This window comes from Myxococcus sp. MH1, from assembly GCF_059738865.1.
Genome location: NZ_AP026947.1, coordinates 5,777,759 through 5,835,429 on the forward strand (window position 1 = coordinate 5,777,759; position 57,671 = coordinate 5,835,429).

Below are 57,671 nucleotides of genomic sequence, written 5' to 3' on the forward strand. Positions count from 1 at the left end.
CTCCAGCGAGCGCTCCATGCACAAACCCACCCGCTCCCCCGCCCCCACTCCCAGCGCCCCCAGGTGCCACGCCAGCTGATTCGCCCGACGCTCCAGCTCCGCGTACGTCAGCGCCTCCCCTCCCCACACCACCGCCACCGCCTCCGGCGTCCTCCTCGCCTGCGCCTCCACCAGCTCGTGCGCGCAGACCTCGACACGAGTCTCCGACGGCGCGGGGTTCCAGCTCTCCAGCGCGAGCCGCCGGTCCGACTCCGTGAGGAGCGACAGATCGGACAGCCGGACATCGGGCGCGAGCACCGCGCGCTCCAGCAACCGCTCCAGGTGCGCGACGAGGCGCTCGGCCGACGTGGGCTCGTACAAGTCCGTGCGGTACTCCAGCGTGCCCGTGAGCCCCGAGGGGGACTCACTCAACGTCAGCGTGAAGTCGAACTTCGACGTGCCACTGTCGACATCGAGCGGACGGAAGCGCAGCCCCGGGCTCTCGAGCGCCGCCATGGGCGTGTTGACCAGCACCAGCGCGACCTCGAAGAAGGGCGTCCGCTTCGGCTGTCGCTCCGGCTGGAGCACCTCGACCAGCTTCTCGAAGGGCACGTCCTGGTGCGAGTACGCACCCAGCGTCGTCTCCCGAACCCGCTTCAGGAGCTCACGGAACGTCGGCTCCCCCTCCAGCTTCGTGCGCAGCACCAGCGTGTTCACGAAGAAGCCGATCAACCCCTCCGTGTCCGCGGAGGTCCTCCCCGCCACGGGAGCCCCCACGCAGATGTCGTCCTGCCCCGAGTAGCGCGCCAGCAGCGCCTGCAGCCCCGCGAGCAGGCCCATGAACAGCGTCGCGCCCTCCTGTCGGCAGAAGCCGCGCAGCATCCGCACCAGCCCCACCGGCAGCGTCACCTTGATGACCGCGCCCGGGTTCGACGTGTCCTCGCCGCGAGGGTGGTCCGTCGGCAGCTCCAGCGAAGGAGGCGCTCCGTCCAGCTGCTTGCGCCACCACTCGACCTGACGCTCCAGCGCCTCGCCACGCAGCCTGTCTCGCTGCCGCACCGCGTGGTCCACGTACTGGATGGGGAGCTCGGGCAACGGGGACGCGCGGCCCGCGCTGAAGGCCTCGTAGAGCGCCACCATCTCCCGGATGAGCACCGCGATGGACCACGCGTCCGAGACGATGTGATGCATCGTCACCACCACCAGGTGCTCGCCCTCCTGGAGCCGCAGCAAGCGCGCGCGCAACAGCGGCCCTCGCACCAGGTCGAACGGCTTGCGCGCCTCCTCGCGCACCGCGCGCAGCCCCAGCGCCTCGCGCTCCGACGCGGGCAGGTAGCGCAGGTCCTCCACCTCCAGCGCCATCGGCGCGTTGCCCGCGTGCGCAACCACCTGCAACGGCCGCCCATCCCGCGCCGGGAATACCGTACGCAGCGACTGGTGCCGACACACCAGCTCCGTGAAGGCCCGCTCCAACGCGGCCACATCGAGCGTGCCCTCCAACCGGATGGCCGCCGGCAGGTTGTAGAGCGGGCTGCCCGGCGCGTACTGGTCCAGGAACCACAGCCGCTGCTGCGCGAAGGACAACTCCGCCTGCCGCTCGCACGGCACCAGCGACGACGGCCGCTCCCGCGACGCGCGCACCGGCTCCAGCACCTCTCCGGGCCGCAGCGCCACCAACGCGTCGATGCGCCCCGCCAGCGCCTCCACCGTCCCCAGGTCGAACATCTCCTGGAGCGACACCTCCACGCGCATCACCGTCCGGATGCGTGACAGCACCTGCGTCGCCAGCAACGAGTGGCCACCCAGCTCGAAGAAGCCATCGAGCGCGCCCACTTGCTGGATGTTCAATACCTCACTCCAGATGAGCGCCACCGCGCGTTCGGTCTCGGTGCGGGGCTCCATCGCACGGGTGACGCTGCGCTCAACGCGGAGGTCCTGGGAGCGTGGCTGGGTCATGAGAGAGGGGCCTGGGAGGGGAGTCCAGGCAAAACATGTCTTACATAGAAAACCGGTGTAATTGCACGCAACCTCCCCACAAGGACGTGCGGTTCACACTTCCGAGCGTGGTGTGCGCGGGACCCGGGCCGAAGCGTTCGCGCCAAGGCACTCGGAAAATTGCCCCACACCTGGATACGCGACCCGCACGGGCACGTCCGACGCGATGCGTGTGACGCGCCCGCACATGACTCGAGCGATCAACCAGGCTCAGCGCTGAACGGAGGCTCGCTTCACTCCGACGGGTTGACGATGACGTCCATCGTCCGGTGCATGCGCTCCAGCCCCAGGCTCACCAGCGCACGACGAATCTCCGCCTGTCCCCAGAAGAACTTGCGGAACACGTCACGGTCCAGGCGCAGCAACGTGCACGGCGTCAGCGTCTTCACCGTCGCCGTCGCGAGCCGTCCTCGCAGCAACGACACCTCGCCGAAGATGGCGCCCTCCCCCATGTCCGGATACGGGGTGACACGACCATCCGGGTGCGTGTGGAAGACAGCGCACCTGCCGCGCAGCAGGATGTAGAGCGCCTCGCCGGGGACGCCGCGCGTGAGCAGCGTCTCCCTCGCGCCGATGGAACAGGGCACCAGCGCGCTGCCCAATTGCGCCCACAGCTCCGGTGACAACCCGCGCAGCAGCGGGCTGCTCCGCAACGCATCTTCCAGCAACCGCTCGCGGCATCGCATCTCGACCACCGGCGCCTCCAGCCCGTGACGCGCGCCCATCAGCACCAGCCCCGTCCGGGTCAGCTCGCGTAGCACGGTGCGCTCCATCGTCACCACGCTCGCGGTCCGCGGACACTTCGTCATCAGCGCCAGTTCGCCGAAGAAGTGCCCCCCCGACAGCTGCCCCACCATGCGCGCCTCGGCGCCGGCGGGCTCCCGGTACACCCCCACCCGCCCCTCCAGGATGACGAACATCGACGAGCCCGGGTCTCCCTCGCGCACCACCACCCGCCCCGCCGGCAGGAACCGCGTCCACACGGGGAGTGGAGCCCGCCCCACCGGCTCCCGGTCTCTTGAAGGGATGGTCGGCACCGCCGGAGGCCCCTCTCCGTCATTCTCGGAGTTCCGAGAATCCGGAGACACGACTGGCAATGCGGTGGACCGGCTCATCGTCATGCCCCCCTCGGACACAGAGTGGATACGTATGACAGACGTCTCCACCGTCCGGAATTGTCGTTGGGAAGAAAACTTCCTCCCAGCAGCCCGCCGGTACTACGGGATTCCCACATGCATTTCCCGCCCGCCGCGGGACGCCAACCCCCATCCCTTCCCTCGGGAGGACGGCCCGGCCGAGGCCTTGTTGGCGGTTGCCGCCGGGTCCTCGGGCGTCAAACGAAACAACGCGGGGATGACAGACACCACCGCCCCACGTCTCCGTGATGGAAGACAACCTCACACCGGAAGGCGCCCCGAAATACTCCGCAACCTTCGCGCACCGTGTCACCACCCTTGACACCTTCGTTTGCGCATGGCACTTAGACGTCCAATAACGATAATGAGAACCATTCTCATTATCCCACTCTCTGGACGGACCCTCGGGCCCAGGACGAAGGAGACGGACTCGATGGGAGACACACCGCGGGTGGCACTGGTGACGGGCGCGGCGCGGGGCATCGGCGCCGAGGTCGCGCGGGTGCTGGCCCCCGAGGCGACCATCGCCGCCCTCGACACGAACGCCGAGGGGCTGCTGGCGCTGGTGGCGGAGCTGCGTGCGCGGGGCCAGAAGGCCAGCGCGTGGCCGGTCAGCGTCAGTGACGCCGCGGCGGTGGAGACGGCGGTCGAGCGCATCGAGAAGGAGCTGGGCCCCATCCACATCCTGGTGAACGTGGCGGGCGTGCTGCGCATGTCCTCCATCGTGGACATGAGCGACGAGGACTGGGCGACGACCTTCGGGGTGAACACGAACGGCGTGTTCCATGTCTCGCGCGCGGTGGCGCGTCGCATGGTCCCCCGGCGCGAGGGGGTCATCGTCACCGTGGCCTCCAACGCCTCCAGCACGCCCCGGCTGCGGATGGGCGCCTACGCCGCGTCCAAGGCCGCCTCCACCATGTTCACCAAGTGCCTGGGCCTGGAGCTGGCGCAATACGGCATCCGCTGCAACGTGGTGTCTCCGGGCTCCACGGACACCGACATGCAGCGGGGCATGTGGAAGGACGCCAACGGCGCCCAGGCCGTCATCGCCGGCTCCTCCGAGACCTTCCGCGTCGGCATCCCGCTCAAGCGCATCGCCGACCCGCGAGACATCGCCCACGCGGTGCAGTTCCTGGTGTCGGACCGCGCGCGCCACATCACCCTGCACGACCTGTGTGTCGACGGCGGCGCCACCCTGGGCACCTGAGCACGTGCCCTCCGGGCACCCGTGGTTCTCTGTTCGACTTGTTACCTTTGTTTCACGATTGAAACAGTGGAAGGCCACGGAAGTCGCGTCCGATGCGCGCTCCGGGTCCTCCGCGACTGGAGGTTGGCTGTGAAGACGACCGAAGTGGCACCCCAGAAGCTGGCGGCGCAGTTGCTCGAGAGCTACGAGGCCGGCTCCTCCTTCTTCTTCGCCTCGCCACGCCGGACGTTGTTGGCGCGGGGCACCTTCGCCACGGTGCCGCACGTGGGCGGCCAGAGCTCGCTGGAGCGGCTGGGCGAGCGCGTGGCCAAGGTGCTGAGCGACGCGCGCCAGGCGGACCATGACATCCCGGTGGCGGTGGGCGCGGTGCCCTTCGTCGGCCGCGCGCCCGCGCAGCTCGTGGTGCCGATGACGCTCCAGCGCGCCGGCCCGCTCGTGTTCGACGACGTGGCCATGCCGCACCCCGTCCTCCCGCAAAACTACACGGTGCGCCCGGTGCCGGAGCCCGCCGCGTACCTGGACGGCGTGGCCCAGGCGCTCAAGCTCATGCAGAGCGGCCCCCTGCGCAAGGTGGTGCTGTCGCGCTCGCTGCACCTGAGCGCCACCACGCCCATCGACCTGCAGCGGCTGCTGCACAACCTGGCCCGCCGCAACCCGTCCGGCTTCACCTTCGCCGTGGACCTGCCCGGCGCCAGCGCGGGCGAGGGCCGGCGCACGCTCATCGGCGCGAGCCCCGAGCTGCTCGTGTCTCGCAACGGGATGCAGGTGGTGGCCAACCCGCTGGCGGGCTCCGCCGCGCGCAGCCCGGACCCCGTCGAGGACCAGGCCCGGGCGGCCCGCCTCCTCGAGTCCCCCAAGGATCTGCATGAGCACGCGGTGGTCATCGACGCGGTGGCGGAGGCGATGCGTCCGTTCTGCAAGACGCTGGAGGTGCCGGCCCGGCCGTCGCTCGTCAGCACGCAGACGATGTGGCACCTGTCCAGCCGCATCGTCGGGGAGATCGCCGACCCGTCCATCTCCTCGCTGACGCTGGCGATGGCGCTGCACCCCACGCCGGCCGTCTGCGGCTTCCCCACGGAGCTGGCGCACGAGGCCATCGGCCACATCGAGCCGTTCGACCGGGGCTACTTCACGGGCACCGTGGGCTGGTGCGACGCCAACGGTGACGGGCAGTGGGCGGTGACCATCCGGTGCGCGGAGGCGGACGAGAGCTCGCTGCGGCTGTTCGCGGGCGCGGGCATCGTCGCGGGCTCCAAGCCGGAGTCGGAGCTGGCGGAGACCGAGGCCAAGTTCCGCACCATGCTCCAGGCCATGGGCCTGGGCCAGGGCACCGAGGTGAAGCCATGAGCACGACCGCGTCCCGGCTCCCCGGCTGCCCCACCTGGCCGGAGGAATATGCCGCGCGCTACCGCTCCGCGGGCTACTGGCGCGGGGAGACCTTCGGCATGCTCCTGCGCGAGCGCGCCGAGCGCCACGGCGACCTCACCGCGCTGGTCTCCGGCGCCGAGCGGCTCACGTACCGGCAGCTCGACGCGCGCGTGGACCAGCTCGCCGCGGGCCTGCACGGCCTGGGCATCCGCGCGCAGGACCGGGTGGTGGTGCAGCTGCCCAACATCGCCGCGTTCTACGAGGTATGCTTCGCGCTGTTCCGGCTGGGCGCCCTGCCCGTCTTCGCCCTGCCCGCGCACCGCGGCTCGGAGATCGGCTACTTCTGCGAGTTCACCGAGGCGGTCGCCTACGTCATCGCGGACCGCCACGGCGGCTTCGACTACCGCAACCTCGCCTCCGCCGTGCAGGCGAAGACGCCCACGCTCAAGCACGTCCTCGTCGTGGGCGACGCGGGCCCCTTCACCTCGCTGGAGAGCCTGTACGCCGCTCAACCCGTGGCGCTGACCGAGCCCCGCCCCGACGACGTCGCCTTCTTCCAGCTGTCCGGCGGCAGCACGGGCGTGCCCAAGCTCATCCCGCGCACGCACGACGACTACATCTACAGCCTCCGGGCCAGCGCGGAGATCTGCCAGCTCGACACCTCCAGCGTGTACCTGTGCGCGCTGCCGGCGGCGCACAACTTCCCCATGAGCTCGCCGGGCGTGTTCGGCACGTTCTACGCGGGTGGCACCGCGGTGCTGGCCCTGCACCCCAGCCCCGACGTGGCCTTCCCCCTCATCGAGAAGGAGAAGGTCACCATCACCGCCCTGGTGCCGCCCCTGGCCATGGTGTGGATGGACTCGGCCAAGGCGCGCCGGCATGACCTGTCCAGCCTGCGCGTGCTCCAGGTGGGCGGCGCCAGGTTCAGCGCCGAGGCCGCCGCGCGCGTGAAGCCCACGCTGGGCTGCACCGTGCAGCAGGTCTTCGGCATGGCCGAGGGCCTGGTCAACTACACGCGCCTGGACGACTCCGAGGAGCGCATCGTCAACACCCAGGGCCGCCCCATCTGCGTGGACGACGAGCTTCGCATCGTCGACGAGGACGGGCAGGACGTCGCGGTGGGCGAGACGGGCCAGTTGCTCACGCGCGGGCCGTACACCATCCGCGGCTACTACAAGGCGGAGACGCATAACGCGCGCGCCTTCACCCCCGACGGCTTCTACTGCACCGGAGACCTGGTGCGCATGACGGCGGACGGCTACCTGGTGGTCGAGGGCCGCGCGAAGGATCAGATCAACCGCGGCGGTGACAAGGTGGCGGCCGAAGAGGTGGAGAACCACCTGCTGGCGCACCCCGCGGTCCACGACGCCGCCGTCGTGTCCATGCCGGATGCGTTCCTGGGCGAGCGCACCTGCGCGTTCGTCATCCCGCGCGGCACGCCGCCTCCGGCCACGTCGCTCACCGCGTTCCTGCGGGAGCGGGGCCTGGCGGCCTTCAAGATTCCGGACCGGGTCGAGTTCCTCGACGCGTTCCCCAAGACGGGTGTCGGCAAGGTCAGCAAGAAGGCGCTGCGCGAGAAGCTCAGTCAGCCCAACGCGCCCCGCTGAAGCCCACTCCCCCCACGTCCGCACCAGAAAGGCTCTTCCCCCATGGCGCTCCCCGCCATCTCCCCCTATCCGATGCCCGGCGCCGCCGACCTGCCCAAGAACAAGGTCGCCTGGAAGCTCGAGCCGAAGCGCGCGGTGCTGCTCATCCACGACATGCAGCACTACTTCGTGAACGCCTTCACGCCGGGCCAGTCGCCCGTGAAGGAGCTGGTCCCCAACATCCAGCGGCTGCGCCAGCACGCCCACTCGATGGGCATCCCCGTGGCGTACTCCGCGCAGCCGGGAGGCCAGACGCCGGAGCAGCGCGGGCTCCTGCTGGACTTCTGGGGGGGCGGCATCCCCGACGCCCCGGAGCAGAAGAAGATCATCGACGAGCTGACGCCCACCCACGTCGACCTCCAGCTCACCAAGTGGACCTACAGCGCGTTCCGCCGCACGGACCTGCTGAACACGATGCGCGCGCTCGGGCGGGATCAGCTCATCATCAGCGGCATCTACGCGCACATCGGCTGCCTGCAGACGGCCAGCGACGGCTTCATGAGCCACATCCAGCCCTTCCTCGTCGCGGACGCGCTGGGTGACTTCTCGCTCGACCACCACCACCTCGCGCTCAACTACGCCGCGAAGCTGTGCGCGGTCACCACCACCACGCAGCAGGTCCTGGAGATGCTGGGCGCGCCCGGGCCGACGACGCTCCCGCGCCTGACCCGGCAGCAGATTCGCGCGGAGGTCGCGGAGATGCTCCAGCAGTCGGTGCAGGAGGTGGATGAGGACGCGAACCTGCTCGAGCTCGGCCTGGACTCCATCCGGCTGATGAGCCTGGTGGAGCGCTGGAGGAGCTACGGCTTCGAGTCCTCCTTCGTGGAGCTGGCCGAACGCCCCACGCTGACCGAGTGGTACTCGATGCTCGGCGCCATGACGCTCCCGCTCCCGGACGCCAGCAGCGTCCAGGTGTCCGCCCGCTCGTAGTGCACCGCTGACGGAGCGAGGCCTCCCCCACCTCGCTCCCGCTCGACGTCCCCCCAGAAGGATCTGGCGATGCCCGAATCACACGCCGCACCCTGGCCGCTCTCCGCGGCGCAGCACGGAATCTGGGTCGGTCAGCAGCTCGACCTCGCCAGCCCCATCTACAACGCCGGCGAGTGCATCGAGCTGCGCGGCGCCATCGACCCCGCGCACTTCGAGGCCGCCGTCCGGCAGACCGTCTCCGAGGCCGAGGCCCTCCACGCGCGCTTCGAGACCACCGAGGCGGGCCCCTCGCAGCAGGTCACGCCGCAGGTGGACTGGGCGCTCCAGCACGTCGACCTGACGTCCGCCGAGGACCCGTGGGTCGCCGCCCAGGCGTGGATGCGCGAGGACCTGACGCGCACCGTGGACCTCACCCGTGGTCCCCTCTTCGCGCAGGTCCTGTTCAAGGCCGGTCCCGAGCGCTGGTTCTGGTTCCAGCGCGTCCACCACATCGCGATGGACGGGTTCGGCTTCTCGCTGCTCGCCCGCCGCGTGGCGGACCTCTACACCTCGCGCGTCACGGGGAAGGCCGCGCCCGCGGGCTTCGGCCCCCTGCGCCCCGTGCTGGACGAGGACGCCGCGTACCGCGCGGGGCCGCAGCTCGAGAAGGACCGTGAGTTCTGGGTCGGCCGGCTCACGGACGCGCCCTTGCCGGTGACGCTGGCCCCGCCCGCGCCCATGTCCGCCACCTTCGTCCGCGCCACGCGGCAGCTCGAGAAGGTCGACGTGGAGCGGATGCAGGCCGTGGCGAAGCAGGTGGGCCTGACGTGGCCGGACCTGGTGCTCGCCGCGGCCGCCGCGTGGATCCACCAGCGCACGGGCGCGCCCGAGGTGGTGCTGGGGCTGCCGGTGATGACGCGGCTGGGCTCGGCGGCGATCCGCGTGCCGTGCATGGCGATGAACATCGTGCCCCTGCGCGTGCCCGTGGCGGCGGACGCCTCGCTCGCGTCGCTGGCGCGCGACATCGCCGCGGAGCTGAAGGCGTCCCGGCCGCACCTGCGCTACCGCTACGAGCAGCTGCGCCGCGACCTGCGCCGCGTGGGTGGTCAGCGCAAGCTGTTCGGGCCCGTGGTCAACATCATGCCGTTCGACTACGGCCTGCGCTTCGCGGGGCTGCCCGGCATCGCGCACAACATCTCCGCGGGCCCGGTGGAGGACCTCTCCATCGGCATGTACGCCCGCTCCGACGGCGGCGGCCTGCGCGTCGACTTCGACGCGAACCCCGTCTGCTACGACGCGCGCACGGTGGACAGCCACCAGCGCGAGTTCCTCCAGGCGCTCGACACCTGGCTGGGCGCGCCGGATGCGCCCGTGCGTGGCCAGGGCGCGGGGGTCTCCTCCGCCGAGGCCTCGCTGCTCGACGGCGGCCCGCTCCCCACGGCGCCCCGGCCCGTCCTCGAGCTGATGGAGCAGCAGGTCCGCGAGCAGCCGGACGCCATCGCCGTGGAGCACGGCGGGTTCCGGCTCACATACCGCGAGCTGTGGGAGTCCTCCGGAGCGCTCGCGGCCCGGCTCACCGAGCAGGGCGCGCGCGCCGACACACCCGTGGCGGTGAAGGTGCCTCGCGGGCTCGACGCCATCATCGCGTCCTTGGGCATCCTCCGCGCTGGCGCGGGCTACCTGCCGCTCGACCCGAATGGCCCCGCGTCCCGCGCCTCGGCCATCCTCGAGGACGCCACGCCCTCGCTGCTCGTGCTCCCCTCCGATGCCGTCGAGGCCACCGATGCGAGCCCTCGCGCCTCGGGGCACCTGGACATCCAGCGGCGCGACGTCGCCGTCGCCGAGCAGCCCACGCGCGCCGCCGGTGAGCACCTGGCGTACGTCATCTACACGTCCGGCTCCACGGGCCAGCCCAACGGCGTGCAGATTTCCCACGACGCACTCGCGCACTTCGTCGCGGGTGCCACGCACCGTTACCGCTTCACACGCGAGGACCGGGTCCTCCAGTTCGCGCCGCTGCACTTCGACGCCAGCGTGGAGGAGGTCTTCCTGACGTTGTGTGTGGGTGGACGCCTGGTGCTGCGCACCGACGAGATGCTCCAGTCGGTGCCGCGCCTGCTCGAGGCCTGCGCGGCCCACGGCATCACCGTGCTCGACCTGCCCACCGCCTTCTGGCACGAGCTGGCCTATGCCGTGTCCACGGGCGCGGCGAAGCTGCCCTCCTCCCTGCGCACGGTCATCATCGGCGGCGAGGCCGCGCTCCCGGAGCGGGTCGCCCGCTGGCGCGCCACGGTGGGCCCGAGCGTGGAGTTGCTCAACACCTACGGCCCCACCGAGGCCACGGTGGTGGCGACGGTGGCCTCGCTCAGCGATGCGAAGGCCCCCACGTCCGAGCTGCCGATGGCCGACGTGCGCACGGACACGACGACCTCGCGCGGTGAAGCGAACGCCCCCGCGTCCGAGCGTGACGAGGTCGCCATCAGCGTGCCGCCGCCCGGCATGCGCTCGGACACGACGACCTTGCGCGCTGACGCGAATGGCTCCGCGTCCGACCGTGACGAGGTCCCCATCGGCGTGCCGCCGCCCGGCATGCGCTCGGACACGACGACCTCGCTCGCGGACGCGAACGGCCTCACGTCCGAGCGTGACGAGGTCCCCATCGGCGTGCCGCTGCCCGGCGTGCGCGCGGCGCTGGTGGACGCGCACGGTCGCATCGTCGCCCGGGGCTCCGAGGGCGAGCTGTGCCTGTTGGGTGGCGCGCTCGCGCGCGGCTACCTGGGACGCCCGGAGCTGGACAAGGCCCGCTTCATCTCGCTGGCCGCGCTGCCCGGCCAGCCCCGAGCCTACCGCACCGGCGACAAGGCCCGGATGCGCGAGGACGGACAGCTGGTCTTCGTCGGCCGCGTGGACGACGAGCTGAAGATCAGCGGCCACCGCATCGACCCCGCCGAGGTGGAGACGGTGCTGCTCGGCCACCCCGGCGTGCGCGAGGCCGCCGTGGTGGGCCAGACGCTCCCGGGTGGCGCTCGCCGGCTGTGCGCGCACATCGTCGCGGAGTCACCGGCACCGTCCGCCGCGGACCTGCGCAAGCACCTGCTCGCGAACCTGCCGGCCCCCATGGTGCCCGGCGCCATCGTGTTCGTGGAGCGACTGCCTCGCACCAGCACCGGGAAGATCGACCGCGCCGAGCTGCGCAAGGCAGCCGTGGTCGACCCCGCCACCCAGACGGCGCAGGCCACCACGGAGCTTGAGCGCGTGGTGCTGGGCATCTGGGAGGAGGTCCTGGGCGCCACGGGCCTCACCGCGCAGGATGACTTCTTCGACCGCGGCGGCCAGTCCCTCCAGAGCATCCAGGTGGCCAACCGCCTGGGCATCGCCCTGGGCCGCGAGGTCCCCGTCGCCACGGTGTTCCGCTACCCCACGGCCGCCGCGCTCGCCCAGGCGCTGGAGCACGGCGAGTCCAGCGGCCACGACACCTCCGGCCCGAGCACGACGATGCTCGCGGACGCCGAGCTGTCCGAGGACATCGTCCCCCGCCTCGCGCCTCCCGCGACGACGGGAGCCGCGCGCACCTTCGAGGCGCTGTTCCCCGAGCCCCGCCAGGTGCTGCTCACCGGTGCCACCGGCTTCGTCGGCGCGCACCTGCTCGACCAGCTCCTGCGCCAGACCCAGGCGCGCGTGGTGTGCCTGGTGCGCGCCAAGGACGAAGCCCAGGCCCTGGAGCGCATCCGCGCGGCGATGACGTCACAGCGGCTGTCGACCGAGGGCCTCGGCGAGCGCGTCCTCGCGCTCCCGTCGGACCTCACCCAGCCCTCGCTCGGTCTCAATAGCGCGCGCTTCCATGGGCTCGCGGCCGAGTGCGACGTCATCCTGCACAACGCCGCCGTGGTGAGCGTGGTGCGAGAGTACGGCAGCCTCCAGGCCGTCAACGTCCGGGGCACGCGCGAGCTGCTGCGGCTGGCCGCCGCCGTGCGGCCCAAGCCCTTCCACTACGTGTCCACGCTGGCCGTGGCGCCCCAGGCCGATGTCAGCCCCGAGGTGCCCGAGGACTTCGTGCCCGCGCACCCCGGCCTGCGCGACGGCTACCAGCAGAGCAAGTGGGTCGCGGAGCGGCTCGTGCAACAGGCGTCCGAGCGCGGCCTCCCCGTCGCCGTGTACCGGCTGGGCCGCGTCGTCGGCGCCACCGACACCGCCATCGTCAACCCGCAGGACCTGGTCTGGCGAATCCTCCTGGCGGGCATCCCCGCCCGCACGCTGCCGATGCTCGAGGTGGGCGAGACGTGGACGCCCGTCGACTACGTGGCGCGCGCCATCGTCAAGCTGTCGCGCACGGCCACGCCCGGCACGGTGTTCAACGTCACGCCCGTCCCCGACGTACGCCTGCCGGACCTGTTCCGCTGGGTGCGCGAGTACGGCTACCCCGTGGACCTGCTCCCCGTCCCCCAGTGGCGCGCCCAGGTCGCCGAGCGCGCGGGCACCGCCGACAACACCACCACGCTGGCCTTCTTCGACCTGCGCTCCGGTGACTCCCAACCCGCGTTCGGCCTGGGGCCCATCCGCTGTCAGCGCCTCCATCACGCCCTGGAGGGCACGGCCATCACCTGCCCCCCCGCGGACCGCCCCCTCTTCTTCCGATACCTCGCCTACTGCGTCGCGAACGGCCTGCTGCCGGCGACGCCCGGCACCCCTCTGGAAACGGCCCCCTCCCGATGAACCGAACCTGGAACCCCCGCACCTGGCGGCAGAAGCCCGTGAAGTACATGCCGGAGGACTATCCGGACGCGCGCGCCCTCACGCAGGTCGAGGACGAGCTGTCCCGGCTGCCCCTGCTGGTGAACCCCGCGGAGACGCGCCGGCTCACCTCCGCCCTGGCCCAGGTCGCCCAGGGCAAGGCCTTCCTGCTCCAGGGCGGCGACTGCGCGGAGAGCTTCAAGGAGTTCACCTCCGACAACATCCGCGACACCTTCCGCCTCATCCTCCAGATGGCGCTGGTGCTCACGTTCGCCGGCGGCAGGCCCGTGGTGAAGGTGGGCCGCATCGCCGGCCAGTTCGCCAAGCCGCGCTCCAGCCCCGTGGAGACGCTCGACGGCGTCACCCTCCCCGCGTATCGCGGCGACATCATCAACGGCATGGACTTCGACGCCGCGGAGCGCACGCCCGACCCCAAGCGCCTGCTCAAGGCCTACCACCAGTCCTCCGCCACGCTGAACCTGCTCCGGGCCTATGCCCAGAGCGGTTACGCGGACCTGTGCAACCTGCACCAGTGGTCGCTCGACTCCGTCGCCGGCACGCCCGGCGCCGACAGCTACCGCAAGCTCGCCGACTCCATCTTCGAGTCGCTGTGCTTCATCAACGCGCTCAGCCCCACCGCCGAGCACAACACGCCGTCCCCCATCCCCGTGGACCTGTTCACCAGCCACGAGGCCCTGCTCCTCAACTTCGAGGAGACGATGACCCGCCAGGAGTCCTCCAGCGGCCACTGGTACGACGGCTCCGCCCACATGCTCTGGATTGGCGAGCGCACCCGCCAGCTCGACGGCGGCCACGTCGAGTTCATGCGCGGCATCCGTAACCCCATTGGCGTCAAGTGCGGCCCCACGATGGAGCCCGATGACCTGCTGCGCCTGATGGACGCCCTCAACCCGGACGCCCTCCCAGGCCGCCTCACGCTCATCGGCCGCTTCGGCTCCGACAAGGTCGCCGACTGCCTGCCCCGCCTCATGACCGCCACCCGCCGCGACGGCCGCCCCGTCATCTGGTCCATCGACCCGATGCACGGCAACACCCACAAGGCCAGCAACGGCTACAAGACGCGCGCCTTCGACCGCATCCTCTCCGAGGTGAAGACCTTCCTGGAGGTCGCCGCCGCCGAGAGCGTCCACGCCGGCGGCATGCACCTGGAGATGACCGGCCAGAACGTCACCGAGTGCCTGGGCGGCCCGCTCGCCGTCACCGAGGACGACCTCCACAGCCGCTACCACACGCACTGCGACCCTCGCCTGAACGGAGACCAGGCGCTCCAGCTTTCCTTCATGGTCGCGGAAAAGCTCCGGGACATGAAGTCTCCCCATGCCCGTGCCGCCTGACTCAACCCCCAAATCTTGACATCACTGGCACCCCGGGAATAAACGGCCTCGAAAATGAAAATGCGAACCATTTTCATAATCCACGCCCGGCGTGGAGCGGGGCGCGTGTTCCAGGGCGCGGCGTTGCTGGCGTGCCTGGCCGCGCCGCTGCCCGTGTGGGCGCAGGTCGACGGTGGGCCCCCTCCTGGCGCGGAGGCACCACCGCCGTCAGTGGTGCCGCCAAGGCTGGTGACCTTCATCGAGGCGCCCTACCCGGCCGAGGCGGAGCAGGCCCGGCTGGAGGCCACCGTCCGGCTGAAGCTGACGCTGGATGACCAGGGCGGCGTCATCGAGGCGCAGGTCCTGGAACCCCAGGGCCACGGCTTCGACGAGGCGGCGAAGGACGCCGCGCTGCGCTTCCGCTTCGAGCCCGCGCGACGTGACGGGGTCGCCGTCCCCTCGCGCATCGCCTACAGCTACGAGTTCCGGCTCCCCGTCACCCCCGAGCCCACCGTGGTGACGGAGGCTCCCGGCCAGGCGCGCGACGTCGCTTCCGAGCCGGCCGCATCGGAGGAGCCCGCGCCGCAGGGGCCTTCCTCTCCGGGCGAGCCCACCGAGCCACCGCCGGTCATCACCACCGCGCCCGTGGACGTAACCCAGGAGGCCATCGAGGTCACGGTGGAGGGCGAGTCCGTGGCGAACCGTCGGCGGCGCTCCGCCGAGTCGGTGAAGGTCATCGAGACGGAGAACCTCCAGCGCGAGGCCGTGGACATGGCCCAGGCGCTGGCGCGCACCGAGGGCGTCGACGTGCGGCGTGGAGGGGGCCTGGGCAGCCGCGCGCGCTTCTCGCTGGCGGGCCTGTCCGAGGACCAGGTGCGCTTCTTCATCGACGGCGTCCCGCTGGAGCTCGCCGGCTTCGGCCCGGACTTCGCGAACGTGCCCGTCAACCTGGTCCAGCGCATGGAGCTGTACCAGGGCGTGGTGCCGGCGCGCTTCGGCGCGGACGCGCTGGGGGGCGCGGTGCACATCGTCACCTCGGAGAACCTCCAGCGCACGGGCGCCTCGGCCTCGTATGAGCTGGGCTCGTTCGAGACGCACCGGGTGACGGCGAGCGCGCAGCACGGCACCGACTCCGGGATGTTCGTCCGCGCCAGCGGCTTCTTCGACTCCAGCCCCAACGACTACCGGGTGGACGTGAAGGTGGACGACGCCGAGGGCCGCATCCACGACGCGCGCCTGCCGCGCTTCCATGACGCCTTCCGCGCGGGCGGCGGCGGCGTGGAGGTCGGCGTACTGAACCGGCCCTGGGCCCGCAGGCTCAGCCTGCGCGTCTTCGGCTCGGCCTCCACCAAGGAGGTCCAGCACGACGCCACCATGAGCAACGCGTATGGCGACGTCGACACGAGCAACCGCTCCGGTGGCGCCACGCTCCGCTTCGAGCAGCTCGCCGGGCGCGACCTCGTGCTGGACGCCGTGGGGGGTTACGTCTACCGCCGCGCCTCGCTGACGGACCTGGGCTCCTGCGCCTACGACTGGTTCGGCCGCTGCATCCTCACCCTGCCCCAGCCCGGGGAGCTTCAGTCCCGCGCCATCGACCGGCGGGTGGGACAGCACACGGCCTTCGTCCGGGCCAACGCCGGGTGGACCTTCGCCCCGAACCAGATGCTGCGCCTGGCCGTGGCGCCCACGTACGTGACGCGCGCCGGAGAGGACCGCGCGCTGGCGCGGCTGGGACAGCAGGACCCGCTCAGGGGAGACCGCGGCCTGTTCAACCTGGTGACGGGGCTCGAGCACGAGCTCGATGCACTCGACGAGCGGCTGGAGAACATCGCCTTCGCCAAGAGCTACGTGCAGCTGGCGCGCGCGGAGCGCATCAGCGCCAGCGGCGCCTTCGCACCCGTCGACCGGGACACCTTCAACTTCGGCGTGGGCGACTCGCTGCGCTACCACGTCACGCCCCGGCTCACCGCCAAGGCCGCGTACGAGTGGGCCACGCGCCTGCCCGGCCCCGATGAGATCTTCGGCGACGGCATGCTCATCGACTCCAATCTCACCCTGGAGCCGGAGACCAGCCACAACGTCAACCTGGAGCTCGCGTTCGACAGCGGCGAGACGCCCCGGGGCACGTTCCGCGGCGGCGCGCTGGGCTTCGCCCGCCTCACCGACCAGTTCATCATGCCCATCGGCCGCGAGGGCTACTTCACCTACCAGAACGTCTTCGCGGCCCGCATCCTGGGCGCCACGGGCGCGGCGGGGTGGACCTCGCCAGGCCAGTACCTCTCGCTGGACGGCAACGCGACCTTCCAGGACATCCGCAACGCCTCCTCCGAGGGCAACTTCGGCGCGTTCGACGGACAGCGCCTGCCCGGCCGGCCCTCGCTCCTGGCCAACGGCAGCGCCCGCTTCCAGCTGAGCGGCCTGGCCTCCGCGCGCGACGAGCTGTCGCTGTCCTGGCACACCCGCTTCGTCAACACCTTCTACCGGGGCTGGGAGGGGCTGGGCAGCAAGGACTCGAAGTCGCGTATCCCCTCGCAGCTGCTGCACTCGCTCGCCGTCACGTACGTCACGCGGACCGCTCGCGCGACGCTGAGCTGGACGGTCGACGTGCGCAACCTCACCGATGCCACCGCCATGGACTTCTACGGCGTGCAACGCCCCGGCCGCGGCGTGTCCGCCAAGATGGTCGCCGAGCTCTGACTCAGTCCCCACGCTTCATCTCGCAACGTCGTGAAAGGAAATCCCCCCATGAAGGTCCGTTCGTTCTTCCCCCTGCCGCGCATCACCGCCGCGGCGCTCGCGCTGTCGCTCTTCACGGGCTGCGGTGACGACGAGGACTCCGACGAGGCCGACTACGACGGCCCACTCTACGCCGCCATCACCCAGTCGAGCGTCGACGGCGAGGCCATCAGCTACGTGGCGCTGCTGCGCTCGGTCGACCAGACCGAGAAGATCTCCCTCAAGGACGCCGTGGAGATTCCCGGCCGCGCGCTCGGCTCCGGCGTCCGCAAGGCGGGCGTGCTGTTCGTCAGCCACAGCGAGGAGGCCAAGGTCGAGCGGTTCAAGATCACCGCCAAGGGCAAGCTCGAGTCCGACGGCGAGGTCAGCTTCAAGGGCCGCGGCATCGACAACATCGAGGAGTACCAGCACCAGTTCCAGTTCATCTCCGACACCAAGGCGTACTTCGTGGACGCCCACACGGCGCAGATCATCGTGTGGAACCCCACCGCGATGTCCGTGACGAGCGCCATCCCCCTGCCGGGCCTGGCCATCGAGGGCGCGCTCACGTCCTTCTCGACCATGCCGGTGCGCGTGGGCACCCGCCTCATCATCCCCATCGCCTGGCGCCCCAGCGCGGACATCGCCGTCATCAACCAGGCCGGCGTGGTGGTCATCGACACCACGAACGACTCGGTCAAGGTCGTCACGGACAACCGCTGCGGCTGGGTGCGTGACAGCGTCGTCGGCCCGGACAACCAGGTGTACCTGGCCACCGAGGCGTACGGCTCCGCCGTCAACCGCCTGAAGGGCGCGGACAAGGCCGCGACGCCCTGCCTCATCCGCTTCAACCCGGAGAGCGGCGCGTTCGACGCGAACTTCTACCGCGAGCTGTCGGGGCTGACCAACGGCACCACCACGGGCTCGCTGCTGCGCGGCCCCAACGGCACCGCCTACCTGCGCGTGCTGGACGAGCAGGGCTACACGGTGGACCCGGAGGCCCACCCGCGCCTGGTCGCCAGCGCCCCGGCCTGGAAGTTCTGGCAGCTCAACCTGAGCACCTTCACCGCCACCGCGGTGAACACACTCCCCGCCTCCTCCGGCAGCACGTTCCTCTACGAGGCGGACGACAACCGCCTGCTCTTCACCGAGTTCACCAACAACTCCTCGCTCACCCACTTCCGTGAGCTCACGGACCAGAGCGGCAAGCTGGTCTTCAGCTCCGACGGCCTCATCTTCTCGTTCCTGCAACTGCGCTGAAGTCCTGGCGGGACGGCCCCAGAGGCACCGGCTTCACACAGGGTGCCTCCGGGGTCGAACCGCGCCCCACCGACGACCTCGAGGACCGGACCCATGCACATCGTCGAAATCGTCAAGGATGTCTTCATCCACTGGGGCGCCAACTGGGTGCTCTGGCTCCTGTTCGCGCTGTCGCTGGTGAGCCTGGGCATCATCCTCGAGCGCTGGTGGTTGTTCCGCACCAAGCAGGACCGGGTCCGCGAGCTGTCCGGCGCGCTGGAGGCGACGCTGTCCACGGGCGACTTCCCCGCCGCCATCTCCACGCTGGAGAAGCGCACGTCGGTGGGCGCCGCCGTGGCGCGCGCGGGGCTGAGGCTCGCGCCGCAGGGCATGACGGCCGCGGAGAAGGGCATGCAGAGCGCGCTCGCCATCGAGCGCTCCACGCTGGAGAACCGGCTGGCCTTCCTGGGCACGCTGGGCAACAACGCGCCGTTCATCGGCCTGTTCGGCACCGTCATCGGCGTGCTGCTGGCCTTCGAGGCGCTGAGCAAGACGCAGGGCGCGCCCTCCGGCACCAGCCAGGTCGCCTCCAACGCGGTGATGGGCAGCATCGCCGAGGCGCTGGTGGCCACCGCCGTCGGCATCGGCGTGGCCCTGCCCGCCGTCGCCGCCTACAACTACTTCCAGCGCCGCATCGCCAGCATCCTCGCGGACGCGGAGGCGCTGACCAACCTGGTGCTGGCCTACGTCTCCGCCCGTGAGCGGAACGGAGGCGCCTGAGCATGGCCGGCGGAACGCAGCCTCGCGGTGGGTTGATCGAGGGCATCAACGTCACGCCCCTCGTGGACATCATGCTGGTGCTGCTCATCATCTTCATGGTCACCGCGCGGCTGGTGGACAGCCCCGCCGTGCCCCTGGACCTTCCCAAGGCGGCCCAGAGCGAGCACGTGCAGACGGTCTACGCGGTGGCGCTCACCTCCACGGGCCAGGTGCTGGTGAACGGCGAGGAGGTCTCCGACGTCGCGCTGCGGGACGGCGCGCGCCAGGCGCTGGCGAAGGACGCGGAGCTGCGCGCGGTCATCCAGGCGGACGGCGCCGTCCCCCATCGCCGGGTCATCTTCGTGCTGGACCAGCTCAAGGAGGCGGGGCTCACCAAGGTCGCCTTCGGCACCGTGCGTCCGGAGCCCACCGAGGCCCCCCTCACGGCGGAGGACGGGCGTGTCACTCCCTGAGCCCGCGCCTCGTCGCGACGACGACATCGCGAGCATCATCCTGGGACCGCCGCCCCCGCGACGCAGCCGCCATGGCCTCGCGTGGACGCTGCTCATCTCCGGCCTCGTGCACGCCACCGTTGGAGTCGTAGCGTGGCACGGCTGGAGGTCCTCCTCCGAGCGACCACCGCCCGTGGCCGCCCCGCGCAAGCAGGTGCTCCAGGTGGACCACGAGGTGGACCTGAATCCCCCGCCGCCCCCGCCTCCCCAACGCGTCGCCCGCGCGGACCCGCCGGCGCCGCGCGTGAAGACGCCGAGCCCCGCCCCGCGCGACTCCGCCCGCCCCGCCCCCGCCGAGCCCGCTCGGGCGGGCGCCGTGGTGACGGCGAAGGAGGCGGCCGCGCCGCTCGACTTCACCGGGTTCGACATGACGACCGGCGATGCCCCGCGCTACGCGGGCGGTGTGACGGCCTCCACGGGCCGCTCCACCACGGCCGTCAACACGGTGCCCGCGGGCGACAGCGAGGGCACGGGCACCGGTGGAAGCCGGGCGCGCGCCATCCAGCTGTCGGCGCGCAGCTGGAGCTGCCCCTGGCCGAAGGAAGCCGACACGCTGCGCATCGATGACCAGACGGTGGTGCTGCGCGTCTCCGTGGATGTGCATGGCGAGGTGACGTCAGCCGAGCTCGTCTCGGACCCGGGCCATGGCTTCGGCCAGGCCGCGCTCGCGTGTGCGCGCAAGGCGCGCTTCGACACCGCGTTGGACCGCGAGGGTCGTCCCCACGCGGCTGTCTCCCCCCCGATCCGGGTGCGCTTCGTGCGCCCCTAGACGCTCGCCCGCGCGACCGCCGCGGGCCCGTGAAGATGGAGTCTTTCGTGAACGCCGCTTCTCCACCCCGTCAGGAGCGAGTGCTGGCCCTGCTGCTCGCGGGGGTCCAGTTCAGCCACCTGCTGGACTTCATGATCATCATGCCGCTGGGGCCGGAGTTCATCCGACGCTTCGGCCTGACCACGGCGCAGTTCGGCGCGATGGTCTCCTCGTACACCCTGGCCTCCGCGGCCATGGGCGTGCTGGGGCTGTTCTGGTTGGACAGGTTCGACCGCAAGCGCACGCTGCTGGCCATCTACGCGGGGTTCATCGTCGCCACCGCCGCCTGCGGTCTCGCGTCGGGGTTCGTGTCGCTGCTGGTGGCGCGCTCGCTGGCGGGGGCCTGCGCGGGGCTGATGGGCGCGGTCATCATGGCCATCATCGCGGACGTCGTGCCGGGTGAGCGCCGGGGTCGGGCCATCGGCACGGTGATGTCCGCGCTTGGCCTGTCCGCCGTGGCCGGGGTGCCGCTGGGCCTGGGAATCGCGAACCTGTTCGGCTGGCGCTCGCCGTTCTTCGCCATCTGCGCGCTGGCGCTCGTGATGTGGCTGGGCTTGTGGCGCGTGCTCCCGCCCGTCGTGCAGCACCTGACGCGCGGCGCCCACGAGCCCCGGGGCAATCCACTGGCGACGCTGGCGTCTCCGGGCGTGGCGCTGGGCTGGGTGCTGACCTTCTTCGTGGTGTTCGCCAGCTTCCTGCTGATTCCGTACCTGGGCACCTTCATGGTGGGCAACCTGGGCCTCGCGCAGACGGACCTGCCGTGGGTGTACCTGGGCGGCGGCGCGGGCACGTTGGTGGCGGCGAAGCTGGTGGGCCGCTTCACGGACCGCCTGGGCGCGGGGCGGATGCTCGGGTGGCTCCTGGTGGGCACCGTGGGCCCGCACCTCTTGTTCACCCACCTGTCCTCGTCCTCGCTGCCGGTGGTGACGGCGGCCTTCGTGCTCTTCATGGCGGTGACGTCCACGCGCGCCATCCCCACCATCGCGCTGGTGTCATCGCGCGTGCCGCCCTCGCTGCGCGGCCGGTTCCTCGCCGTCAACATGGCCGCGAGCGACGGCGCCTCGGGGCTCGCCGCGTGGGTGAGCGGCCTCCTCATCTCCACCGCTCCGGACGGCGCGCTCGTCGGCTTCGGGCAGGTGGGGTGGATGGCCGTGGCCGTGACGCTCCTGTCGCTGGGCCTGCTGTGGACGTTCGGCCGGAGCGCGGTGGCCCTGAAGACGGCGACGACGTGAGCCTCGAACCTTCTCCCTGGAACGCAGCACCCGAAGCACCTCGATTCAAAGGAAACCCCATGGACATGCCCACCCAGAAGCACCCGTCCCTCCCTCGCCCCATCCAGGGTGAGATGAGGCTGGAGCGCTCGAACCAGCTCCTCGCCGAGGCGCGCAAGACGGTCCCCGGCGTCACCCAGTCGATGATGAAGAAGCCGGAGCACTTCGCCCCCGGCTCCTTCCCCGTGTTCCTCGCCAGGGGCCGGGGCGCGCTGGTGGAGGACGTGGACGGCCAGGAGTACATCGACTTCATCAGCGGCCTCGGCGCCAACATGCTGGGCCACAACCACCCCGCGGTGGTGGACACGATTCGCAAGCACCTGGAGGAAGGGGTCCTCCACTCGCTGCCCACGCCCGTCGAGGTGACGTCCATCCAGGCCCTGCTGGACCTGGTGCCGGGCGCGGAGCAGGCGCGGTTCTTCAAGACGGGCGCGGACGCCACGTCCGCGGCGGTGCGCCTGTCGCGCTACGTGACGGGCAAGGAGCGCATCATCACGGTCGGCTACAACGGCTGGCACGACCACTTCATGTTCGACACGCCGGGAGTGCCGGCCGCCATCGCGGGCCTGACGACGCGCCTGCCGCTCTTCACACCGCCGGACGAGGCGGTGCTGCTGTCCACCATCGAGAAGCAGGCCGGCCAGCTGGCGGCGGTGATCCTCTCCATCCCGTACAACCGCGTGCTGTCCGCGGACTTCTTGAAGCAGGTGCGCGCGGCGTGCACGGCGCACAGCGTGATGTTCGTGATGGACGAGGTGGTGACGGGCTTCCGTCTGGCGCTGGGCGGCGCGCAGGAGTTCTTCGGCGTGAGGGCGGACATCTGCTGCATGTCCAAGAGCATCGCCGCGGGCATGCCGCTGTCGGCCATCTCCGGCCCGGAGAAGTACCTCTCCAAGCTCGCGGACCTCCAGGTCTCCACCACCTTCGGCGGTGAGCTGTTGACGCTGGCCGTGTGCGAGGCGGTGCTCAAGCACTACAAGCAGAACGACCCGGCGAAGCACGTCTCGCACCTGGGCCGCAGGCTGCGCGAGGGCATCAACCAGAAGGCGGAGGCGGCGGGCTCGTCGCTGCGCGTGCTGGGCTACGACGCCATCCCCTTCTTCCGTTACTCGCCCGACATGGCCGAGCACGCGAAGCGGATGACGCCGTTCCAGGGTGGCATGGCCCGTCGCGGCATCCTGCTGCGCCGGGACGTGAACTTCATCGGCGCGGCGCACACCGAGGAGCAGATCGACTACACGGTGGAGATGGCGGGCGAGGTGCTGCGCTCGCTCGCGAAGCCCGCGTAAGGCTCGCCTTCGGGGAGGCCGGAGTGCCTGGCCTCCCCGAGGGGCGTCTCACTTGGAATCGTGGATGTGGTCCGCGTGGCCGCGCTTCCAGTAGCCGGTGACACGGACCCAGCTCTTCTGCGTGCCGCGCTCGTTGAGCAGGTGCTCACGGATGGTGCGCATCTCCGACGACTCTCCCGACACCCAGGCGAAGTAGTCGCCGGGCGGGAAGTCGAGCTCGCGGATGGCCTTGTGGAGCAGGCCGGTGGAGCCCGCCTCGGCGCCGTTGCGGTGCAGCCAGGTGAGCGTCACGTTGGCGCGGGTGGTGAGCCGCTGCTCCTCGCTGGCGTCGGCCACCTCGACGAAGACGATGGCGCGGGCGCCCTCGGGCAGCTCCTCCAGCCTGCGGGCGATGGCGGGGATGGCGGTCTCATCGCCGGCGAGCAGGTACCAGTCGAAGTCATTGGAGACGAAGAGCGAGCCGCGCGGGCCGCCGACGCCGAGCATGTCGCCGGGCTTCGCCTGGGCGGCCCACGAAGATGCGGGGCCGGAGCCGTGGAGGACGAAGTCCAGGTCCAGCTCGCCGGTGGTGGAGTCGTAGCGGCGCGGCGTGTAGTCGCGCGAGTCGGGCTTCTTCTCACCGGGCTGGAGCTGGGGGCCGGTGGGGCCCATGGTCGGAATCACGGGCCGGCGCTTGCCCTGCTCCGGGAACAGGACCTTCACATGGTCATCGGCCCCTTCGCTGTGGAAGCCCTCGATGTCCTGGCCGCCCAGGGTGATGCGCACCACATGCGGGGTGACGGGCGTCACCCGCAGCACCTCCAGGCAGCGGAACTTCACGGGGAACGGGCCCCGTCGGTACACCTTCTCGGTCACGCTCGTCGTCACGTGCTCTCCTTCACCTTTCATTTCAATATTGACTCGCAATTTCAGCGACGCAACTGAAATCGCTCGCTCGCCGGGGCGGGCGATTGGCTGCCTGACGGGTGCCGCTCGCGGGGCGTTCCGCCATCGAGCTCGGAGGTGCCCCTGACCTGGCGAGGGAATCGCGCCCCCCGCCGCTCGCCGACACATCCAGACACCCTGTCTGCGATTCAACGAGCGCCAAAGCCACACACCCACGACAGATGTCACCATGGACTCCCCTGGGGAACAGGCGACTCTCTCGACTTCATGATTTGCCCAATCATAGGATGTCCTGGCGATGCAATCCCTTGCGACGCAGGATGCGCCCGTGACGCCTGGGCAATCCTGCCGCAAAGCGTTGCAGCGCACTCCAACCCGATGAGTCCGCCACACCCCAGGAAAAAACTTCATGTTCAAGACCCACATCATCCGTTCGACCATGCTCGCGGCAGCGACCCTCCTCTCGACCAGCTGCGGCGTGGCGGCTCCCGAAGAAAGCCTGGAGTCTGACGCGACCAGCACCCGTGGCGATGCGCTCGGCGGCGCCGAGTTCTGGCATGACTTTCGCGCATACAGCGGAGCTTCCCCCGAGTGTAATGGCTTCAATGTCTCCGAAGGTCGAGGCCTGGGCCAGTGGACGAGCCAGATTCGCCTCGACACCGACTCCCGGCCGCAGGGGTGCTGGCAGAAGTTCGGCATCCAGGACCCGTATGGTGAGCTGAGCGGGCTGATGCTGACGGTCAGCTTCTATGGACAGGGAAGCCCGACTGCCAGCGGGCAGTGCGACAACCCCGGGACTTACGTCGTTCCCATCGGCCCGACGCTCGACTGGACCGGTCCCTGGGGAATCGACACCACCGATGCCTATGGCGGATGCGTGCAGACGTTCAGCATCTCCGGCCGCGATGACATCGCACTCGATGTGCGCTTCGACGCCGACCGCCACAATGGCCAGTGCCAGAACGCGGGGCTGCACACGGTGACGTCGATCAACCCCGTCTCCCTCACGCTCGACATGGACAACCGTTATGGCGGTTGCTACCAGACCTTCCGGCTCCGGAAGATGACGTGCGGGGACAACGTCTGTGAGTCAGGTGAGCTCTGCCCGGCGGACTGCATGGTTTGCGGTGACGGTATCTGCAATGGCTCGGAGACCCGGGCGACGTGCCCGGAGGATTGCTTCCCGCAGGGTCCTGGCAACTGCGCGATCTACTGCCCGCCCGAGATTCCGTGACGAAGGCGACGCGGAGGGGGGCCTCATGCCCCTCTCCGCACGCTGTCTCCACACCCGCGCGTGGACGTGCTACCCACCGGGTCCATGCCACGCCCCCCTCGAACCGCTCCCCCGCCCAAGGGACCGGCGCCCACCGTCGCCCCCGCCGCACCGCTGCCTGCTGGCGCCCCGTTCACCTGGCGCTCGGAGAGCGATGAGCCCTCTCCTGCCCGACTGCACCCGGTGGACGACCGGCTCAGCGCGGACACGGCGCTCAAGCGGGTCCGCCGAGGCGAGTTCCTGCTGTACTCCGGCGACTTCCACAACGCGAAGCAGTTGCTGGGCGCGCTGGGCCGCCGACTGGAGCGCGCGTCGAACGCCCGCACTCCCCTGGAGGCGTTCCGCGCCGAGCGCCGCGCGCGGCAACTGGAGCACGAGACGCTGTCGCGCATCGTCGTGTCACTCGACCGCGACTACCGGCTCGCACTCTCACGCGCACCCGACGTCGCCCTGGCCTGCCGACAGGTCTGGGGCGAGCCCGAGACGGAGTTCACCGTCGTCCCCCTCAAGCAACTGCTCGGCATGCTCGGAGCCGCGGAGTGGCGGCGCAAGGGATTGTCGGTGCCCGGCCTCACCGGCCTCATCCATCCGCACTACGGCGTGTACCTGCCCACGCGCACCGACTACGTGGAGCTGCTCCTCTCGCTCCCCACGCTGAAGGGCCCGCGCGTGTTCGACATCGGCACGGGCACGGGTGTGCTCTCGTTCCTCCTCCTCCAGCGAGGCGCCTCGTCCGTGCAGGCGACGGACATCGACTCCCGCGCGGTGGCCTGTGCCCGGGAGAACGCGGAGCGGCTGGGGCTGCGCAAGTCCTTCCAGGTCACCGAGGGGGACCTCTTCCCGGAGGGCAAGGCGGACCTCGTGGTGTGCAACCCGCCGTGGATTCCGGAGCCCCCGAAGAACCGCGTGGACCGCGCGGTGTTCGACGAGGACAACCAGTTCCTGCGGCGCTTCCTCGAAGGGCTCCCAGACGCGCTCACGCCCGGCGGCGAGGGGCTGCTCATCCTCTCCGACCTCGCGGTCCTGCTCGGCCTGCGCCCCCAGGGATGGCTCCAGGAGCAGTTCGCCCGCTGCGGCCTGACGGTGAAGTGGAGCCGCTCGACCGCGGCCCGACACTCCAAGTCCAAGGACACCTCGGACCCGCTGCACATGGCGCGCTCTCGCGAGATCACCACCCTCTACTGCCTCACACGCGCCGCGGGGTGAGCGGACACCCGACGCGGCATGCAGCGCCTCACCGGCGAGGCGCGCCGTGGCGCGAGCCTCAGCCCTCGAGGTCTTCGGGCGTGACGCCGACGGCCTCGAGGTCCAGGTCCTCCAGCGGAATCCGCTGGATGTGCTCCCGGGGCTCATACTTGGGATTGAGCTTGTCGCGGTACTTCTCCGAGCCGCTCTCGTACGTCACCCACAGCTGGCCATCGATGATGTTGAAGCCCTGGGCATACGGGTCGATGAGCCCGTTGCTGATGTCCTTGCGCTCGGAGATGTCCGCGGTGAAGGAGTTCGGGGTGCCCTCGAACGGCTGGTAGACCAGCTTCTGGTCGCCGGTGGTGAACAGCAGCGCCCCGTCGACCACCGTCATGCCCTGCGCGCGGTCCGGCGCGCGGATGGGGCCCTGGCGCGAGCCCTCGATGATCTCCCCGGTCTTCTCGTCGATCTCGTAGCGCCACACGGCGCCCGCCTTGCCATCGCCGTCCTTGCTGTACGAGCCGACGTACGCGTAGCCATCGCTCACCGTCATGTAGCTGCCGGCGGACACCAGGCCGATGCCCGTCGCCGGGTCCGTCAGCCCGTCGCCGCTGGGGACCTCCGTCACCTGGAAGGCCGGCACCTCGGCGCCCGGCTTCGCGTTCTCGATGTCCTCGCGCCGGTAGACGTAGAGGTGATGGGTGTCGGAGACGTAGACGAACTCACCGTCCGTGGAGACACCGCCACCATGAGAGGGCGCCCCGGCCTCGGGGTTGGAGCTGGAGCCCCCCAGGCGGACCTGCTGCGCCTCCACGCCCGAGTCCTTGTCCTGGAGCGAGAGCAGCACGCCACGGCCATCGGCGTAGTAGGTCGTGAGCACCTGGTCGCGCTTCGCGTCGTAGCCCTGCCCCTGCGGCGTCCAACCGGCGTCCAGGTGCAGCAGCTTCGGGCCGACCGACTGCGCGGCCCCCGCGTCCGTCGCCACGGCGCTCGCCCCCTCGGGCGCGGCGGTGCGCGCCGGGCTGTGCCCCGTGAGGTTCACGAGCTCGGGCTTCGCGCGCTCCAGGGCGTCCTGGGAGAAAGGGCTCACGGCGGGGAGCGGCGTCGCCGGGGACGCGACGGGCTCCGTCGTACGGGCCTGGGTGGGGATGGAAACGGTCCGAGGGGAGATGGGGCTGACCACGGGGAGGCCTCCGGATGAACGGATGCCCCCCGCACCATGGACGCGGGGGGCCAGACTCCCACCATACGCGATATCGCCCCCGATGGTTACACACCCCCAGCAGGGTCCACGCCGGGGCGTCCGCTCAAGCGCTCTCGGCGAGGGCGACGGGCTGCTCCTGTCGAGGCGCGGCCGTCCCCTTCTTGCGGCGCAGCTGCGCGGCCTCGTGGGCGCGGCGGATGCGGCGGGTCGCCATCTCCGCGGTGTACGCGGGCGCGAGCGACAGGAAGCGACTGCCCTCCAGCCGACTCCCCTCCTGGTACACGATGCGCTGCTCGACGAAGCGTCCGAGCAGCGCCGCGACCTCGTCCTGGGTCGCGCGCCCGGTCTCGATGAACTCCTCGCGGAGGTCCTCCCAGCGTTGGATCTCCATGCAGGCCATGTAGACGTCCCGCTCCAGTCCCCGCAGCACGATGTTGTTCAGCATCCCGCTGCGCGTGTCGTAGAGCCGCATCGAGTCGCCGCTGTCCAGGTACGTCAGCAGGTGCCGGTACTGCGTCTCCTTCGCCGCCGCGTAGGCCCGCCCCCACTTCCGGCATGCGTCGTAGACGCTGCTCCAGTCCGTGGGCGTGCTCGGGCTGTCATACGAGAGGTCGAGCAGCGAGATGCGCTGATAGACCTCCTCCGGCAACCCCACCTTGTAGAAGTCCGCGTTGCGGATGTTCGACAGGCCGTACTCCTGGCTCAGCGTGTCGATGGTCGCGCCCCGCCCCAGCCAGAAGCGGTTCGGGTTCAGCGGGGTGTAGAGCAGCGCGTAGTCCAGGATGGTCTGCGTCGTCTCCTCCACCTCCTCCTGCCGCGCGCCCGGGAAGTCCGTCAACAGGTTCGCGCTGTTGAGGATGCCCAGCTCGTGGCAGACCTTCATCGCCTGCAGGTTGGCGATGACCGACGTCCCCTTGCCAATCCGCTTCAGGTACGAATTGGACAGCCCCTCGATGCCGAACTGCACGTAGCGCACGCCCGCCTCCCAGAGCCGCAAGAGCTCGTAGGGCCGGACGCTGGCGCGCATCTCATAGAAGATGACGAAGTCCTTCCCGGTGTCGATGACCCGGTCCGCGAACTCCTCGATGCCCTTGGCGCGGATGATGTTGTCCAGGAAGAAGAGCACGTTCGTCTGGTAGCGCCCGTTCAGCGCCAGGATGTCCGTCACCACGCGCTCGGCGCTCTTCTCGCGGTAGCCATTCCACTGCACGTTCAGATTGCAGAAGAAGCACGTGGCCTTCGGGTTCCCCGTGCGCTTGGCCCGGTCCCACCAACACCCGCGCGAGCCCTCGATGGTGAGGAACCACAGGAGGTTCCCCTCCTCCGCCTTGCGCGCATACTCGTCGTAATCCGGCAGCGGGAGCGCATTGATGTTGGGCACCTCCCAGAGCTGCGCGCCGCCCGCGAGCTCCCCCGCCGTGGCCCGCGAGATGACGCCCTTGATGCCCCGCATCTCCGTCTGCCCCTCGCGCAGCTGACGCACCAGCGCGAGCAGCGGCTGCTCCCCTTCTCCCTGGATGATGTAGTCCAGGAAGTCGAACTCCTTCAGCAGCGACGGCCCCACCTGGTTGGAGATGGTCGACCCGCCCAGCAACGTCTTCGTGGCGGGCGAGCGCTGCTTGATGCGCTGACAGAGCGAGAGGTTCGCGAAGAGCTGACCGAAGCAGGTCGTGAGGCCCACCACGTCGAAGCGCCCCGCCAGCGCGTCCGCCAGCCGGTCCAGGTGCGCCTCCAGCCGGGCGGTGAGCGTGTCGAAGACTTCTTCCCACGTCGACGCCTCCCCGAAGTGGGCCGGGGACACGATGGCGCCGGGCCCCGTCAATGCCTCTCCGGTCGCCTCCATCCGCTTGACGAAGAAGTCACGCACCCGTTGCTTCTGCTGCGGGAAGAGGCACGGCGTGTACAACATCTCTCCGACCTCATACGAGTTCTGGGAGATGAGGTCATAGAACGCCAGCCCAATCTCGTTCGCCACCTCGAGATAGGCGGAGCGGCACTCCACCTCCACCGTCGGCTCCTGCTGACGCAGGTACGCGGACAGCGCCCCCATCGCCGAGGAGGGATGCCGATGGAGCGACCAGGGGAGTGCAACGAGACCGATTCGCATGAGGGGCCTCTGCATTGACTTCGTATTGACTTCCATCCCATTCAATCAAATCATCAAGCCTAGCGCATATTCCGGCATATACCCGGATAGCCTGACCAAGACTGTCTATCCATAAAATTACAGCCATCACCCGCATCGAGGGGAGGCGTCCATGACGCTCAGAATCGAACCGTTTGGAAGCGGCAGTGGCCGGCTCGTCCACCGGGAGGGTCCGGACGACATCCTCCAGCTGCCCGCGGAGGAGCTCATCGCGCTCTTCAAGTCCGCGGGTCTGGTCATCTTCCGGGGCTTCACCACCAGCCCGCAGGTGATGCATGACTTCGCGGGTCGCTTCAGCACGCGCTTCAACCGGGACCGCCTGCGCCCCGTCGTCGCCGGGAGCGACGGCTACGTGCAGATGGTGACCGAGGGCATGGGCTACGTGGAGCCCCACGCCGAGCAGGCCAACTCCCCCTTCCGTCCGGACGCGCTCTGGTTCTGCTGCAGCGTCCCCGCCGCGGAGGGCGGCGAGACGCTCGCCTGGGACGGGGTCCGCCTCTGGGAGAAGCTCCGCCCGGAGCTCAAGCAGCTCTTCCGGAACAAGAAGCTGCGATTCTTCCAGCGATACTCCAACGACAAATGGCAGCGCTTCATGGGGAATGGCGCCACCCTGGCCGACGTTCAGACCACCTTGGATGGAATTGAGGGTGTCTCCTATTACGTCAGCCCAGACGATTCCATCTACCTCGAATATGTCTGTCCCGCGGTGGTGAAGACCCGTTACGGAGGGCAGGACGCGTTCGCGAACAGCCTGTTGTCGGAGCGCAAGAATACACTGGGGGACCTGATGTCTTTCGATGACGGCTCGGCCATCTCGGACGACCTCGTCTCCGAGGTCCAGGAGGCGATGAAGGAGCTGGAGGACGCCATCGCCTGGCATCCGGGGGACCTGGCGTTCATCGACAACTCCCGCTACCTGCACGGTCGCAATGCCTACACGGACACGCGGCGGAAGATCTTCTCCAGCCTCAGCTTCCTCAACTTCTAGGCACGTCCACCCCTGGCGTTCTTCCCAAGGAGTCGCAGCCCGTGGAGTCACTCGAGCCCACCAGCGACGCCGGGGCCGCGGTCGCCATCATCGGAATGGCGGGGCGGTTCCCGGGTTGCGCGGACATCGCTTCGTTCTGGCGCGCACTGAAGGCGGGCACGGAGACGCTCACGTTCTTCTCCGACGAGGAGCTGCGCGCCCGCGGTGTCCCGCCCGCATCGCTGGCCTCGCCGCACTATGTGCGGGCGAAGGGGGTGCTCGCCGGCGCGGAGCTGTTCGACGCGGCGTTCTTCGGCTTCAGTCCGCGCGAGGCCGAGCTGACGGACCCGCAGCAGCGGGTGTTCCTGGAGGTCGCGTGGTCGGCGCTGGAGCACGCGGGCTACACCTCGGACACCCACGCGGGCACCGTGGGCGTGTACGCGGGCGCGGGCTGGCCCAGCTACCTGCTGTTCAACCTCGCGACGCATCCCCACCTGCTCGGACCGGAGACGGGGCACCAGGTCCTGCTGGGCAACGACAAGGACAACCTGGCGACGCGGGTCTCCTTCAAGCTGAACCTCAAGGGGCCCAGCCTCACGCTGCAGACGGGCTGCTCGACGTCGCTGGTGGCCACGGCGGTGGCGCACCAGGCGCTGCTCACGTACCAGTGTGACCTGGCGCTGGCGGGCGGCGTCTCCATCACCGTTCCGCAGACGGGCTACCTGCACCAGCCGGGCAGCATCTTCTCGCCGGACGGACACTGTCGCGCGTTCGACGCGCGGGCCCAGGGCACCGTCATCGGGAACGGCGCGGCGGTCGTCGTCCTCAAGCGGCTCGAGGACGCGCTCGCGGATGGGGACAGCATCTACGCGGTCATCAAGTCCGCGGTCATCAACAACGATGGCGCGACGAAGGCGGGCTACACGGCGCCGAGCATCGACGGGCAGGCGGCCGCCATCATGGAGGCCCACGCCTCCGCGGGGGTCGACGCCCGGAGCATCACCTACGTGGAGGCCCACGGCACGGGCACCACCGTCGGAGACCCCATCGAGGTCGCCGCGCTGACACAGGCGTTCCGCGCCAGCACGGAAGCCACGTCGTTCTGCGCGCTCGGCTCGGTGAAGACCAACGTCGGGCACCTGGACGCGGCGGCGGGTGTCACGGGGCTCATCAAGACCACCCTCGCCCTCCAGCATGGGCAGCTGCCGCCGAGCCTGCACTTCGAGACGCCCAACCCGCGCATCGACTTCGCCAGCACGCCCTTCTTCGTCAACACCGCGCTCACCGAGTGGAAGCCCCAGGGGTTCCCCCGGCGCGCCGGCGTCAGCTCCTTCGGCCTGGGCGGTACGAATGCCCACGCCATCCTGGAGGAGCCTCCCGTCACCACGCGCACCAAGCCCGTCGCGGGGCCGCACCTGCTCGTGCTCTCCGCGAAGACGAGCGAGGCGCTGGAGCAGGCGACAACGAACCTGGCCCATCACCTGGACGCGCATCCGGAACTGGAGCTCGCGGACGTGGCCTACACGCTCCAGGTCGGACGCAAGCCCTTCGCGCATCGCCGCGTGTTGGTGTGCCACGGCCTCGCTGACGCGGCCTCCGCGCTGGGCACGCGCGACGCACGGCGCGTGCGCACCCGGCATACGGAGTCTCCGGCCCGGGGCGTCGCGTTCCTCTTCAGCGGACAAGGCAGCCAGCACGTCGGCATGGCACGCGAGCTCCACCGGACGGAGCCGACGTTCCGGGAGCACGCGGACCGGTGCTTCGACCTGCTCCGGAGTCGCCACGGGGTGGATCTCCAGGCCCTGCTCTACCCGCCGGACTCGCAGCGCGAGCTCGCGGCCGAGAAGCTGAAGCGCACGGAGAATGCCCAGCCCGCGCTCTTCGTCATCGAGTACGCCCTCGCGCGGATGTGGATGGCCTGGGGCCTGCGGATGGACGCGGCCATCGGCCACAGCCTGGGGGAGTACGTCGCCGCGACGCTGGCGGGCGTGTTCTCGCTGGAGGACGCCCTGGCGCTGGTCGTCGCTCGGGGCCGCCTGATGCAGGCGCTCCCGCCCGGCGCCATGCTCGCCGTCCCACTGTCGGAGCAGGAGCTGACACCGCTGCTGGGAGGCACACGCCTCAGCCTGGCCGCCGTCAACGCGCCCTCGTCCTGCGTCGTCTCGGGGACGACGGAGGATATCGCGGCGCTGCGACAGCAGCTCGATTCACGCGGGCTCGGCGGCAGTCTCCTGGAGACCTCGCACGCGTTCCACTCGGAGATGATGGAGCCGGTGCTGGCGCCCTTCGCGGCGCAGCTCCGACGCCTGCGCCTCGACGCGCCCCGGACGCCCATCGTCTCGAACCTCACCGGCACGTGGCTGACGGCCGCCCAGGCGACGGACCCCGACTACTGGGTCCAGCACCTGCGGCGCACGGTGCGCTTCTCCGCGGGTGTCGGTGTGTTGTTCGAGGACCGGCAGCGAGCACTCCTCGAGGTCGGACCTGGCAGGACGTTGACCCAGCTCGTCAGGAAGCATCCCGGACGCGCGCCCGCGCAGGCGGTGTTCTCGTCCCTGCCGCATCCTCGAGAGCAGACGTCGGACCTCTCGTTCGTGCTCGACACGCTCGGGCAGCTCTGGATGGAGGGGCTCTCGGTGGACTGGCCCAGGGCGCAGCGGGACGCACGTCCCCGCCGTGTCCCCCTGCCGACGTACCCCTTCGAGCGTCAGCGCTATTGGATCGACCCGGCTCGCGCGGAGGCCACCGAGGCGCCCACGCACTGGCAGCACGTGCTGGAGGCTGCGCGTGCCCAGGCGGAGAAAGAGCTCGCGGGCTTCGATGCCTCCTCGCATCAGCTCGACAAGCACAGCCTGGACGCGGCCTGCACCGCGTACATGAACGTGACGCTGCGCGCCCTCGGGGCCTTCCCGGATTCGAGCGCGGCGTACACGCGTGAGGAGCTCCTCGGACAGTGCCGGGTCATCGCCCGGTACGAGCAGCTCTTGTCCCGGTGGCTGCGACTGCTCGTGGAGGCAGGGCAGCTCGAACAGGACACGACGGGGCGCTATCGGTCGCTGCGACCGTGTTCCCTTGAAACGGTGCAGTCACGGGTGAGGGACGCGGAGGAGCGTTGGGCGAGGACGCCACAGGTGGTGGACCTCATCCGCCGGTGTGGTGACGCCCTGAAGGATGTCCTGCGCGGCGAGCAATCACCGACGGAGCTGTTCGCGTCCATCCTGGAGGGCTCGGCCGAGAAGGCGCAGACGGAGTTCGGGCTGAAGACGTACTACCGAGGCATCCTGCGCGCCGGAGTCGAGCGACTGGTGCGGCAGCTCGGGCCCGCCACGAAGCTCCGGGTGCTGGAGATTGGCGGCGGCACGGGCATCGCGACCACGGAGCTGCTCCCCATCCTGCCGCGCGAGCGCACCGAGTACACGTTCACCGACGTGGCGCCGCTGTTCCTGTCCCAGGCGAAGCGGAAGTTCAGCGCCTGGCCGTTCATGAAGTACGTCCCGCTGGACATCGAGCGCGCGCCCGAGGCGCAGGGGCTTCCCCTCGAGTCGTTCGACGTCATCGTCGCCGTCAACGTGCTCCACGCGACGCGCAACCTGCGCACCACGCTCGCGCACGTGCGCTCGCTCCTCGCGCCCGGGGGCTTGCTGCTCCTGGGCGAGCTGACCGAGCCCACGCCGGACTTCGCCATCACCTACAGCCTGATGATGAATCCGGTCGAGGACCCGGAGCGAGACCAGGGCAACCCCTTCTTCACGCCCGCGCAGTGGAGCGCGGTCCTCGGGGCCAGTGGGTTCAGCAGGACCGCGGCCGCGCCTGACGTGGATGTCCTGGGACAACACGCACTGCTCGCTCAGGCCTCTTCGTCACCGCTCTCGGGACAGTCGGTGGCGCCGGCCTTCACGGAGTCGACGCGGCTCGCGGGCGAGACAGAGCCTCGCGCGGCCTCGGGACTCACGAAGAAGGCCGACGTGGGCGACTGGTTCTACGTGCCCTCATGGAAGCGGGTGCCCCGTCATGAGCCGTCGGTTCTGGGTGATGCCGGGCACTGGCTGCTCTTCGTCGACGCGCTGGGCGTGGGCGACGCGCTGGCGGAGCGACTGGGCAACGACAGCATCACGGTGCGGGCCGGTACCGGCTTCCACCAGGACGGGCCGAATCGATTCACCATCGACCCGAAGGCGCCCGCCGACTACGACGCGCTCCTCGGCGCGCTCCAGGGACAGGGAATCACCCCGAGCAGGATGGTGCACCTGTGGAGTGTCACCGCCTCCGAGACCGCCACGGTGGGCCTCGCGGCGGTCGAGCAGGCGCGAGTGCTCGGACTCGACAGCCTGCTCCTGCTGGCGAAGACCCTGGGCAGCCGAGGCGTCACGGACGCGCTCCGGCTCTGGGTCGTGTCCAACGACCTGCATGAGGTCCACGGCGACGAGGTGGCTCCGGAGAAGGCCCTGCTGCTCGCGCCGTGCAAGGTCATCCCGCTGGAGTATCCGAACATCCAGTGCACCAGCGTGGACCTCGCGGTGCCGACCCGAGCGGGGCTCGAGGACCCGGTGACGCAGCTCCTGGAGGAGCTCCAGGCCACGTCATCGGAGGCCATCGTCGCGTATCGAGGCCCCCATCGTTGGGTGCGAACGCTCGAGCCGGTCCGATTGGAGGCCCCACCCGAGCCTCCGCCGGTGCTGCGAAAGCACGGCGTCTACCTGCTCACCGGCGGCCTGGGAAAGGTGGGCCTCACGCTGGCCGAGTACCTGGCGCGCGCCGTCCAGGCGAAGCTCGTGCTGACACAGCGCTCCCCCTTCCCGGACCCGAGGGAGTGGGACGCGTGGCTGTCCGCGCATCCCAAGGAGGACCCGACCCACCGTCACATCCTCGCGCTGCGCGAGCTGGAGCAGCTGGGCTCCGAGGTCCTGGTGCTCCGCGCGGACGTCGCCGATGCCGAGCAGATGCGGACGGCGCGCTCACGCGCCACCGAGCGCTTCGGTCCCATCCAGGGCGTCATCCACTCGGCCGGCGTGCTCGGTGACGGCGCCATCCAGCAGAAGTCACCCGGGGAGCTGTCGCGCGTGCTCGCGCCGAAGGTGCTGGGGACGCTGGTCCTGCACGACCTCTTCGCGGACGCGCCGCTCGACTTCTTCCTCCTCTTCTCCTCGCTCTCGGCCATCGAGCCGGGGTTCGGCCAGGTCGCGTACTCGGCGGCGAACAACTTCCTCGACGCGTTCGTCCACGGCCGGAGTGCGCGCGCCCATCGCCGCGTGGCGTGCATCAGCTGGGACGTGTGGCGGGGCGAGGGCATGGCCTACGACGCGCGCGCGCCGCGGGTACTCCAGAAGCTGAAGGAGGAGGACTTCGACCAGCGCGGCATCCTGCACCACGAGGGAGTCGAGGTCTTCCGCCGCGTCCTGGGGTCCAGGCTCCCGCACGTGCTCATCTCCACGTCCGACTACCTCCAGGTGATGAAGACGCGCGGGCGCGACCTCTCCGAGCTCTACATGGAGGCCCTGGGCGGGACCTCCCTGCACGCGCGACCGAAGCTGGGCAACACCTACGAGCGACCACGAGGAGAGACCGAGGAGTCGCTCGCCCCCCTGTGGCAGGAGCTGCTCGGCATCGACGGCATCGGCGCGACGGACGACTTCTTCGAGCTGGGCGGGGACTCGCTCATCGGCACGCAGCTCATCTCCCGGGTGAACAGGAGCTTCGGCGTCAAGCTGTCCACGAAGAGCATCTACACGCACCCCACCCTCCGAGGCATGTCGACGGCCATCGACGAGGCGCTCATCGGCACGGTGAGCGCGGACAAGCTCGCTGAGATCCTGAGGAAGCTCGATGGCGACAAGTGAGCCCGGGTCGGGCCACGAGCACCCGACCTTCGTCGACCTGCTGGAGCATCGGGCGGAGCACCAGCCCGAACGGCTCGCGTTCACCTTCTTGGGGGACGACACGGCCCAGGGCGCGTCGCTGACCTACGCGCTCCTCGCCAGGAAGGCGAAGGCCATCGCGGCCACGCTCCGGGAGTCGAGTCACGTCGGAGACCGCGCGCTCCTGCTCTACCCCTCCGGCCTGGACTTCATCGCCGCGTTCTTCGGCTGCCTGTACGCGGGCGTCGTGCCCGTGCCCGCCTATCCGCCCCGGCGCAACCAGAAGGTCCAACGCCTCCGGTCCATCCTTTTGGATTCGGAGCCCACCGCCATCCTCACGCTGTCCCCGCTCGCCGACGGCATCCGCGCGCACTTCGCGGAGCAGCCCGAGTTCGCGCGAATGAGGCTGCTGTCGACCGACGAGGTCGAGGACTCGCGCGCGACCGCCTGGCGCACTCCCGCCCTGGAGGGAGGCACGCTCGCCTTCCTCCAGTACACGTCGGGGTCCACGTCGACGCCCAAGGGCGTGATGGTCAGCCACGCGAACCTCCTCCACAACTCCGGGCAGATCCGCCGGGCCTTCGGGCTCGGGCCCCAGGACGTGTCGGTGACGTGGCTGCCGAGCTTCCACGACATGGGGCTCATCGACGGGATCCTCCAGCCGATCTACGCGGGGTTCCCCGCGCACCTCATGTCCCCCACGTCGTTCCTGCAGCAGCCCATCCGCTGGCTGAAGGCCATCTCGGACCTGCGCGCGACGCACTGCGGAGGGCCGAACTTCGCCTACGAGCACTGCGTGCGCAGGACGACGCCCGAGCAACGAGCGGGGCTGGACCTGAGCTGCTGGACCATGGCCTACAACGGCGCGGAGCCCATCCGCCGCGCCACCCTGGATGCGTTCGCCGCGACCTTCGCGCCGCAGGGCTTCAGCCCTCGGAGCTTCTATCCCTGCTACGGCCTGGCCGAAGTCACGTTGATGGTCACCGGAGGGCTCGTCGAGGCGCCGCCTGTCTACTGTGACGTGGACACCGAGCGACTGGAGCGACACGAGGTCGCGCCCGCGTCCGAGGGAGACAAGGCTACGTCGCTGGTCGGATCGGGGCGGGTCCATCCCGGCACGACGGTGGTCATCGTCGACCCCGAGTCTCGGACCCGCCGCGGCGCGGACGAGATTGGCGAGGTCTGGGTCTCGGGTGGAAGCGTCGCCATGGGCTACTGGCGGAACGCGGCGAAGACGGAGGAGACCTTCCACGCCCACCTCGCCGACACGGGAGAAGGACCGTTCCTGCGAACCGGAGACCTGGGGTTCTTCCGAGGCGAGGAGCTCTTCGTCACGGGCCGCCTCAAGGACCTGCTCATCATCCGGGGGCGCAACCACTATCCCCAGGACCTGGAGCTGACCGTCGCCCGGAGTCATCCCGCGCTGCGGCCCGATGGGGGCGCGGCGTTCTCCGTCGTCGTGGACGGCACCGAGCGGTTGGTCATCGCGCAGGAGGTCGAGCGCGTCTCGCTGCGCAAGGCGAACGTCGAAGCGGTCATCGCGGCCATCCGTCACGCCATCGCCGAGCACCACGAGTTGCAGGCGCACGCCGTCATCCTGCTCAAGCCCGGGCAGCTCCCGAAGACCTCGAGCGGCAAGATCCAACGAAGCGCGTGTCGCGCGCGCTTCCTCGAAGGGACCTTCGAGTCCATCGGAGACAGCGTCCTCGCCTCGGACGCTATCGAGACGCCGAGGACCGTCCTCGCACGGGAGGAGCTGCTCACGCTCCCCAGGCTGACCGGGTGGCTCCAGCAGGTCGTCGCGCAGGTCCTGCGCCTGCCCGTCTCGCAGGTCGATTCCACGCGAACGCTCCTTCAGCTCGGAACGGACTCCCTCGCCGCGACGGAGCTCCAACACCGGTTCGAGACGGAGCTCGGCGTGAGCGTCTCGCTGGTCCTGTTCCTCCAGGACAGCACGCTGGAGCAGCTCGCCGCGCACCTCCTGGAGGTCCTGGGCAACGCGTCGACACACGTCACCGCGCCGTCCATCACGAGCGAGTCGTCGGCTCCGCCCACCCATCCGCTCTCGCGCGGACAGCAGGCGCTGTGGTTCCTCCACCAGCTCGCCCCGGAGAGCGCGGCCTACAACGTGTCGTTCGCGGTGCGCATCGTCTCCGAGCTGGATGTGGAGCTGCTGAAGGAGGCGCTCGGCCTCCTGACCACGAGACACTCCGCGCTCCGCACGTCGTTCGAGGCGGTCTCAGGTCAGCCCGTGGCGCGCGTGCACGAGGCACCCGCCCTGGAATTCGCGAACCTCGACGCCCGGGGCTGGAGCCAGGACGCGCTCGACAAGGCGGTGATGGAGCACACCCATCGCCCCTTCGACACACGAGTCGCGCCGCTCCTGCGAACCCGACTGTTCCACAGGGCCGCCGGAGACCACGTCCTGGTGCTGACCGCGCATCACCTGGTGACCGACTTCTGGTCGCTCGTGGTGCTGCTGGACGAGCTGGCTGTCGTGTACTCGGACCTCAAGGCCCGACGCCCGGTCTCCCTCCCCCCCGTCCTCGCGCAGCCTTCGCATCACGCGAAGTGGCAGGCGGAGCAGTTGTCAGGCCCTGCCGGCGATGACCTCTGGCAATACTGGCGGGAGCAGTTGGCCGGAGCGCGGCAGGTCCTCGCGCTTCCGACGGACAGGCCCCGGCCGCCGGTGCAGAGCTTCCGGGGCGCGGTGCACCTCTCCCGATGGGAAGGTGATCTCGTCGCGGGTGTGAGGAAGCTCGCGGCCTCGCACGGCGCGACGCCGTACATGCTGCTGCTCGCGGCCTATCAGCTCCTGCTCCACCGCTACTCAGGGCAGGACGACTTGCTCGTGGGGACCTCGGTGACGGGGCGGACCCGCTCCGAGCTGGCGGGTACGGTGGGCTATCTCGTGAATCAGCTCGCGCTCCGCGCACGGCTCACGGGCAACCCCACCTTCGAGGACTTCCTGCGGCAGGTCCGACAGACGGTGCTGGGCGCACTGGCCCATCAGGAATACCCGTGGGCCCTGCTCGTGGAGCGGCTGCAGCCCGAGCGCGACACGAGCCGCTCGCCGCTCTTCCAGACGATGTTCGTGCTGGAGAAGCCCCACCGCCAGCAAGCCATCGCGGCCCTGGTGACGGGCACTCCGGGGGCGTCCGCCGTCCTGGGGGACCTCACCCTCGCATCGGTGGCGCTGGAGCAGCACACGGCGCAGTTCGACCTGACGCTCAAGCTGACCGACGGCAGCGAGACGATGACGGCGGCCTGGGAGTACAGCAGCGACCTGTTCGACGCGGCGACGGTGCGGCGCATGGACGACCACCTGCGGGCCCTGCTCGTGGCCATCATCGAGGACCCGCGCCAGCGTGTGGAGGACCTCTCGCTGCTGAGCACCGTCGAGCGACGGCGCATCCTCGTGGAGTGGAACGACACCCGCATCCCCATCTCCGAGGAGCCGTGTTTCCACGAGCGCTTCGAGGCCCAGGCCGCGCGGACCCCGGACGCCATCGCGCTCGTTCAGGGTGACGTGGAGGTCACCTACCGCCAGCTCAACGAGAGCGCCAACCAGGTCGCCCGGCACCTGGTGCGGCTCGGCGCGGGACCGGAGAAGCTCGTCGGCCTCTGTCTCCCGCGCTCCATCGACCTGGTGGTCGGGCTGCTCGGTGTGCTCAAGGCCGGCGGCGCCTACGTCCCGTTGGATCCGTCGTACCCCCCGCAGCGACTGGCGTACATGTTGGAGGACGCGCAGGTCACGGTGTTGCTCACGCACCACGCGCTCCTGTCGCGACTGCCGGAGACCCGCGCGAAGGTCGTCCGCCTGGACTCGGATTGGGATGAGCTGGCGAGGAACGGACGCGAGAACCTGGGGCGCCAAGCCACGCCTGCGAATCTGGCGTACATCATCTACACCTCGGGTTCGACCGGGCGCCCCAAGGGCGCGCTCATCGAGCACCGCGGGCTGACGAACTATCTCGCCTGGTGCACCCGAGCCTACGAGGTCGCGAACGGCGACGGTGCGCCCGTCATCACCTCCATCGGCTTCGACGCCACCATCACCGGGCTCTTCGCGCCGCTCTGGGTGGGCCGCAAGGTCATCCTCGTGCGGGAGCAGGAGGAGCTCGCCGCGCTCGTGGAGCTGCTCCGGGAGCAACGCGACTTCAGCCTCGTCAAGCTGACGCCCGCGCATCTCGACGTGCTGCGAAGCTCCCTCCCGGCGAAGTGCGCCGAAGGGGCAACACGCACCTTCGTCATCGGCGGCGAGGCCCTCTCACGCGAGAGCCTGGGCTTCTGGCGGACACACGCCCCCTCGACGAGGCTCATCAACGAGTACGGCCCGACGGAGACCGTGGTCGGCTGCTGCGTCCATGAAGTCACCGACCTCGACTTCGCCGCGGGCACCGTGCCTATCGGCCGGCCCATCGCGAACACGCGGCTCTACGTGCTGGACGGCCACCTGCGCCCCGTCCCCATCGGAGTGCCCGGCGAGCTCCACATCGCCGGAGCCGGAGTGGCGCGCGGCTACCTGCGCCGCCCCGAGCTGACCGCGGAGCGCTTCCTGCCGGACCCCTTCCATCCCGAGCCCGGCGAGCGGATGTACAAGACGGGCGACCTCGCGCGGTATCTGCCGGACGGCACGCTGGAGTTCCTGGGGCGCATCGACGACCAGGTGAAGCTGCGTGGCTTCCGCATCGAGCTCGGAGAGATTGAAGCGGCCCTGCGCCAGCACCCCGAAGTCCTCGATGCCGCCGTCGCCGTGCGCGCCGAGGCCCAGGGTGACAAGCGGCTGGTCGCGTATCTCGTCTGGAAGACGTCCACCGCGCGGCCCGGAGTCGTGGAGCTGCGACGCTTCCTCGCCGACTCACTGCCGCCTTACATGGTGCCCTCGGCTTTCGTGACGCTCGCGGCGCTGCCGCTGACGTCGCATGGGAAGGTCGATCGACGCGCCCTGCCCGCTCCGGACACCTCGCGCCCGGAGCTGGCTGCTGCCTACGTCCTCCCCGGCACGGAGCTGGAGCAGACGCTCGCGGCGCTCTGGAGGTCCCTGCTCCGGGTCGACCGCGTGGGCGTGGACGACAACTTCTTCGAGCTGGGAGGCCACTCCCTCCTCGCGACCCAGATGCACCACCAGCTCCAGGAGATGCTGAAGCGTGAACTCCCGCTCGTGCAGCTCTTCCAGCACCCGACCATCCGCTCCCTCGCGGCCTACCTGAGCCGAGGCGACGAGAGCGCCACCGACAACACCGACCTGCAGCGCATCCAGGACCGCATCCGGAAGCAGAAGCGAGCGCTCGACCTGAACCGCCGGAAGAAGGACCGGTCGTAGCTCGCCCCTCACACCCTCACGAAGCGAACCTTCCCATGACCGCGACCAAGGACACCCTCGAGCTGCTCAACAGCCTTTCGCCGGAGAAGCGCGCGCAGGTTCTCAAGTCCCTGAAGCAGGAGGCACTTCAGACGCAGTCGCCGCGCATCACCCGGCGCGCGGACCCGCAGGCGCCGGTCCCCGTCTCGCTCGCGCAGAACAGGCTGTGGTTGTTCGAGCAGCTCCGCCCCGGTGGCCACGCCTACAACGAGGTGTCCGCGCTGCGCCTCGAAGGGACGCTCGACGTCGCGGTCCTCGAGCAAAGCCTCCAGGAGATCGTCCGCCGCCACGAGGTCCTGCGCACCTCCTTCGCCGAGGGCGCCGAGGGCCCCGTCCAGATCATCACTCCCACGGTGGCGACACGGCTGCACGTCGTCGACCTGGGTGGGCTCGCGGAGGCGGAGCAGTCCCGAGAGCTCCAGCGATTGATTGACGCCGAGTCCCGCCGTCCCTTCGACCTCACGAAGGGCGCGCTGCTGCGGACCACGCTGTTCCAGTTGGGAGCGCGCAAGAGCGTGCTGCTCACGGTGGTGCACCACATCGTCCTCGACGGCTGGTCCATCGGCGTCTTCCAGCGAGAGCTCGCGGAGCTGTACCGGGAGCTGAGCGCGGGCCGACCGTCTCCGCTGCGCGAGCTGCCCATCCAGTACGCGGACTACGCGGTGTGGCAGCGCCAGTGGATGAAGGACGACGTGCTCCAGCGGCAGCTCGAGTACTGGACGCGGCAACTGAAGGACGCGCCGCCTTTGCTGACGCTGCCCTTCGCGAATCCACGCCCGGAGACGGAGCGCTTCGCGGGCGCGCGGGAGTACTTCACGCTGGATGCGCAGGTCAGCAAGGGCCTGTCCGCGCTGAGCCGCCGCCTGAACGCGAGCCTCTTCATGACGTTGCTCGCGACCTTCCAGACGCTGTTGCACCGGTACACGGGTCAGACGGACATCCCCGTGGGCACGGTGGTGGCCAACCGCGAGCAGCCGGAGCTGGAGCAGCTCATCGGCTTCTTCGTGAACACCCTCGTCCTGCGCGGGGACCTGGGTGGCAACCCTCGCTTCGAGGAGCTGGTGGAGCGCACGCGCGCCACGGCGCTCGCCGCGTTCGAGCACCAGTCGCTGCCCTTCGAGAAGCTGGTGGACGCGCTCAAGCCCGAGCGCTCCCTCGGCTACAACCCGTTGTTCCAGGTCATGTTCATCCTGCAGAACATGCCGGCGTCGGACCTGACGCTGCCGGGGCTGACGCTCTCGCCCCTGGAGATTGGGAGCGTCACCGCGAAGTACGACCTGACGCTGGTGATGGACGAGACGCCCCACGGGCTGCACGGCCACTGGGAGTACAACAGCGACCTGTTCGACGCGGACACCATCCGGCGCATGAGCGGGCACCTGGAGGTGCTGCTGCGCGCGGTGGTCGAGAACGGGACCCGGCCCCTCGCGGAGCTGCCCCTGCTGCCCGAGGCCGAGGAGCGGCGGCTGCTCGTCGAGTGGAACCAGACGCAGCCGGCTGCGTTCCCCCTGGCGCCTTCACTGCACCGGCTCTTCGAGGACCAGGCCACCCGGACACCCGAGGCCGTCGCCGTGGCCCATGCCGGTCAACGCCTGAGCTACCGCGAGCTGGATGAGCGGGCCAACCAGCTCGCGCACCACCTGCGTGGCTTGGGCGTCGGGCCGGGAAAGCTCGTCGGCGTCTGCCTGCAGCGCGCTCCGGAGCTGCTCGTGGCGCTGCTCGGTGTGCTGAAGGCCGGTGGCGCCTACGTGCCGCTGGACCCGTCGTATCCCCCGCTGCGCCTGGGCTTCATGCTCGAGGACTCGAAGGCCGCGGTCCTCGTGACCCAGGACTCGCTGCGCACGCGGTTCGCCACGCACGGAGCGCAGGTGGTCTGCGTGGACGGGAGCGACCTCGCGAGACAGGGCAAGGAGCGCCCCACGCCGCTGGCCGGTGAGCACGACCTGGCGTACGTCATCTACACGTCCGGCTCCACGGGCATGCCCAAGGGCGTGCAGGTGACGCACCGGAACGTGGTGCACTCCACCATCGCGAGGTGGACGTACTACCGCGAGCCCGTGAGCAGCTTCCTGCTGCTGTCGTCCTACGCGTTCGACAGCTCCGTGGCCGGCATCTTCTGGACGCTGAGCCAGGGAGGCACGCTCGTGCTTCCCGAGGGCGAGGGCCTGCCCGACCTCGGCGTGCTCGGCGGGTTGATCTCCGCGCATCGGGTGTCGCACCTGCTGTGCATCCCATCGGTGTACTCGCTCCTGCTGGAGCAGGCCCGTCCCGAGGACCTCGCGTCCTTGAAGACCGTCATGGTCGCGGGCGAGACCTGCCCGCCCCGGCTCTTCGAGCAGCATCGCCGGGTCATCCCGACCGCGGCCCTCTACAACGAGTACGGCCCCACCGAGGCGACGGTCTGGTGCACGGTGCACAGGCTCGAAGAGGCTCCGCGGCGCGCGAGTGTTCCCATCGGTCGCCCCATCTCGGACACGCGCATCTACCTGCTCGATGCGCACCTGCACCCTGTCCCCATCGGTGTCCCCGGCGAGCTGCACGTCGGAGGCCCGGGGGTGACACGCGGGTATCTCAACCACCCCGAGCTGACGGCGGCGCGGTTCATCCGGGACCCTTCGAGCCAGGACACCGAGGCCCGGCTCTACAAGACGGGGGACCTGGCGCGGTACCTGCCGGATGGGAATCTCGAGTTCCTGGGGCGCGTCGATGACCAGGTCAAGGTGCGCGGCTTCCGCGTGGAGCTGGGCGAGGTCGAGGCCGTGCTGAGTCGCCTGCCCTCGGTCCGCGAGGCCGTGGTCGCCGTTCGTGACGATGAGCGCGAGAACAAGCGGCTCGTGGGCTACGTGGTCGCGGACGCGGGCGTGTCACTCACCGCGCTGAGGGAATCTGCGCTCCAGCAGCTCCCCAGCCATGCCGTCCCGTCCGAGCTCGTCCAGATGGACAGCCTGCCGCGGCTGCCGAACGGCAAGGTCGACCGGAAGTCACTGCCCGCGCCCGAGACGCTGCGCGTGACGACGCTGGCCCCTTCGCAGGCGCAGTGGACCGAGCTCCAGCGGACCATCGCCGCGCTGTGGAAGGAGGCCATCAACGTGGAGTCGGTGAGCCTGGACGACAACTTCTTCCAGATTGGTGGGGACTCGCTCTCTGTCGTGCGCGTGTTCAACCGGCTGCGGGAGGCGGTGGACAAGGAGCTGTCCATCACCCACCTCTTCAAGCACCCGACCATCCGCGCCCTCTCCGCGTTCATCGAGCCGTAGCCGTCGCGCCCACCCACTCGACCGACTCCGCCATGCGCCTCTACCTGCTCGTCCTCGGGATGGCCGCCTTCTCCAAGTGCGGGAGGGCGGAGCCGCCGCCCGCGCCGCTGAAGGCCACGATTCATCGGACCGCCCATGGGGTTCCGCACATCACGGCCTCGGACTACCGAGGCCTCGGCGCGGGCTACGGCTACGCGCAAGCGCAGGACCTGGTCTGCACGCTCGCGGACCAGTTCCTCAAGGTCCGGGGTGAGCGGGCGCGGTACTTCGGTCGAGGCGAGAAGGACGTCCACGTCGAGAGCGACCTCGTCTATCGGGGCCTCGCGCTGCGGCCCCGGGCCCAGGCCGCGTATGGGCGTCAGTCCCAGGAGGTCCGCGACCTGATGGAGGGCTTCGCACAGGGCTACAACCACTACCTGGCGCAGACCCCGCCGGAGCGACTGCCCGCGCCGTGCACGGGCGCGAACTGGGTGAAGCCCATCACCAGCCTGGACCTGCTCGCGTACCACCTGGATGTCTCGCTGTTGGACACGTTGCAGCCGCTCCTCGGGGATATCGCCAACGCCCAGCCTCCTGGTGTGGAGAGCGTGTCGACGAAGGAAGCCTCACTGCCCTTCGGGTGGCCTCCGGGGGTTCGTGAGACGAGCCTGGGGAGCAATGGCTGGGCGGTCGGGCGTGAGCGCTCGCGGAGTGCCGGAGGGATGCTCGTCGCCAATCCCCACTTCCCGTGGGAAGGGGCGCTGCGCTTCTACGAGAGCCACCTCACCATCCCGGGACGGCTGGATGTGTACGGCGCCTCGCTGGTGGGCATCCCGGTCATCAACATCGGCTTCAACCGGAATGTGGCGTGGACGCACACGGTGACGGCGTCGAGCCACTTCACTGCGTACCGGCTCCGCCTGGTCCCTGGAGATCCCACGGCGTATCTGTACGACGGGCAGGTCCGTCGGATGACGCACGAGGAGCACACGGTGGACGTGCTCGAGGCGGACGGGCAGATGAGCCAGGTGTCGCGCACGTTCTGGCGCTCGCATTACGGGCCCATGGTCGAGCGGCCCGGCCTGGTCCCCTGGACGGACACGGTGGCCTACACGCTGCGAGACGCGAACGAGGACAACCACCAGTTCGCGGAGCAGTGGCTGCGGATGAACAGGGCGGAGAGCCTTGACGACCTCGCCGAGGTGGACCGCACCGTGCGCGGCATCCCCTGGGTCAACACCATCATGACGAGCGCGCGGGGAGACACCCGCTACGTGGACGCCTCGCGGGTGCCCCGGTTGAGCGACGATGCCATCGCCGCGTATCGCACCGCCCGGGAGACGGTCCCGGACGTGAAGGGGTTCGCGAGCCTGCGCGTCATCCTCCTCGATGGCAGCACATCACGTGACGAGTGGGTCGACCTGTCGGGTCCGGGCAGAGGACTGTTCCCCGTCGACCAGGCGCCTCGCCTCACGCGCACGGACTTCGTGATGAACGCGAACGACTCGGCGCGGTACACGAACCCCGCGGAGCTGCTCGCCTCGGTCCCCTTCCCTTACGAGAACTACGCGAGCCCGGGAGGCCGGCTCTCCAACCGCTCGCGGACGAACCTCGCCATCCTGTCGGAGAAGGGGCCGGACTCGGCCTCGGGACCGGATGGAGTCTTCACGCGTGAAGAGCTCGAACAGGCCATCCTGAACAACCGCAACTGGCTCGCGGAGCAGCTCCGGGCTCCTGTCGCGCAGCGCTGCCAGGGCGCGACGACGGTGTCGGTCAAGGAGGCGCGGATCGACCTCCGCGAGGCCTGTCGACTGCTCGCGGAATGGGATGGGCGGTTGGAGCTCGACCGCAAGGGGGCCTTGGTCTGGCGAGAGTTCCTGGGGCGGTTCACGCGCCCGGAGCTCAATGACCGGGGGCCGCTCTTCGCGGAGCCGTTCGACCCGAGCCGGCCGGTGCAGACGCCCTCGGGACTGGCGCCAGCCCCAGCGTCGGGCCCGGACCCCATCCTCCAGAAGCTGGGCGAGGCCGTCTGGGTGCTGCGCGAGGCGGGCCTTCCACTCGATGCCCGCCTGGGTGACATGCAGTTCGCCCGGAAGGGGTCGCAGGTGATTCCGATTCACGGAGGCGTGGATGGAATCGAGGGCGCGGCGAACATCGCGGGCTTCTCGCTGGCGAACTCGACGCTGTTGCCGCGCACCGAGCGGAAGCAGGTGCTGTCGGAGACCACGGGCCTCACGTCGGAGGGCTACCTGGTCAATCACGGCGCCTCCTTCCTGATGGTGATGGAGTTCACCCGGGAAGGGCCCCGAGCAAACGCGGTGCTGGCCTACTCCGGGGCCACGGACCCTGCCTCGCCCTTCTTCGCCGACCAGACCCGGCTCTTCTCGCGGAAGCAGCTCCGCCCGGTCCTCTTCAAGCAGGAGGACATCCTCGCGGACCCGGCGCGCGTGACCACCGAGCTGGTGCTCGAGAGGACGGCGCCATGAAACCGGAGGCGCGATCCCAGACCATCCCGCGCCGTCAGGGAGATGGACCGACGCCGGTGTCCTATGCCCAGCGGCGCCTGTGGTTCCTAGACCGGCTCGCGCCGAACAGCCCGACGTACAATATGCCCTTCACGTTGCATCTCGCGGGCCCGTTGGACGTGGAGGCGCTGCGTCGGGCGTTCGAGCTGCTCACGCACCGGCACGAAATCCTGCGCACCACCTTCGAGGAGCGAGAGGGCGAGGCGTTCCTCCGCGTCCACCCTCCCTCGGCGTGGGCCATGCCGGTGGTCGACCTGTCCGGGAGTGATCCCGACGCACGCACCGCGGACGCGCGGAGACTGGCGGACGAGGAGGCACGGCGACCGTTCGACCTGGAGCGAGGGCCGCTGTTCCGGACCACGCTCCTGAAGCTCGATGCAGCCGAGCACGTGTTGCTCGTGAACATGCACCACATCATCAGCGACGGGTGGTCGACGGGGCTGATGATGCGGGAGTTCGCGGCGCAGTACGAGGCGCTGCGGCAGGGGCGCACGGCGTCACTTCCCGAGCTGCCGGTGCAGTACGGCGACTACGCGGCCTGGCAGCGGGAGCGCTTCACGGGAGGGACGCTGGAGAGGCAGCTCGCGTACTGGAGCAAACAGCTCGCCGACGTGCCCTCTTCACTGAGACTTCCCACGGACCGTCCGAGGCCCGTGGTGGCGACGGACCGGGGGGCGGAGCTCGTGGTCAAGCTGCCTCCGAAGGTCGCGGAGGCGGTGAAGTCCTTCGCGATGCGCGAGGGCGCGACCCCGTTCATGGTGCTGCTCGCCGGGTTCCAGGTGTTGATGTCCCGGCTGTCGGGGCAGGACGACCTCGTAGTGGGCGCGCTCATCGCGGGCCGGACGCACCGTGAGCTGGAGGGATTGCTCGGCTTCTTCGTGAACACGCTGGTCCTGCGCGCGGACCTGAGCGGCGACCCGACGGTGGAGCAGCTCATCGGTCGGGTGATGGAGACGACACTCGGGGCCTTCGCGAACCAGGACGTGCCCTTCGAGATGCTGGTGGAGAAGCTTGCGCCGCCGCGAGAGCCGGGACGCCCTCCCCTCATCCAGGTGCTGTTCACCTTCCAGAACTCCTGGGCAAGCACCTTGCGACTCGAGGGTCTGACGGCGACGCCGATGGAGGTCTACAACGGCAGGTCGAAGTTCGACCTCACGTTACAGATGGGAGAGAAGAAAGGGAGCCTCGAAGCGGCCTTCACCTACAACGTCAACCTGTTCGATGCGGCGACCATCGAGCGCATCGGACGCCAGTACACGACGCTCCTTGAGCGCCTGTGTGCAGCGCCTGCCAAGGCGCGCTGTTCTACGTTGGGTTTGCTGGACGAAGAGACTCGACGGAGCATCCTGGAGGAGTGGAACGCGACGACCACCGAGCTTCCACGCGATCGCTGTGTCCACGAGCTGTTCGAGGAGCAGGTCGCGCGACGTCCCGACGCCATCGCGGTGGAGTTCGAGGAGGAGCGCCTCACCTACCGTGAGCTGAACGCGCGAGCGAACCGGGTGGCCTACGCCCTGCGCGAGCGCGGAGTGAAGCCCGAGACACGGGTGGGCCTGTGCGTCGAGCGGTCCTCCGGGATGGTGGCCGCGGTGCTGGGCATCTTGAAGGCGGGCGGTGCCTACGTGCCGCTGGACCCGCGCCACCCACTGGAGCGACTCGCATTCATGGCCCGGGACGTGGGGCTGCGGCTCGTGGTGGCGTCGCGAGCACACCGTGGCGTGGCGGAGAAGCTGGGGGAAGTGCTGGAGCTCGGGACGTGGGTGGAGGCCTCGGGTGAGGTCGAGAATCCCCAGAGTGGAGCCACCGCCAGCAACCTGCTGTACGTGATGTACACCTCCGGTTCGACGGGCGAGCCCAAGGGCGTCGCGATTGAGCACCGGAACGTGGGTCGCCTCGTACGTGGCGCCAGCTACGCCGACTTCGGTCCGGAGGAGGTGTTCCTCCAGCTCGCGCCGCTCGCCTTCGACGCGTCGACGTTCGAGCTCTGGGGCAGCCTGCTGAACGGCGGCAGGCTCGTGGTCCATCCGCCGCATGACCCGACGCTGAGCCAGCTCGCGACGCTGGTGAAGCAGCGCGGAGTGACGACGCTGTGGCTGACCGCGGGCCTGTTCCACCAGTTCGTGGACGAGGACGCGCGGAGCCTTGCGCACGTCCGACAGGTCCTCGCGGGAGGAGATGCGCTCTCACCGGGGCACGTCCGGCGCTTCCTGGAGGTCGGAGGACGCCGCCTCATCAACGGCTACGGGCCAACGGAGACGACGACGTTCGCGTGTTGTCACGCGGTGGAGCATCCCGAGCAGGTCGGAGAATCCGTGCCCATCGGCCGTCCCATCTCCAACACGACGGCCTATGTCGTGGACACACGGGGCGAGCTCGTCCCGGTGGGCGTCGCGGGCGAACTGTGGATCGGCGGCGAGGGCGTTGGACGCGGCTATTGGAATCAACCCGAGCTGACGGCGACGAGGTTCGTGGAGAACCGTTGGGGTCCTGGTCGCGTGTATCGCACAGGAGACAGGGTCCGCTGGCGCGCGGATGGGACGCTCGAGTTCCTGGGCCGCATCGACTTCCAGGTGAAGTTGCGCGGCTTCCGCATCGAGCCGGGCGAAATCGAATCCGTCCTGCGTCGTCACCCGGGCGTCCGTGATGCACTGGTCCTGGTCCGGGAACACGGCCCCGGAGACAAGCAACTGGTGGCCTACGTCACCGTGCATCCACAGGGGACACCGCCCACGCGAGAGTCGCTGCGAGAGCACCTGCCCGAGTACATGGTGCCCTCGGCGCTCATCACGCTGGAGTCCTTCCCGCTCACGGCCAATGGCAAGGTGGACCGCAAGGCGCTCCCGGCGCCGGAGGGACTGCTTCCAAGCACGGAGTATGTCGCCCCACGGAATCCCACCGAGGAGCGCCTGGCCGACCTCTGGGCCGAGGTCCTCCGCGTCCCGCGTGTCGGTGTGCTGGATGACTTCTTCGCGCTCGGTGGGCACTCCCTGTTGGCGACGCAGCTCATCTCGCGCATCCGCGCGCGGCTCGGGGTGGAGCTGCCACTACGGGCCCTCTTCGAGGCGCCGACCCTGGCGTCGTTCGCCGAGCGTCTGGAGGCCGCCCCCCGTGTCGAAGCACCGCCGCTCGTGCGTCGGCCGCGAGCAGGGCCCGTGCCCCTCTCGTTCGCACAGCAGCGCCTCTGGTTCATCGACCAGTTGGAGCCCGGGAGCGCCACGTACAACATCCCCGTTGCGGTGAGGCTGAGAGGCCCGCTGGATGTGGACGCGCTCCGGCGCACCTTCGAGGCACTCGTGGTCCGACACGAGTCCCTGCGAACCACCTTCCCGATGGAACAGGGCCAGCCCCTCCAGCTCATCGCGCCTCAGGTCACCCTCCCCTTGAGCGTCGTCGACCTGCGCGCCCTGCCCACGCGGGAGGCCGAGGCGACCCGACTCGCGCGCGAGGAAGCCCTTCGTCCGTTCGACCTCACCAAGGGCCCGTTGTTGCGGACCACCCTGCTCCAATTGGGCGAACAGGAGCACATTCTCCTGCTGACGATGCATCACATCGTCTCGGACGGCTGGTCCATGGGGGTGTTGGTGCGAGAGTTGGGAGCCCTGTACGAGGGCTTCGCGTCGGGCCACGGGGTCACGTTGCCGCCGCTGCCCATGCAGTACGCGGACTTCGCGCTGTGGCAGCGGGACTGGTTGCAAGGCGAGGTGCTGGAGGGCCAGCTCGCGTGGTGGAAGCAGTATCTCGAAGGAGCCGCCGTCCTCGAGCTTCCTACCGATAGGGCTCGACCCGCGGTCCTCTCGGCACGCGGTGCGGTCATCCCGGTTCACCTGTGCCGCGAGCTCTCCGATGCCGTCCTCGCCCTCGCGCAGCGCGAGGGGACCACGCCCTTCATGACGTTGCTGGCCGCATTCCAGGTCCTGCTCGCTCGGTACTCCGGCCAGGAGGACATCTCCGTCGGCTCGCCCATCGCGGGGCGCACGCGAGCGGAGACCGAGGGGTTGATCGGCTTCTTCGTCAACACGTTGGTGCTGCGCACCCAGCTGAGGCGACACGCGTCGTTCCGGGAGTTGTTGTCCGAGGTACGAACTTCCACCCTCGCCGCCTTCCAGCATCAGGACGTCCCCTTCGAGAAGCTGGTGGAGGTGATCCAGCCCGCCCGAGACCTCAGCCGCAGTCCGTTGTTCCAGGCGTTCTTCGCGCTCCAGAACGCGCCCCTGGAGCCCCTGCGCCTGCCGGGCCTCTCGTTCGAGCCCATGCCCGCCGTACTCGATACGGCGAAGTTCGACCTCACCCTGAGCTTCATCGAGACCCCAACGGGCTTCGAGGGAGAGCTGGAATACAGCGTCGACCTGTTCGACCCGGCCACCGTGGCGCGCATGGCGGAGCACCTTCGCGTCCTGCTGGAGGGAGCGGTCGCTCATCCCGAGACGGCCCTGCGCGCCCTGCCTCTGTTGACCGCACGGGAACAGCAACAGCTACTCATCGAGTGGAACGACACGCGGGCCGAGTACCCGTCGGATGCATGCATCCACCACCTCTTCGAAGCCCGCGTCCGCCAAGCCCCCGAGGCCCTCTCGGTGGGCTTCGAGGACGAGAGGCTGACCTATCGGGAGCTGAACGAGCGCGCCAATCGGCTCGCACGACACCTGCGTGGGCTCGGAGTGGGGCCGGAAGTGCTGGTGGGCCTGTGCGTCGAGCGTTCCCCCGACATGGTCGTGGGTCTGCTGGGCATCCTGAAGTCAGAGGGAGCCTGGCTGCCGCTCGATCCGACGCTGCCACGTGAGCGCCTTGCCTTCATGGTGCAGGACAGTGGAGCGCGAGTGCTGCTCACGCAGAAGGCCTTGCGTGAACGAGTCCCGGGGGCCTTCGGGCACGTGGTGTTCGTGGAGGAGACGCGTTCAAGAGAACAGGGAGGAGACCTCGGACTCGCGTTGCCGAGCCGCGCGTTGGCGTACGTCATCTACACATCGGGCTCCACGGGTCGGCCCAAGGGGACGCTCGTCGAACACCAGAGCGTGTGCAATCTGGTGGTGCAGGAGGCGGAGGTCTTCGGACTCGGGCCGGGCAGCCGGTTGCTCCAGTTCGCGAACCTGGGCTTCGACCTGTCTGTCGAGGAGATCCTCACCACGCTGTGCGCTGGAGCCACGCTGTGGCTCGCGCCGGTGGAGAAGGCGATACCAGGGCCGGCCTTGCACCAACTCCTACGGGACGCGGCCATCACGACCCTCAGCGTCACGCCCGCCACGCTGGCACTCACACCCTCCGAGGGACTTCCAGCCCTGCGGACAGTCATCTCTGGGGGCGAGGCCTGCGGGCCCGAGCTCGTCGCGCGTTGGGCGCCTGGGCGCCGGTTCCTCAACTCTTACGGCCCCACCGAGGCCACGGTGCTGGCGACCTTCGCCGAGTGCGAGACGAACGAGGGAACACCGCCCATCGGGCGCCCGCTCGCGAACGTCCGCGCGTACGTGCTCGATGCTGCATTGCAGCCGGTGCCGGTGGGTGTGAAGGGGGAGCTGTTCCTCGGAGGCGTCGGAGTGGCCAGAGGCTATCTGGGACGCCCCGAGCTGACCGCGGATCGCTTCCTGCCGGACCCGTTCAATCCAGTGCCGGGAGCGCGCATGTATCGGACCGGAGACCTGGTCCGCTATCTACCAACCGGGGACCTGGACTTCATCGGACGCATCGACACGCAGGTGAAGCTGCGTGGTTTCCGAATCGAGCTGGGGGAGATCGAGTCGACGCTGCTCCAACACGCCGCCGTGCGCGCCGCCGTGGTGCTCGCACGTGAGGATTCGCATGGAGCCAGGCGGCTGGTGGCGTATCTCGTGCTCGCGCCCGGGCAGGAGCTGGAGGTGGATTCGTTCCGTGCGTTCCTCGGGAAGCACCTGCCCGAGTACATGGTGCCGGCGGCCTTCATTCCGATGGAGGAGCTCCCGCTCACGGCGAACGGCAAGGTGGACAAGAAGGCCCTGCCCGTTCCGGACGCCTCGCATCTGCACCATCGTGAGTACGTCGCACCTCGGGATGCGCTCGAGCAAGTGCTGGCGAACCTCTTCGAAGAGCTGCTCGATGTGCGGCCTGTCGGGCTTCACGGCGACTTCTTCGGGCTCGGCGGACACTCGCTCCTGGCCGTGCGACTGATGACCCAACTCCAGCAACGTACGGGGAGGACAATCCCACTCTCCGCGCTGTTTCAGTCCTCCACGGTCGAGCGACTCGCCACGAAGCTCCGAGGCGATGAGGCCCCCTGGTCGCCCCTCGTCCCCATCCAGCCCCGCGGAAACCGACCACCCTTCTTCTGCGTGCATCCCGTCGGCGGCAATGTCCTCTGCTATGCGGAGCTGGCTCGACACATGGGTTCGCAACAGCCTTTCTACGGACTCCAGGCGCAAGGGCTCGACGGCCGCCTGCCGCCACTTGAGTCCCTCCCTGAGATGGCGGCGCTCTACGTCCAACATGTCCGCGCCGTGCAGCCACGCGGCCCCTATCGCCTGGGTGGCTGGTCACTCGGGGCCGTCATCGCGTACGAGATGGCTCAGCAGCTGAAGCAACAGGGGGAGACCGTGGAGGTGCTCGTGCTCATCGAGCCCAGCCCCACGTCCTATGCGCGAGGAGCGCCGATTGAAGGCGACGCCCTGTGGGCCGAGTTCACCACGGACCTGGCGCGAACGACGGGCACTCCTGTTGAGAGTTCCGAGCCACAGCTTCGTCCTTTGATGAAGGTCTTCACGGCGAACTCAAGGGCGCTTCATCAGCACGCGCTACGACCGTGGCTGGGGCACCTCACGGTCGTGCTCGGCGCGGACACCACCGATGCCGAAGAAATGCCCCTGCCTTCGCGAGGTTGGGCGGCACTGGCGACCCAGGCCACGGAGTGCATCGAGCTTCCGGGCGATCACTACTCACTGCTGCGTCCGCCATATGTCGAGGCACTCGCACGCCTCCTCACCTCTCTCCTGGAGCAGCCCGCGCGGCGCTCGATGAATGGCTGAACGGGGAAGCACATGAACGCCCATCGCATCAGTCCCGGAGACGCCATGAAGCGAACGCCCCACATCGCCATCGTGGGCGGCGGACAGTCCGCGCGGTGGTTCCTCTTCGCGTTGACGGAGCGGCTCGCACGAGGAGAGCGTGCGCTGCAAGGCTGCCGGCTCACCATCATCGAAGCACAGACGGAGGTCGGGACAGGCCTCGCGTGGAGCCGACGCAACGCACTGGAGGAGCATCTCGCGAGCCTGCCGGCGAAGATGAGCCGGTGGAGCTTCGGCGAGCGGCAACAGGTGCAGTTCCAGCGCACGCTGGGTCTCCTTCGAGAGCTGGGACTCTCGGTCGAGTTGATCACGGGCCAGGAGGCCCTGACGCTCGAACAGCGAGCAGAGCACTTTGAGATAGGCCTCGCGTCCGCGCCGTCGGTCACCGCCGACTACGTGATCCTCGCGACGGGTTATGGACAGCGGGCCTGGAGGAGCCGGGCCCTGCCGGAGTCCCTGATCGATGGTCGGCCTGGAGTCCACGGTTCACCGTGGCCGGCCAAGGCGCTCCAGGACGCGGTGTTGGAGGGGGGCGGGAGCCGCCCCAAGCACGTCCTGATCCTCGGCTCGTATCTGAACGGAATCGACGCGGCGCTGTCGCTCGCGGTCAAGACAGGACGGTTCGTACCGGATACCGAGGGTCGTCTGCGATACGAGGCGTCTGAAGGCTTCAAGGTCACCCTGGGCTCCCGAACGGGTCAACTGCCGAAGGTCTGGGGGCGTGAGCCAACCTCGCCCTATCAGCCACGCTGGTTCACGGCGGAGCGGCTGCAGGAGACCTTCCAGACGAGCAGGAGCGGCCGGCTCCTCTCCATCGACACCACCCTGGAGATGCTGGGAGACGAACTGGCGGAGGCGGCTGGGCGTCAGCGCGTCCGTCGACGTGGAGCCCCCGTGCGTCGTCGCATCCGAGCCTGGCAGCGGCACCTGGCGCGCGCGGACAAGGCGGAGACGCTGCGTCGGGACATCGCCGCAGTGCTCACCACGGGGAAGCCGTACGGCGGTTACGAGCACATGCGAGTGGTGGAGTGGCAGACGTGCATCGACGCGGCCATCCAGTTGTGGAGTGAGAACTCCCCGTGGTTCTCCGCGGAGGATCACCTGTACTTCGACCGCGAACTGCGGACGACGTTCTTCAACACGATGTTGCCCATGACGCTGGGGAACGCGCTCCAGATTGAAGCCATGATGCGCTCGGGTCATCTGGAGGTCATCGCGCTGGGACGGGGTTATGAGCTCCATCCTGTGACAGACCCGGTCTGGCGAGTGAGTGTCACGTACGGAGATGCGCTGGGGCGCTCGCACACACGGCGGTTCACCGACGTGGTCGACGCCACGGGCCAGTACTCGAGCATCGAGGCGCATCCGTCGCCGCTGATTCAGTTCATGCTGGGAAACGGGCTCATCCAACCCGGTCTCCGCGCTTTCCGTTCGACGGAGGGGCTTTCGGTGCCCTCGGACAAGAAGAGGTCCGTCATCACCCGAGGGGAACAGGCCTACCTCGTCACCGGGGGCATCTACGTGAACCCGAAGACCGGAGAGGTCATCCCGCGAGGCACGTACGAGTTGGAGTCCAGTGGGTCGAGCCGGACGACCATGTACGCCATGGGCCCGAACGTGTGCGGACAGTTCACCGACGCGCAGAGCCTGGGGCAGACGCAACGCGATTCACTCCGGATCGTCGCGGACCTGTGTCGGAAGCTGAGCCAGCAGCAACCGTGAGTTCGGGGAGCCCGGCCCGATGGCTTCTCGACAGGAACAACCGGAGGGACCTGCCCTGGCCACGGGAACGCCAGTGGCAGGAGGCTTCGTGGTCCAGCCCAAGGAGTCCCCTGCCCCGGCATTCGCCGTCTTCCTGCGCATCTGGGCAGGTCAGCTCGTCTCGATCCTGGGCTCCAGGCTGACGGCGTTCGCGTTGGGGGTCTGGGTCTACCAGCGCACGGGGTCGGTGACGCAGTTCGCGTTGATCTCGCTCTACACGGCGCTGCCCTCGCTCGTGCTCTCGCCGTTGGCGGGGGTGCTGGCGGACCGGATGGACCGTCGTCGGGTGATGATCCTGAGCGACACGCTGGCGGCGGCAGCCACGGCGAGTCTCGCGCTGCTGATGTTCGCGGGCAGGCTGGAGGTCTGGCACATCCACGTCTCCGTGATGGTGGGAGCCATCGCCAGCACCTTCCAGGTGCCCGCGTATACGGCGGCCACGACGCAGTTGGTGCCAAGGGAGCAGTTGGGTCGAGCCAGTGGCATGGTGCAGCTGTCCCAGTCCCTAGGGAGGCTCGCGGCGCCACCCGTGGCGGGGCTGTTGCTCGTAGCGGTGGGCATCCAGGGTGTGATGCTGGTGGACTTCGCGACCTTCCTCATCGCGCTGGTCACGCTGCTGAGCGCGAGGATTCCTCCGCTGGGTCGCATGCCGAGCACCTCCACCGCGCGAGGCTCACTCTGGCGAGATGCGTTCGAGGGCTGGCACTACGTCGCGGCGCGCCCGGGGCTGTTGGGAATGCTGGTGTACTTCGCGCTCATCAACCTGTGCGCCGCCTTCACGGAGGTGTTGGCACAGCCCATCGTGTTGAGCCTGGCCTCGCCCGCGGCCCTGGGTATCACGCTGACCATCGCCGGGTCTGGCATGTTGGGCGGAAGCCTCTTGATGAGCGTCTGGGGCGGCCCGCGAAGAGGCCGGATGTACGTAGTGCTGGGTTCCGGAGCGATGCTCGGTGTGAGCCTCGTGTTCGCGGGAGCGCAACCATCGCTCGTCTTCATTCAGGTCGCCGCCTTCTCGTTCATGTTCTGGGCGGCGGTCGCGAACGCCTCAAGTCAGGCGCTCTGGCAGGCCAAGGTCGAGCCCGCTGTGCAGGGACGCGTCTTCGCCATCCGGCTCCTGCTCGCCACCAGCCCGACGCCCCTGGCCTACGCGGTGGCAGGGCCGCTGGTCGACCGCGTCTTCGAGCCGCGCATGGCGCCAGGCGGAGGATGGAGCACGAGCCTGGGCGCCTGGATTGGCGTGGGCACCGGGAGAGGCAGCGCGGCGCTGCTCGTCATCGCGGGGGCGCTCGTCCTGGGAGCCACGCTCCTAGCGCTCTTCTACCCACGCATCCGTCGACTGG

Annotated in this window: 28 protein-coding genes (2 of these 28 running past the window's edge); 23 read left to right on the forward strand and 5 right to left on the reverse strand. The window is 69.6% G+C overall.

Going from position 1 to position 57,671, the window contains the following annotated elements; translation table 11 throughout:
• Positions 1 to 1,935 carry the start of an amino acid adenylation domain-containing protein gene (locus tag AC6JA9_RS22640; RefSeq protein WP_497957806.1) on the reverse strand. 6,201 nt of this gene lie to the left of the window's left edge, so the window shows 1,935 of its 8,136 coding nt (coding positions 1-1,935); it begins with the start codon at positions 1,933 to 1,935; the stop codon falls past the left edge of the window.
• Positions 1,936 to 2,207: 272 nt separating this feature from the next.
• Positions 2,208 to 2,957 (reverse strand): cyclic nucleotide-binding domain-containing protein, encoded by a 750-nt coding sequence (locus AC6JA9_RS22645; RefSeq protein ID WP_497957807.1) that lies wholly within the window; start codon positions 2,955 to 2,957, stop codon positions 2,208 to 2,210.
• Positions 2,958 to 3,543: 586 nt separating this feature from the next.
• Here AC6JA9_RS22645 and AC6JA9_RS22650 point away from each other — a divergent pair.
• From AC6JA9_RS22650 to mxcL, 13 genes are all read left to right on the forward strand, one after another.
• On the forward strand, positions 3,544 to 4,317 hold the full coding sequence (locus AC6JA9_RS22650; RefSeq protein WP_497957808.1) for a 2,3-dihydro-2,3-dihydroxybenzoate dehydrogenase: 774 nt from the start codon (positions 3,544 to 3,546) through the stop codon (positions 4,315 to 4,317).
• A gap of 129 nt (positions 4,318 to 4,446) precedes the next feature.
• On the forward strand, positions 4,447 to 5,664 hold the full coding sequence (gene dhbC / locus AC6JA9_RS22655; RefSeq protein ID WP_497957809.1) for an isochorismate synthase DhbC: 1,218 nt from the start codon (positions 4,447 to 4,449) through the stop codon (positions 5,662 to 5,664).
• Positions 5,661 to 7,292, forward strand: coding sequence for a (2,3-dihydroxybenzoyl)adenylate synthase (locus AC6JA9_RS22660; protein ID WP_267700866.1), 1,632 nt, complete (start codon positions 5,661 to 5,663; stop codon positions 7,290 to 7,292). Before dhbC ends, AC6JA9_RS22660 begins: the two co-directional genes overlap by 4 nt.
• Positions 7,293 to 7,334: 42 nt before the next feature.
• A complete protein-coding gene (locus AC6JA9_RS22665) occupies positions 7,335 to 8,261 on the forward strand; it encodes an isochorismatase family protein (protein ID WP_497957810.1) in 927 nt (308 codons plus the stop codon).
• 69 nt (positions 8,262 to 8,330) lie between these two features.
• Positions 8,331 to 12,953 (forward strand): thioester reductase domain-containing protein, encoded by a 4,623-nt coding sequence (locus tag AC6JA9_RS22670; RefSeq protein ID WP_497957811.1) that lies wholly within the window; start codon positions 8,331 to 8,333, stop codon positions 12,951 to 12,953.
• Positions 12,950 to 14,326 (forward strand): class II 3-deoxy-7-phosphoheptulonate synthase, encoded by a 1,377-nt coding sequence (locus AC6JA9_RS22675; RefSeq protein ID WP_267700864.1) that lies wholly within the window; start codon positions 12,950 to 12,952, stop codon positions 14,324 to 14,326. The genes AC6JA9_RS22670 and AC6JA9_RS22675 overlap by 4 nt, the downstream gene beginning before the upstream one ends.
• A gap of 105 nt (positions 14,327 to 14,431) precedes the next feature.
• On the forward strand, positions 14,432 to 17,002 hold the full coding sequence (gene mxcH / locus AC6JA9_RS22680; RefSeq protein ID WP_497957812.1) for a TonB-dependent siderophore myxochelin receptor MxcH: 2,571 nt from the start codon (positions 14,432 to 14,434) through the stop codon (positions 17,000 to 17,002).
• Positions 17,003 to 17,050: 48 nt separating this feature from the next.
• Complete coding sequence (locus AC6JA9_RS22685; RefSeq protein WP_223785911.1) at positions 17,051 to 18,280, forward strand: DUF4374 domain-containing protein; 1,230 nt, start codon at positions 17,051 to 17,053, stop codon at positions 18,278 to 18,280.
• Between the two features lie 93 nt (positions 18,281 to 18,373).
• Entirely contained in the window at positions 18,374 to 19,039 is a 666-nt protein-coding gene (locus AC6JA9_RS22690) for a MotA/TolQ/ExbB proton channel family protein (protein WP_497957813.1), read from the forward strand.
• 2 nt (positions 19,040 to 19,041) lie between these two features.
• A complete protein-coding gene (locus tag AC6JA9_RS22695; protein WP_223785912.1) occupies positions 19,042 to 19,491 on the forward strand; it encodes an ExbD/TolR family protein in 450 nt (149 codons plus the stop codon).
• Positions 19,478 to 20,299, forward strand: a complete 822-nt coding sequence (locus tag AC6JA9_RS22700) for a TonB family protein (RefSeq protein ID WP_497957814.1) — start codon at positions 19,478 to 19,480, stop codon at positions 20,297 to 20,299. Before AC6JA9_RS22695 ends, AC6JA9_RS22700 begins: the two co-directional genes overlap by 14 nt.
• 47 nt (positions 20,300 to 20,346) lie before the next feature.
• Positions 20,347 to 21,570 (forward strand): myxochelin export MFS transporter MxcK, encoded by a 1,224-nt coding sequence (mxcK, locus tag AC6JA9_RS22705; RefSeq protein ID WP_497957815.1) that lies wholly within the window; start codon positions 20,347 to 20,349, stop codon positions 21,568 to 21,570.
• 59 nt (positions 21,571 to 21,629) lie between these two features.
• Entirely contained in the window at positions 21,630 to 22,898 is a 1,269-nt protein-coding gene (gene mxcL / locus AC6JA9_RS22710; protein WP_497957816.1) for a myxochelin B biosynthesis transaminase MxcL, read from the forward strand.
• 48 nt (positions 22,899 to 22,946) lie between these two features.
• On the opposite strand, the gene AC6JA9_RS22715 is transcribed toward mxcL, so the two are convergent.
• On the reverse strand, positions 22,947 to 23,786 hold the full coding sequence (locus AC6JA9_RS22715) for a siderophore-interacting protein (protein WP_497957817.1): 840 nt from the start codon (positions 23,784 to 23,786) through the stop codon (positions 22,947 to 22,949).
• Between the two features lie 406 nt (positions 23,787 to 24,192).
• Between AC6JA9_RS22715 and AC6JA9_RS22720 the strand changes: the two genes are divergently transcribed.
• The gene (locus AC6JA9_RS22720; RefSeq protein ID WP_141332466.1) at positions 24,193 to 25,017 is read left to right on the forward strand and encodes a hypothetical protein; all 825 of its coding nucleotides are present in this window, start codon (positions 24,193 to 24,195) and stop codon (positions 25,015 to 25,017) included.
• A gap of 84 nt (positions 25,018 to 25,101) precedes the next feature.
• Positions 25,102 to 26,262 carry a methyltransferase gene (locus tag AC6JA9_RS22725; RefSeq protein WP_255653384.1) on the forward strand — a complete coding sequence of 387 codons (1,161 nt, stop codon included), beginning with the start codon at positions 25,102 to 25,104 and terminating at the stop codon, positions 26,260 to 26,262.
• 58 nt (positions 26,263 to 26,320) lie between these two features.
• On the opposite strand, the gene AC6JA9_RS22730 is transcribed toward AC6JA9_RS22725, so the two are convergent.
• Positions 26,321 to 27,334, reverse strand: coding sequence for a hypothetical protein (locus tag AC6JA9_RS22730; RefSeq protein ID WP_497957818.1), 1,014 nt, complete (start codon positions 27,332 to 27,334; stop codon positions 26,321 to 26,323).
• 217 nt (positions 27,335 to 27,551) lie between these two features.
• The gene (locus AC6JA9_RS22735; RefSeq protein ID WP_223749112.1) at positions 27,552 to 29,555 is read right to left on the reverse strand and encodes a RiPP maturation radical SAM C-methyltransferase; all 2,004 of its coding nucleotides are present in this window, start codon (positions 29,553 to 29,555) and stop codon (positions 27,552 to 27,554) included.
• A 151-nt stretch (positions 29,556 to 29,706) separates the two neighbouring features.
• Here AC6JA9_RS22735 and AC6JA9_RS22740 point away from each other — a divergent pair, with 151 nt between their 5' ends.
• From AC6JA9_RS22740 to AC6JA9_RS22775, 8 genes are all read left to right on the forward strand, one after another.
• On the forward strand, positions 29,707 to 30,582 hold the full coding sequence (locus AC6JA9_RS22740) for a TauD/TfdA dioxygenase family protein (RefSeq protein WP_223749113.1): 876 nt from the start codon (positions 29,707 to 29,709) through the stop codon (positions 30,580 to 30,582).
• 41 nt (positions 30,583 to 30,623) lie between these two features.
• Positions 30,624 to 36,398, forward strand: a complete 5,775-nt coding sequence (locus tag AC6JA9_RS22745; RefSeq protein WP_497957819.1) for a type I polyketide synthase — start codon at positions 30,624 to 30,626, stop codon at positions 36,396 to 36,398.
• Positions 36,385 to 41,742 (forward strand): amino acid adenylation domain-containing protein, encoded by a 5,358-nt coding sequence (locus AC6JA9_RS22750; RefSeq protein WP_497957820.1) that lies wholly within the window; start codon positions 36,385 to 36,387, stop codon positions 41,740 to 41,742. Before AC6JA9_RS22745 ends, AC6JA9_RS22750 begins: the two co-directional genes overlap by 14 nt.
• Before the next feature lie 35 nt (positions 41,743 to 41,777).
• A complete protein-coding gene (locus AC6JA9_RS22755) occupies positions 41,778 to 45,038 on the forward strand; it encodes a non-ribosomal peptide synthetase (RefSeq protein WP_497957821.1) in 3,261 nt (1,086 codons plus the stop codon).
• Positions 45,039 to 45,070: 32 nt separating this feature from the next.
• The gene (locus tag AC6JA9_RS22760; protein WP_497957822.1) at positions 45,071 to 47,503 is read left to right on the forward strand and encodes a penicillin acylase family protein; all 2,433 of its coding nucleotides are present in this window, start codon (positions 45,071 to 45,073) and stop codon (positions 47,501 to 47,503) included.
• Positions 47,500 to 54,531 (forward strand): amino acid adenylation domain-containing protein, encoded by a 7,032-nt coding sequence (locus AC6JA9_RS22765; protein ID WP_497957823.1) that lies wholly within the window; start codon positions 47,500 to 47,502, stop codon positions 54,529 to 54,531. Before AC6JA9_RS22760 ends, AC6JA9_RS22765 begins: the two co-directional genes overlap by 4 nt.
• Before the next feature lie 45 nt (positions 54,532 to 54,576).
• Complete coding sequence (locus tag AC6JA9_RS22770; protein WP_497957824.1) at positions 54,577 to 56,292, forward strand: FAD/NAD(P)-binding protein; 1,716 nt, start codon at positions 54,577 to 54,579, stop codon at positions 56,290 to 56,292.
• Positions 56,293 to 56,380: 88 nt separating this feature from the next.
• On the forward strand, positions 56,381 to 57,671 hold the 5' portion of the coding sequence (locus AC6JA9_RS22775) for an MFS transporter (RefSeq protein WP_497957825.1). 35 nt of this gene lie beyond the right edge of the window; the window shows 1,291 of its 1,326 coding nt (coding positions 1-1,291); the start codon lies at positions 56,381 to 56,383; the stop codon falls past the right edge of the window.

Bases quoted from the DNA above. Each gene is read 5' to 3' on its own strand.
- AC6JA9_RS22765 (WP_497957823.1), top strand. From the start codon at position 47,500: ATGAAACCGGAGGCGCGATCCCAGACCATCCCGCGCCGTCAGGGAGAT.
- AC6JA9_RS22770 (WP_497957824.1), top strand. From the start codon at position 54,577: ATGAAGCGAACGCCCCACATCGCCATCGTGGGCGGCGGACAGTCCGCG.
- AC6JA9_RS22670 (WP_497957811.1), top strand. From the start codon at position 8,331: ATGCCCGAATCACACGCCGCACCCTGGCCGCTCTCCGCGGCGCAGCAC.
- AC6JA9_RS22720 (WP_141332466.1), top strand. From the start codon at position 24,193: ATGTTCAAGACCCACATCATCCGTTCGACCATGCTCGCGGCAGCGACC.
- AC6JA9_RS22760 (WP_497957822.1), top strand. From the start codon at position 45,071: ATGCGCCTCTACCTGCTCGTCCTCGGGATGGCCGCCTTCTCCAAGTGC.
- AC6JA9_RS22660 (WP_267700866.1), top strand. From the start codon at position 5,661: ATGAGCACGACCGCGTCCCGGCTCCCCGGCTGCCCCACCTGGCCGGAG.
- AC6JA9_RS22650 (WP_497957808.1), top strand. From the start codon at position 3,544: ATGGGAGACACACCGCGGGTGGCACTGGTGACGGGCGCGGCGCGGGGC.
- AC6JA9_RS22675 (WP_267700864.1), top strand. From the start codon at position 12,950: ATGAACCGAACCTGGAACCCCCGCACCTGGCGGCAGAAGCCCGTGAAG.
- AC6JA9_RS22740 (WP_223749113.1), top strand. From the start codon at position 29,707: ATGACGCTCAGAATCGAACCGTTTGGAAGCGGCAGTGGCCGGCTCGTC.
- AC6JA9_RS22695 (WP_223785912.1), top strand. From the start codon at position 19,042: ATGGCCGGCGGAACGCAGCCTCGCGGTGGGTTGATCGAGGGCATCAAC.
- AC6JA9_RS22725 (WP_255653384.1), top strand. From the start codon at position 25,102: ATGCCACGCCCCCCTCGAACCGCTCCCCCGCCCAAGGGACCGGCGCCC.
- AC6JA9_RS22750 (WP_497957820.1), top strand. From the start codon at position 36,385: ATGGCGACAAGTGAGCCCGGGTCGGGCCACGAGCACCCGACCTTCGTC.
- AC6JA9_RS22685 (WP_223785911.1), top strand. From the start codon at position 17,051: ATGAAGGTCCGTTCGTTCTTCCCCCTGCCGCGCATCACCGCCGCGGCG.
- mxcL (WP_497957816.1), top strand. From the start codon at position 21,630: ATGGACATGCCCACCCAGAAGCACCCGTCCCTCCCTCGCCCCATCCAG.
- AC6JA9_RS22715 (WP_497957817.1), bottom strand. From the start codon at position 23,786: ATGAAAGGTGAAGGAGAGCACGTGACGACGAGCGTGACCGAGAAGGTG.
- AC6JA9_RS22755 (WP_497957821.1), top strand. From the start codon at position 41,778: ATGACCGCGACCAAGGACACCCTCGAGCTGCTCAACAGCCTTTCGCCG.
- AC6JA9_RS22690 (WP_497957813.1), top strand. From the start codon at position 18,374: ATGCACATCGTCGAAATCGTCAAGGATGTCTTCATCCACTGGGGCGCC.
- AC6JA9_RS22665 (WP_497957810.1), top strand. From the start codon at position 7,335: ATGGCGCTCCCCGCCATCTCCCCCTATCCGATGCCCGGCGCCGCCGAC.
- AC6JA9_RS22735 (WP_223749112.1), bottom strand. From the start codon at position 29,555: ATGCGAATCGGTCTCGTTGCACTCCCCTGGTCGCTCCATCGGCATCCC.